The organism is Paenibacillus luteus (assembly GCF_006542765.1).
Taxonomy (GTDB): Bacteria; Bacillota; Bacilli; order Paenibacillales; family Paenibacillaceae; genus Pristimantibacillus; species Pristimantibacillus luteus.
Window position 1 is genome coordinate 1 of the sequence record NZ_SKCD01000088.1, and the last position, 57,671, is coordinate 57,671.

General features: G+C 44.3%; 32 protein-coding genes and 1 pseudogene (1 of these 33 running past the window's edge). 7 read left to right on the top strand and 26 right to left on the bottom strand.

Annotation, left to right across the window (positions count from 1 at the left end; genetic code table 11):
- Nucleotides 1-368: 368 nt before the first annotated feature.
- Nucleotides 369-650, top strand: a complete 282-nt coding sequence (locus E0496_RS33445; protein ID WP_141506246.1) for a hypothetical protein — start codon at nt 369-371, stop codon at nt 648-650.
- 30 nt (nt 651-680) lie between these two features.
- Nucleotides 681-1,349 carry a toxin Cry1Ac domain D-VI-related protein gene (locus tag E0496_RS33450; RefSeq protein WP_141506247.1) on the top strand — a complete coding sequence of 223 codons (669 nt, stop codon included), beginning with the start codon at nt 681-683 and terminating at the stop codon, nt 1,347-1,349.
- 174 nt (nt 1,350-1,523) lie between these two features.
- Here E0496_RS33450 and E0496_RS33455 read toward each other — a convergent pair whose 3' ends face one another.
- The 14 genes from E0496_RS33455 to E0496_RS33520 form a co-directional block, all read right to left on the bottom strand.
- Entirely contained in the window at nt 1,524-2,348 is an 825-nt protein-coding gene (locus tag E0496_RS33455; protein WP_141506248.1) for a carbohydrate ABC transporter permease, read from the bottom strand.
- Nucleotides 2,345-3,229 (bottom strand): carbohydrate ABC transporter permease, encoded by an 885-nt coding sequence (locus E0496_RS33460; protein ID WP_141506249.1) that lies wholly within the window; start codon nt 3,227-3,229, stop codon nt 2,345-2,347. The genes E0496_RS33455 and E0496_RS33460 overlap by 4 nt, the downstream gene beginning before the upstream one ends.
- Nucleotides 3,230-3,361: 132 nt before the next feature.
- Nucleotides 3,362-4,645, bottom strand: a complete 1,284-nt coding sequence (locus E0496_RS33465) for an ABC transporter substrate-binding protein (RefSeq protein WP_141506250.1) — start codon at nt 4,643-4,645, stop codon at nt 3,362-3,364.
- A gap of 130 nt (nt 4,646-4,775) precedes the next feature.
- Entirely contained in the window at nt 4,776-5,912 is a 1,137-nt protein-coding gene (locus E0496_RS33470; RefSeq protein WP_241675090.1) for a response regulator transcription factor, read from the bottom strand.
- A gap of 30 nt (nt 5,913-5,942) precedes the next feature.
- Entirely contained in the window at nt 5,943-7,748 is a 1,806-nt protein-coding gene (locus E0496_RS33475) for a cache domain-containing sensor histidine kinase (protein ID WP_141506252.1), read from the bottom strand.
- A 90-nt stretch (nt 7,749-7,838) separates the two neighbouring features.
- Nucleotides 7,839-9,461 (bottom strand): glycoside hydrolase family 43 protein, encoded by a 1,623-nt coding sequence (locus E0496_RS33480; RefSeq protein WP_141506253.1) that lies wholly within the window; start codon nt 9,459-9,461, stop codon nt 7,839-7,841.
- 591 nt (nt 9,462-10,052) lie between these two features.
- Nucleotides 10,053-10,760 carry a DNA alkylation repair protein gene (locus E0496_RS33485; RefSeq protein ID WP_141506411.1) on the bottom strand — a complete coding sequence of 236 codons (708 nt, stop codon included), beginning with the start codon at nt 10,758-10,760 and terminating at the stop codon, nt 10,053-10,055.
- Between the two features lie 396 nt (nt 10,761-11,156).
- The gene (locus E0496_RS33490; protein WP_141506254.1) at nt 11,157-16,262 is read right to left on the bottom strand and encodes an InlB B-repeat-containing protein; all 5,106 of its coding nucleotides are present in this window, start codon (nt 16,260-16,262) and stop codon (nt 11,157-11,159) included.
- A 589-nt stretch (nt 16,263-16,851) separates the two neighbouring features.
- Nucleotides 16,852-18,468 carry a response regulator transcription factor gene (locus E0496_RS33495; RefSeq protein ID WP_141506255.1) on the bottom strand — a complete coding sequence of 539 codons (1,617 nt, stop codon included), beginning with the start codon at nt 18,466-18,468 and terminating at the stop codon, nt 16,852-16,854.
- Complete coding sequence (locus E0496_RS33500; protein WP_206669932.1) at nt 18,425-20,170, bottom strand: sensor histidine kinase; 1,746 nt, start codon at nt 20,168-20,170, stop codon at nt 18,425-18,427. The genes E0496_RS33495 and E0496_RS33500 overlap by 44 nt, the downstream gene beginning before the upstream one ends.
- A gap of 100 nt (nt 20,171-20,270) precedes the next feature.
- A complete protein-coding gene (locus tag E0496_RS33505; protein WP_141506257.1) occupies nt 20,271-21,149 on the bottom strand; it encodes a carbohydrate ABC transporter permease in 879 nt (292 codons plus the stop codon).
- 11 nt (nt 21,150-21,160) lie between these two features.
- Complete coding sequence (locus E0496_RS33510) at nt 21,161-22,057, bottom strand: ABC transporter permease (RefSeq protein WP_141506258.1); 897 nt, start codon at nt 22,055-22,057, stop codon at nt 21,161-21,163.
- Nucleotides 22,058-22,159: 102 nt separating this feature from the next.
- Entirely contained in the window at nt 22,160-23,950 is a 1,791-nt protein-coding gene (locus E0496_RS33515) for an extracellular solute-binding protein (protein WP_141506259.1), read from the bottom strand.
- Nucleotides 23,951-24,265: 315 nt separating this feature from the next.
- Nucleotides 24,266-24,853 (bottom strand): TetR/AcrR family transcriptional regulator, encoded by a 588-nt coding sequence (locus E0496_RS33520; protein ID WP_141506260.1) that lies wholly within the window; start codon nt 24,851-24,853, stop codon nt 24,266-24,268.
- A gap of 133 nt (nt 24,854-24,986) precedes the next feature.
- Between E0496_RS33520 and E0496_RS33525 the strand changes: the two genes are divergently transcribed.
- Nucleotides 24,987-25,832 carry an alpha/beta fold hydrolase gene (locus E0496_RS33525; RefSeq protein WP_141506261.1) on the top strand — a complete coding sequence of 282 codons (846 nt, stop codon included), beginning with the start codon at nt 24,987-24,989 and terminating at the stop codon, nt 25,830-25,832.
- A 106-nt stretch (nt 25,833-25,938) separates the two neighbouring features.
- Here E0496_RS33525 and E0496_RS33530 read toward each other — a convergent pair whose 3' ends face one another.
- The 5 genes from E0496_RS33530 to E0496_RS33550 form a co-directional block, all read right to left on the bottom strand.
- Nucleotides 25,939-30,630: an S-layer homology domain-containing protein gene (locus E0496_RS33530; protein ID WP_141506262.1), complete on the bottom strand. Its 4,692-nt coding sequence runs from the start codon at nt 30,628-30,630 to the stop codon at nt 25,939-25,941.
- A 110-nt stretch (nt 30,631-30,740) separates the two neighbouring features.
- The gene (locus E0496_RS33535; protein WP_141506263.1) at nt 30,741-35,099 is read right to left on the bottom strand and encodes a BREX system ATP-binding domain-containing protein; all 4,359 of its coding nucleotides are present in this window, start codon (nt 35,097-35,099) and stop codon (nt 30,741-30,743) included.
- Between the two features lie 432 nt (nt 35,100-35,531).
- A complete protein-coding gene (locus E0496_RS33540; RefSeq protein WP_141506264.1) occupies nt 35,532-37,793 on the bottom strand; it encodes a beta-glucosidase in 2,262 nt (753 codons plus the stop codon).
- Nucleotides 37,794-37,812: 19 nt separating this feature from the next.
- A complete protein-coding gene (locus E0496_RS33545) occupies nt 37,813-39,051 on the bottom strand; it encodes a PTS sugar transporter subunit IIC (RefSeq protein ID WP_141506265.1) in 1,239 nt (412 codons plus the stop codon).
- Between the two features lie 216 nt (nt 39,052-39,267).
- Nucleotides 39,268-41,763 (bottom strand): GH39 family glycosyl hydrolase, encoded by a 2,496-nt coding sequence (locus E0496_RS33550; protein ID WP_141506266.1) that lies wholly within the window; start codon nt 41,761-41,763, stop codon nt 39,268-39,270.
- A gap of 204 nt (nt 41,764-41,967) precedes the next feature.
- Between E0496_RS33550 and E0496_RS33555 the strand changes: the two genes are divergently transcribed.
- Together E0496_RS33555 and E0496_RS33560 are read left to right on the top strand one after the other, a co-directional pair.
- Nucleotides 41,968-44,130: an ATP-binding protein gene (locus tag E0496_RS33555; protein ID WP_141506267.1), complete on the top strand. Its 2,163-nt coding sequence runs from the start codon at nt 41,968-41,970 to the stop codon at nt 44,128-44,130.
- Complete coding sequence (locus E0496_RS33560; protein WP_141506268.1) at nt 44,127-44,858, top strand: response regulator transcription factor; 732 nt, start codon at nt 44,127-44,129, stop codon at nt 44,856-44,858. Before E0496_RS33555 ends, E0496_RS33560 begins: the two co-directional genes overlap by 4 nt.
- Before the next feature lie 348 nt (nt 44,859-45,206).
- Here the strand turns inward: E0496_RS33560 and E0496_RS33565 are convergent, their stop codons facing one another.
- The 4 genes from E0496_RS33565 to E0496_RS33575 all read right to left on the bottom strand — a co-directional run bounded on the left by E0496_RS33565 (nt 45,207) and on the right by E0496_RS33575 (nt 47,695).
- Complete coding sequence (locus E0496_RS33565) at nt 45,207-45,794, bottom strand: ATPase (RefSeq protein WP_141506269.1); 588 nt, start codon at nt 45,792-45,794, stop codon at nt 45,207-45,209.
- Nucleotides 45,787-45,963, bottom strand: coding sequence for a hypothetical protein (locus E0496_RS36025; protein WP_175598160.1), 177 nt, complete (start codon nt 45,961-45,963; stop codon nt 45,787-45,789). The genes E0496_RS33565 and E0496_RS36025 overlap by 8 nt, the downstream gene beginning before the upstream one ends.
- 231 nt (nt 45,964-46,194) lie before the next feature.
- Nucleotides 46,195-46,713: an HNH endonuclease gene (locus E0496_RS33570; protein WP_141506270.1), complete on the bottom strand. Its 519-nt coding sequence runs from the start codon at nt 46,711-46,713 to the stop codon at nt 46,195-46,197.
- Nucleotides 46,714-46,801: 88 nt separating this feature from the next.
- Nucleotides 46,802-47,695, bottom strand: coding sequence for a hypothetical protein (locus E0496_RS33575; protein ID WP_141506271.1), 894 nt, complete (start codon nt 47,693-47,695; stop codon nt 46,802-46,804).
- Between the two features lie 2,012 nt (nt 47,696-49,707).
- Here E0496_RS33575 and E0496_RS33580 point away from each other — a divergent pair.
- Together E0496_RS33580 and E0496_RS33590 are read left to right on the top strand one after the other, a co-directional pair.
- A pseudogene (locus tag E0496_RS33580) lies at nt 49,708-51,214 on the top strand (IS3 family transposase).
- A gap of 719 nt (nt 51,215-51,933) precedes the next feature.
- Nucleotides 51,934-55,365 (top strand): nSTAND3 domain-containing NTPase, encoded by a 3,432-nt coding sequence (locus E0496_RS33590; protein WP_141506273.1) that lies wholly within the window; start codon nt 51,934-51,936, stop codon nt 55,363-55,365.
- 89 nt (nt 55,366-55,454) lie between these two features.
- On the opposite strand, the gene E0496_RS33595 is transcribed toward E0496_RS33590, so the two are convergent.
- From E0496_RS33595 to rlmD, 3 genes are all read right to left on the bottom strand, one after another.
- A complete protein-coding gene (locus E0496_RS33595) occupies nt 55,455-55,751 on the bottom strand; it encodes a hypothetical protein (RefSeq protein WP_338325893.1) in 297 nt (98 codons plus the stop codon).
- Complete coding sequence (locus E0496_RS36030; RefSeq protein ID WP_175598161.1) at nt 55,744-55,920, bottom strand: hypothetical protein; 177 nt, start codon at nt 55,918-55,920, stop codon at nt 55,744-55,746. The genes E0496_RS33595 and E0496_RS36030 overlap by 8 nt, the downstream gene beginning before the upstream one ends.
- Nucleotides 55,921-56,201: 281 nt before the next feature.
- Nucleotides 56,202-57,671 carry the 3' portion of a 23S rRNA (uracil(1939)-C(5))-methyltransferase RlmD gene (rlmD, locus tag E0496_RS33600; protein ID WP_141506274.1) on the bottom strand. 12 nt of this gene lie beyond the right edge of the window, so the window shows 1,470 of its 1,482 coding nt (coding positions 13-1,482); its start codon lies beyond the right edge, outside the window; its stop codon occupies nt 56,202-56,204.

Below are 57,671 nucleotides of genomic sequence, written 5' to 3' on the forward strand. Positions count from 1 at the left end.
ATAAAATCAAACACTTCCGACGTGTGGCTACTCGTTACGACAAGTTAGCCAAGTCATTTTTGTCGTTTGTATATGTAGCTGCCATCTTCAAATTGTCTCAGTAATGAGTTTTCAGACACGTCCTAGTTTCATCCAATTTCTTCTAATTTATATTATAAGCATTTCAAACAAATGGAGGGTAGGGACTATTTGATTAAAATCATTTTTTACAGTCAATCAATAAATACGATCAAATTTCACTACCTCCATTATCATTTATATGTAAATTTTGAAAATGTTTCTTGCTTCTCTATCCACTATTTAGTAATGTTAATTCATTGCATTTATCTGGTAAATTTTGATAATCACATCATTGAAGGAGACTTGACATGAAGAAGGCCACCATCATTTCAATCACAGCTGTTTTACTTATTGCATGCGTAACAGGTTTTACTTTTTGGAAAATTAACGATGATAAAGAGAAAAAAGAACTGGCTATCCTAGCAGACATTGCTAAAATTCAGGAAAGTGTAAATTCGCTTTATAAAGACGAACAAAAAACAAATCTTGCCGATAATATCAACCCTGATATGATCCAAACCACACATGACTTATATTCTACTTATGCTAATCAGGAGTTGTCCTCTCAAGCCACCACATTATTAGAGTAGGCTTCAATAGATATCAATAATGTCGATAAAATGTTTGCTTTAAAACAAAGTATAGCTAATCTTTTCGATGAGAATGGCGCGATCAAGGAAGCAACTGACATTGATTCTGCCAAGAGCCAACTAGAAGCTTTAAAGTCAGATAAGCCCGTCTTTGTCGAAGAGCTTAACCTAAAATTAAATGATGCCGAAACTCAAATGAAACAGATTGCAACTGCAACCACCATGGTTGACACTTTATTTACATCAGCAGAAAAATCTGCAGTCAAAGAATCCATTATACAAACAGAAATCAATGTAGCCAAAGAAAATGTAAATCAGATTAAACAAAATCAAACAAAAAACAGTTTATTGTCACATATACAAGTAGCTGAAGATTATTTGGATGCCAAGATCAAGGCAGCAGCAAAGGCAAAGGCAGAAGCGGAAGCTAAAGCCAAAGCGGAGGCGGAAGAAAAAGCAAAGGCCGCAGCCGCTAAAAAAAATAAGCCTGGCAAATCGTCATCCTCTACCAAATCTGACGGCACCATAGATATAACCGGATGGTATCCTTATGACACCGGAGATCCCGCCACTTTATTGAAATATTTGTTATCTGGCGATGTAGTCAAGTATAACGGCCAATACTATGCCTCGCCTAAACTAACCGATATGTTGTCCAACCAAGAGGTTGTCTATTTTCATGATATCGCAAATGATTAGGGTAAGCCCGCCTTGAACTTCTAATGAAATAACTTAACGATGAATTAAAATAAATAAAGTCTTACACTTACAAATGAAACCGCCCTCCATCGCTATGAATGGAGGGCGGTTTCACTGTCTTGTTCTTCATTGTTTACTAAGCGCAGAACGAGGCGGAATCGTCCCTGCTCTTCATTAGCCTTTTACAGCCCCAGCAGCTATCCCGCGGACAATATGCTTTTGCATAACGATAAAGAAAATAAATATTGGCACCAATGTTATAATCGTAAGCGTCATGAACATTGGCCAGTTAACGGTAAATTCACCTTTGGCTTTATAGATCTCCAGAACGAGCGTCGATTTGGAGGACGAGTTTAGAAACAGCATCGGTGCCAAAAAGTCGTTCCATATCCACATCGTCTGAAAGATGACACTAGTAATTGTAATCGGCTTAAGCAGCGGGAAAATGATTCGCCAGAAGATGCCCCATACATTGCAGCCGTCGATCACAGCCGCTTCAGACAGCTCCTTTGGGATCGTCTTCATATAGCCCATCATCAGGAAAAAGACAAACACAGAGCCGCTCATATATAGAATAATCAAACCGTATATCTTATCGACTAGCTGTAGTCCACTCATCAATTGAAACAAAGGAATGAGTGTCGCCTGAAAAGGAATCATAAATCCAGCAAGCAAATAGAGCATTGCAAATCGTGTAAGACGATTTGCATTAAACACCACCGGGTATGCCCCCATCGCCCCGATAATCACGATCAGCGATACGGAAAAGAAGGTGATTGTCAAACTGTTTCCAAAGCTGCGCAAGATTGATGTTTCCTCAAAGACCTGGACATAATTCGAAAAGATCCATTTGGATGGGAAAGCCATCGGTTTCTTTGCGGCATCTTGCATCGTTTTAAATGTATTGATAATGATCAGATAAAATGGGAAGAACGCAATGACTCCCGCAGGAATCATTAATATATCGAGAATCCATATCCGTTTATTCGAGTTTGTCATTGCATGCTTTGCTCCCTTCGCTGCATCACTGTGACTTGGAAGACAGCAATCGCTAACACGATTAGGAAGAAGATTATCGACATCGCCGATGCAAGGCCGTATTGGGTTTCTGATATTCCTCTTAACACAATTACCTGAGTGATTGAATAGGTTTCATAGCCAGGCCCGCCCTTTGTCAATGCAAATGGAATTTCGAATACTTTTAGCCCGCCGGTAAGCAGCAGCATGACGCTTATCGTCATCGCGGGAGCAAGCAGCGGCAAAGTTATAAATCGAATTTGCTGAAAACGGTTCGCTCCGTCTATCGAAGCAGCCTCGTAATAATCCTTCGGAATCGATTGCAGAAAAGCCAAATACAGTACAGCATGCCATCCTGTGATTGCCCATGTTGCTACGACAATCGTAGACAGCTTTGCGAGCAGCGGATCGGCGAGCCACGGCTGCGGTCCGATGTTAAACAGCTCTCTGAGGATGGTATTCAATACGCCTGACCCGATTGGCGCAAGGATAAATCCCCAAATGTAAGCAAGCAATAGACCGCTCGGGATCGACGGAAAGAAGAAGATCGCACGAAGCAAATTTTTGGTAAAAAACTTTTGATCCAATATCATAGCGAGCGGAATCGCTAATACTGTAACGAGCAGCGCCTTGGAAAAAGTAAAGAATAGAGTATAAGAAATTGCGGAAATGATGGCATCGTCAGCAAATATCCGCACATAATTTTTCATGCCTACAAAATCATATACCTTCGAGTATCCATCAAAATTAGTAAAACTAAGAAAAAATGATTTGATAAGCGGATAGATCGTAAACAATGAATAGATGGCAAGAATCGGAAGCAAAAATAATTGAAACTGCAGTTGACGAACAAATTTGGTCATAATTTGCCTCCTAATATGACTTTTATTTCATGATAACTGTGTTGGAAGCAACGGATTGGCATGGATAAATCGGTTTTTCATCGATAAGAGGGCAGCAGGATTACCTCTGCCCTCTACATGACCTAAATCAGTTTATTTATTATCCATTTCCCTCAGTTTCTTATCAAGTGAAGCGGTTGCCTGCTCAGGGGTTATTTTGTTTACCGCTATATCCTGTAACCCTACAAGGAATTGGTTGCGCAGCGCTTCCTGATGTCTACCCCACGATACCATTGGCAAGTAAATACGTCCTGCCATCAAGCCGTCTTTATAAGCCGGCTCATACGCCGGATGTACTTTGGTTTCATAGCCGTGAACGGTTATGATTCCGTTCGTGCCTTCCTCGAATTGCTTCAAACCTTCTTGTGTTGTTAAATAATCGAGAAACAGCAGAGCCTCTTCCTTGTTTTTCGTTTTGTTATTAACGGCGAAGCCTACGCCAGGTGCCCCGTTAAAATATTTGTTGCCTGGTTCTTTTCCTGGAATAGCCATGATTTCGAATTCGATATCAGGGTTAGTTGCCTCAATCGTACTGATGTTCCAAGGACCGCCAGGGAACATAGCTACATTGCCCAGGGCAAACTCATTCATGACTTGGTCACTCGTCATTCCAATCATATTCGGTGTCAATATTTTGTTGTCGATTAGTCCTTCCTTCCACATCGTCAACACTTCTGTCCAACCTTCGGCAAAGGTCGCTTCGCCATTAAACAGCTTTTCGTCAAACGATGGGTCTTTCGTTAACACATTGCTGCCGAACATAGCCGAATGAATAATCGTGATATCATGCATTCTGTCATATAGCGGAAGGATACCCGCTTCTTTTAACTTCAAGCAGACTTGGATGAACTCATCCCATGTTTCTGGCAATTGAGTGATGCCAGCCTTTTGGAACAATTGTTTATTATAAAACAGTCCACCAGCCCATCCCGTTTGCGAAAAGGCGTATGTTCTTCCATCCTTGCTCAGCATTGGCTTGTTGCTGTCGAGCATAACGGACATGAACGGTTCGTCGGTCAAATCAAGCGCGTAACCTCCGTTAATGATTTCATTGCGGTTTTCCGCGGCGATGATGAATAGATCAGGAGCCGTATCCGACAACAGCATCGTTTGCAATTTGGCAATATAATCTGTTACAGGCGGAGCAAATTGAAAGTCGAATGAAATATGTGGATATTTCTTCTTAAAGCCGTCTAACACGGGTTTCATCTCTTTTTCATTGTTCCAGGCCAGAATGCTGAGCTTGACTGATTTAGGCGCATCTCCACCTGTGGAAGCCTCATTTTTCTTGCCCCCATTATTGGATTGGCTACATGCAGCTAGCATGACTGACAAACAAAGAATGGTGATTAAAAGCAACAAAGACTTTTTCTTCATGTTAACTAACCCCCTAGTTATCTGGTTTGATGTAAGCACTTACAATACTAGTATAGTAAGATCTACTTCGAATCTGAATTCAAATTATTGCATGGTTTATTGTCAATTGTTGCGCTTGCTGCATGAATGATCAATCGGTGTGAGCTGGTGAAGAACGATATTCTTTAGGCGTCATGCCATAATATTTTTTGAAGACACGGCTGAAGTGGCTCTCGTCCAAAAAGCCGATATGCTCTGCTATACGGCTGTTCTTCCAGCTCGTTCCGACAAGCAGTTCAGCAGCTTTCTCCATCCGCACCTTGATCACATAAGACCAATAATTTACGCCGAATTCCTGCTTAAACGCCCGGCTTAACTGATACTTGTCAATGTCGAACCTCCCTGATACAGATTGTAATGTTAAATCCTCTTGGTAGCTTCTATCTACATACGGTTTAATCCGCAGCATCGCATCCCTCAGCTTGGAACCAGTTTCGGCAGGCCCCCCTATATCTTGCGCGCTTTCCGCAATTAACTGCGGCAGGGATGCGGCATCCTGGGCAATCGAGCTGATTCCAACTGACCACTGTTGGTTGGGTGATAGGACTGACGCTTTTTCTAACACAAACTCGCGAAATTCTCGCAATTGGCTGCTCGTTAAATCATCTCCCCCGCCAACAAGCACCACCATTTCCTTTTTATTTTTGCAACAAATCACACAGCTAATTTTATTGTCCACTTGTTCTTGCAGCCAGCAAGAATAGTCGGTCTCTGAAGGCAAGCCATCCACAAAGGTCAAAATTGCAAATCGGTCCACCGAGAGAAATTCAAGTCCTTTCCGGACGATGGACAACGATTCTGCTTCTATCGAGCCGGAATAGATCGTCTGATTTAGTTCATTACGAATCGATTGCCGTCCAGCCGCTGCGGACTCTTGAATCAGCTCCACCAAAACATCTCTAAGCTGATCAGCATCGACCGGCTTTAGCAAGTAATGGGAAACCTGCAGCCGGAGTGCGTCTCTTGCGTATTCAAATTGATCATAAGCGCTCAGAATAATGGTCCGAGGCAAATGACCTGACTGCTGCATCCGCTTCATCGAATCGATTCCGTTTAGCATCGGCATATGAATATCCATGATCATCATATCCGGACGAAAGGTATCGACCATTCGGGCGGCTTCCTCGCCGTCATAAACATGCTGCACTTGCGTAAACCCCATTTCGCTCCAACGGATGACTTTATCCAAATAGCGATGCAACGATATTTGGTCATCCACGATAAGCATCTTCACGCCCATCACCTCCCCCTAATGATTTCAAGCCTTTGGCAAAACAACATAAACCGTGGTATAAACCCCTTTTTTACTTCTGAGCTTCAATCCGTAATTAGGGCCGAATTTCAACCGAATACGCTGATTGACGTTATATAAACCTATGCCGTCTGGTTTAAAATCCCGTAAGCTCAATTCTCGAGCCAATTGATTGCATCGGCTCTTCTCTATTCCTCTACCATTATCTCGAATTGCAATCATAATCCCTTTTTTGACTGCCACCACACTGATCGTCATTTTAGCCGACTGCGGGTTTTCGCCAAATCCGTGAAGAACTACGTTTTCCACGAGCGGCTGCAAAATCAGCTTAATCGTTCCATGTTTTAAAATGGACCCATCCGGTATGCGATACTCGATATCAATTCGATCATCATATTTTTTATTCAATATATACAAATAGTCTCTGACATTCTGGACTTCCCGCTCCAGTTCCACCATTTCTTCCGATTGTTTCATTGAGTACCGCAGCAGACTGCTCAGCGACAATACCAATTGGTTGGAATCCTCCGTACTGCCGCATACAATCTCGGTTTGCAGCAGTTGCAGCGTATTGAAGAGAAAATGCGGATTAATTTGTGATTGCAGTGTTTTGAGTTCTACCTCTTTTAATGCAATTTCTGATTGGTAGTTTTGTTTTACCAGCGTTTCGATTCGGATCACTAGCTCTTTAAATTTGTTGCCTATCAAGTTTAGCTCGCGATATTTATAGTTATTCGTCTTGACATATGTACTGTCTCCTCCGATTTTGTCCAATGTGAAAAGCAAGCGTCTGAACGGTCGAGAAATTCGAACTGTAATCGTTATGGAAATAAGAAGGTTAAGCAGCAAACAAAGATAAATGAAACCAATTAATTTAGACTTGAGCGAGTCTGCCTGCCCACTGATGATAGACATCGGAATCGTTGAGATCATTCTCCAGCCCTGAACAGCAGTAGGATGAAAGATAACAAGCGTCTCCTTCCCGTCCAGCTCAGTCACTAAACTTCCGGAGTCGCTGGCATAAATTAGCTCAATACCTGAGAAGTCGAGCTTTGTACCGATGGCGGCCGTATCTTTGTGAACGATGATCGTCTGCTGGGTATCAATCATAAAGATGCTTTCATTATTCTGATACGAGTTAAATTCGAACATCCCGTTAATTTTGTCTAAATCCAAATTGGCGATGACTGCTCCAATCGGCTCACGGGCATAATCCTTAACAGGTAAAGCGATGGACAGTGTCGGTCTGTTGTACTTTGAAATATTATTTTCCAAGTAGTAGTCCTGCTTGTGGAGCCCAAGCGTAATAAAGCCTTTGTTCGGAGTTCCCGAAATCGCCTGCTTAAACCAATCTTGCTCGATAAATAGATAATTCCAACGGAGCGACTTTCTCCCATCCAGGTTATTTACATAGCCATTTTCCCCCAATATTAGAATATCGCTAACCAGAGATTGCAAAGAAGATACACCAAATGCGACGTCCGCTATATTTCTCTCATGCTGGATGCGTCCTTCAACATCCATTTCCCTGCCCGGATTCATCATGGCGCCAAGCGAGTAATGGCTCGCCAGAAGAACAAGTGGACGAGTCGCCTCTTCCAGATTGAAGCTGAACCCGCGTGCCGCTTGCTCCATCATTTTATAGCTGGATTGAGTGATTTCCTTGGTAAGGCTTGTTGTTGAATCTCGAACGGATAATAGTCCTAGCAGCAATAAGAGCAGAATGTTGACCAATAAATAAGAAAACATAATCGTACGAATAATGGTCTTTCCCGTTAGGGAACGACTTAAAAAATTTGCCGCATTGTTCATATAAGCGCGCTCTCCCATTAGTGGTTGATGTCACATAAAAACCCATAACAAAGTTATGGGTCGTTTCAAAGGCAATGCTCACTGTCCTCTTTATTGATCATCCATTGACGTAACATTATGCTCAACATACCGGAAATAATCGAAGTCCGCATGTTTACGTTCTCCGCTCAAGTCTTGGACGCTCATACCGATAAAATTGCCTGTAAAACGGATATAATCCGAATATTCATCAGATAAATGACTTACATCAAGCTCAGGCCCGATGGCGTTCCATTCCCCGTCCTCCACCGCGTACATGAACCGGGCTTTCTCATTCTGAATCATAACCTTCAAATGATAGGTTCCAGTGCCAACCGGGATATCCCGCTCCAGTACTTCATTGTAGACGCCATTTATTGATTGAATAATCCCTATGCAAACCCCTATTTCCTCATGAAACGTCACACGCAAATAAACATAATCACGCGTATCGTAGAACAGAATCAATCCTGCCATTTGCTGATAATGCTCGGGATCGTATTTCATCGCTGTCTCCGCTTCACAAGACATCGCTTGTTGCCGGCGTGCGACAAGACTTTGGCGATGCGTTGAGCTCATAGACTCTTGGCCCCATAGTCGCAAGTAACCTTGTCTATCTGTTAAGGATAACCACTCCGGACTTGCGGGTATGCGAAGGGTGTTCCATTGCAGCCCAAGCTCCGCGTTATCAAAGTGGTCTATATCCGGTTCAACCGGAAAGGGATGTAATGGCAATTGAGGCGCTTGTACCAGAGCTTGCGGCCAATTGCCTCCTCCATCAATCGCAAGCCAATCATCATTCGTCCAATGACAGCGCTGAATCGCGGTTTCTCTGCCGAGCATGCATAGCTTATCTTTCACAGGGCGACCAACAAGATGAACCATATACCATTCCCCGTTTTGCGTTTCTACCAGCGAAGCATGTCCTGCTTTCTGCAGCTCCAGCTCTGGCTTGCCCGCAGACGTTAAGATGGGATTCGCGGGATCAACTTCATAGGGGCCGTCGATATGCTGAGAACGCGCCATCGTTACCGCGTGTTCATATTGTGTACCACCTTCGGCGGTCAGCAAGTAATAATAGCCATTTCGTTTATATAAGTGCGGCCCTTCTGTAAGTCTGAGCTCTGTTCCTTTAAAAATATTTTTCTTAGGACCGACAAGTTTCTTCTCTTCCTTTGAATATTCCTGAAGAATGATACCAGCGAAAGAGTTTTCCCCTTTCCGATGATCCCAGATCATATTGACGAGCCATTGCCGACCATCCTCATCATGAAACAAGGAAGGATCAAATCCGCTGCTGTTCAAATAAATAGGCTCTGACCAAGGCCCCATAATATCTTTTGCCGTCACCATGTAATTATGAGTATCCTTGAACGCTCCCATACGACTTTTTACATCGGTATAAATAAGATAGAAAAGGCCATCATGATAGCTGATGCATGGTGCCCATGCACCGCCCGAGTTGATATTGCCCTCCATATTCAAATGAGAGGACTTCGTTAATATCGAGGTAAGCGGACGCCAGTTCACTAAATCTTTGGAATGATGTACGAGTACCCCAGGAAACCATTCGAATGTCGAAGTCGCAATATAAAAATCGTCTCCCACACGCACGATAGACGGATCAGGATGAAATCCACGTAAAATTGGATTGCTAATCACATTATTCACTCCCTTAATTGTTTTGTTTAACATAGTGAATACGTTCTACATTACGCCGAATTGATCTATCGAATACGTTTTATCATTGCTCAAATTAGTTTTATAATATAAAACATCGTTCTTGAATAGCGACATAATTGACCCATCTTCAACAAGATTTGATTAATCTCAAACTAGATTATATTTCCTAAGTTGCCATTTTCATACTTCTGTACAATGCTTGAATTACGGGTATATCTCTTCTCTGGCACCCCTCCATATTAGTTTTACATTATAAAACGACGTTCTGTTTATATAATTAAATAATAGCAGACAAGAATTTCAATGTCCATCTTCTACTATTACATGTAACGAGTTTTGAAGAGTCTGCGAACCTTTTCGCCATAGGTGCAGCTCTCCAGACTCGATTGTTCTTTGTTCACTTGCCCCTATACATAGGCTTATGGGGATTTCTGTAGCGAACACTATTTCCATATCAGATGCTAATGCACCTCTGATATCGATTGACATATCCTAAAAACCAAATCTTGCTTTGCTCTGTAAAAAAACAATTCAATACGCCAGCGTTTCCCATAAGCCTCTAACGCTTATGATGAGATAGGCTACCTTGGCCGCGTCTATGCATTAACACCTAACATGTTTGCGTTTGAACCCAAGCCGGTTTTTCACTACTGCTGTTTGAATATTTTCTGAGGCGTTTATAAATTTGCTTTTGGGCTTGTCCTTATTAACTTCAACCGGGCCCACTGCCTTTGCGGTTTCCACAGCCTTATCATGCAGCGGCAAATAGGATACTCCCACGGTGTAAATGAAACTATTCATAGCGTATTTTGTTCGTTCAGGAGAATCATGAATCGTATTTTCCACCAAATCAAGCATGTTCGAAAGTTTGGCTTGAGAAAATTCACGGTCCGGTCGGTTGCCTAACAACCAGCAATAACAGCTCCAACCCGCAGACATTTTAAGCTCTTCTCCGCTTGCGATCCATTTATCCGATACCTCTTGTGCAATATCTGCTTCTGATAACGTGACGGCTACCACAAAATCGGACAGCATATAAAAATAAGCCGCGTCTATCCAGCGATCAAAATCCGCTTCACTCATCGCATCTGGATCTGCAATGACGCCTGCAAAATACATGGCGTCGTAATTTCCTGTGGCGTAAAGCTGCTCAGCCAACGATTGGTCTTTTTTGATTTTTTTTGCAATGGGCTTCATTGCTCCTGTAGCCACGCCGAATAGCGGCTCGTGCGCCCCATTGGATCCATATATTTTCTTGGTCCGTTCTTTGCCGAGAGCCTCAAGCTCCTGCATAACCGTTTCTATATTCATCATTTAACACGTCCTTTCGGAAATACTTTTCATAAGCTATCTTCTCTTTCCAACAATATATTACCACTTAAGGTACCCGTATAGGTAATCCCCAATATACTTCACTCTTATTTTTCCCGGTTCCTATTAATAGTAAACAACACTCCAAAAGTGTAAAGTCTATATGAACATGCCCGTCGGAACATAGGCTTGGCTGCTCTAAAATTGCTTATTGCTTGTTCGTATAAAATAGTTATCTTCCTCTATTTATTGATTAACAACACTAACATAAATAAGCGACCTTCGAGATAAGATTAACTATCTTATCGAAGGTCGCTGATTGTATCCTACATATTACGCATATTTTTATTTTTCATGTGAATTCTGTTGCAAAACCACTTGCTGACATACAATGAATCATTCATTCCATTCCAACATTCTTACTAAAATCGTTGTAGCCTCAGCCCTCGTTGTTTTATCATTGGGAGCAAACTCATTATTACCTTTTCCTTGTATTAGACCTAAATTCTTCAACGCCGCTACAGCGCCCTTCGCCCAATACGGTATACGAGGGTCATCTCTAAAGTCGGTCGCTAGGTTAGTATCCTGCTTCAAGTTAAGCATTCTTGAAATCATTACCACAATTTCCGATCTAGTCACTGCTTGGTTCGGACGAAAACTTCCATCCTCGAAGCCTTTAATAATACCGGCTTGCACCGCCTGTGCTACCGCATCCTTTGCCCATGGTCCAATTTTTTCTGTATCAGTAAAGGTAATCACAGCCTTTTCCGTTTGCGGCTTCAATGCATTCATCAGCATCACCACAAACTCCGCTCTAGTCACGGCAGCATTCGGCTTAAACGTGCCGTTTGGATAACCGTTAACGATTCCTTTACTTACTCCTTGTTTGATATAGGAGGCTGCCCAGTGCCCATGAATATCATTGAATTCAGGCGTTGGATTTGAACTTACCGGCCCGCAAGGCACTGCCTTGCCATTCACTGTTTCAACACATAGTACCGTAAATTTCGCAAAGTAATTTACTTCTACCGAGATCCAATTGCCAGTCACCTTGCTGCCTGCGACTTCCACCCAAGTTTTCTTTATTTCGTCGTAATAGAACACACCTGGTCTTTGATCCTCTTTCATTTTCGAAGGCTCAAAAGCAAAGGATATCGTTATCATTTTTTTGAAGTTCTCTGAGATATTTTTCAAAACCTCAAAAACTCCGCTGACTGGGTGTTTTTCTTTTAATAGAAGTTTTTCGGTTTCCAATTCTCGTTTAATCGTTATTTTTATTTCCTTGTCCGCTGCTCCTGACGGGATAAATATTTTCACGAGATTTTCAAAACTCACCTCGCCTATAGCTCCTACAGGCAGTGTCAGTTTCCCGTCCGTTGAGACCAGTTTAATATTGATTGGGCCACCTGAACTTTTAATAAAACGCCACTGCGCAAACAGAGTTATACTCGTGTTTCCTATTGTAAGTACCGCGCCTGCTGCATAGTTCGTTCCGCTACCGTTTGCTTCGGTGTTCCAGCCTGCAAACGTATAACCCGGTTTCACCAAATTACCTGTATTTCCCAGAATGGTTGCTGCTGTGCCTGTTTCGTACGTTCCGCTGTCAATAGGAATCGTCCCTGTGGTGCTGCCGTTGCCGTTATACGTAACGGTATAGGTCGGAGTCAACGTCCACTTCGCATACAGCGTTATGTTCGTGCTTCCCATCGTAAGCGTCGCGCCTTCTGCATAGTTCGTTCCGCTACCGTTTACTAAAGTGTTCCAACCCGCAAACGTGTAACCCGATTTCACCAAGTTACCTTTATTACCTAGCACGGTTGCTGCTGTACCTGTTTCGTACGCCCCACTATCTGAAGGCGCCGTTCCTCCAGCACTGCCGTTGCCGTTATACGTAACGGTGTAGGTCGGGGTTAACGTCCACTTCGCATACAGCGTTACGTTCGTGCTTCCCATCGTAAGCGTCGCGCCTGCTGCATAGTTCGTTCCGCTACCGTTTGCTTCGGTGTTCCAGCCTGCAAACGTATAACCCGGTTTCACCAAATTACCTGTATTTCCCAGAATGGTTGCTGCTGTGCCTGTTTCGTACGTTCCGCTGTCAATAGGAATCGTCCCTGTGGTGCTGCCGTTGCCGTTATACGTAACGGTATAGGTCGGAGTCAACGTCCACTTCGCATACAGCGTTATGTTCGTGCTTCCCATCGTAAGCGTCGCGCCTTCTGCATAGTTCGTTCCGCTACCGTTTACTAAAGTGTTCCAACCCGCAAACGTGTAACCCGATTTCACCAAGTTACCTTTATTACCTAGCACGGTTGCTGCTGTACCTGTTTCGTACGCCCCACTATCTGAAGGCGCCGTTCCTCCAGCACTGCCGTTGCCGTTATACGTAACGGTGTAGGTCGGGGTTAACGTCCACTTCGCATACAGCGTTATGTTCGCGTTCCCCATTGTAAGTGCAGCGCCTGCTGCATAGTTCGTTCCGCTACCGTTTACTAAAGTGTTCCAACCCGCAAACGTGTAACCCGGTTTCTCCAAGTTACCTGTATTACCTAGCACGGTTGCTGCTGTACCCGTTTCGTACGCTCCACTATCTGAAGGCACCGTCCCTCCGGTGCTTCCGTTGCCGTTATACGTAACCGTATAGGTCGGAGTCAACGTCCACTTCGCATACAGCGTTATGTTCGTGCTTCCCATCGTAAGCGTCGCGCCTGCTGCATAGTTCGTTCCCAGGCCAGTCGCAAGAGTGTTCCAACCTGCGAATGTATAACCCGGTTTCACCAAATTACCTGTATTTCCTAGCACGGTTGCTGCTGTACCTGTTTCGTACGCCCCACTATCTGAAGGCACTGTTCCTCCAGCACTGCCGTTGCCGTTATACGTAACGGTATAGGTCGGAGTCAACGTCCACTTCGCATACAGCGTTATGTTCGTGCTTCCCATCGTAAGCGTCGCGCCTGCTGCATAGTTCGTTCCCAGACCAGTCGCAAGAGTGTTCCAACCTGCGAATGTATAACCCGGTTTCTCCAAGTTACCTGTATTACCTAGCACGGTTGCTGCTGTACCCGTTTCGTACGCTCCACTATCTGAAGGCACCGTCCCTCCGGTGCTTCCGTTGCCGTTATACGTAACCGTATAGGTCGGAGTCAACGTCCACTTCGCATACAGCGTTATGTTCGTGCTTCCCATCGTAAGCGTCGCGCCTGCTGCATAGTTCGTTCCCAGGCCAGTCGCAAGAGTGTTCCAACCTGCGAATGTATAACCCGGTTTCACCAAATTACCTGTATTTCCTAGCACGGTTGCTGCTGTACCTGTTTCGTACGCCCCACTATCTGAAGGCACCGTCCCTCCGGTGCTTCCGTTGCCGTTATACGTAACCGTATAGGTCGGAGTCAACGTCCATTTCGCATACAGCGTTATGTTCGCGTTCCCCATTGTAAGTGCAGCGCCTGCTGCATAGTTCGTTCCGCTACCGTTTACTAAAGTGTTCCAACCCGCAAACGTGTAACCCGGTTTCTCCAAGTTACCTGTATTACCTAGCACGGTTGCTGCTGTACCCGTTTCGTACGCTCCACTATCTAAAGGCACCGTCCCTCCGGTGCTTCCGTTGCCGTTATACGTAACCGTATAGGTCGGAGTCAACGTCCACTTCGCATACAGCGTTATGTTCGCGTTCCCCATTGTAAGTGCAGCGCCTGCTGCATAGTTCGTTCCCAGGCCAGTCGCAAGAGTGTTCCAACCTGCGAATGTATAACCCGGTTTCACCAAATTACCTCTATTTCCTAGCACGGTTGCTGCTGTACCTGTTTCGTACGCCCCACTATCTGAAGGCACTGTTCCTCCAGCACTGCCGTTGCCGTTATACGTAACGGTATAGGTCGGAGTCACCGTCCACTTCGCATACAGCGTTATGTTCGTGCTTCCCATCGTAAGAGCTGCACCTGCTGCATAGTTCGTTCCGCTGCCATTCGCTGCGGTGTTCCAACCTGCAAACGTATAGCCCGTTCTCACTAAACTCCCCTTGTCTAGTACTGTTACTGGCGCACCAGTCTCGTAAGCTCCGCTGTCCGTAAGCACCGTCCCTCCAGTGCTTCCGTTCCCGTTATACGTAACGGTATAGGTCGGAGTCACCGTCCACTTTGCATACAGCGTCACGTTTGCGCTTCCCATCGTAAGAGCCGCGCCTGCTGCATAGTTCGTTCCGCTGCCATTCGCTGCGGTGTTCCAACCTGCAAACGTATAGCCCGTTCTCACCAAACTTCCCTTGCCTAGTACCGTTACTGGCGCACCAGTCTCGTACGCTCCGCTGTCCGTAAGCACCGTCCCTCCGGTGCTTCCGTTCCCGTTATACGTAATTGTATAAGTAGGACTCACTGTCCACTGCGCATATAGCGTTACATTCGCCATATCCAAAGTCAGCGTTGAACCTGGCGCATAGCTCGTTCCACTGCCGTTCACAGCCGTGTTCCAACCCGTAAACGTGTAGCCCGTTTTCACCAAGCTTCCCTTACCCAACACCGTTGCCGATGCGCCCATCCCATATGTACCGCTATCTGTAGGTCCAGTTCCACCCGTGTTTCCATTACCAGCATAAGTTACAGTCGAATTTTCGTATACCAGATTCACGTTGTTCCCTACCACTATAAACGTGTTGTTGCCATATTGAATATCAAGCAGATAGTCAGAAATACCCGATGCACTTTGCTTCCAGCTTACTCCATTGCTGGAGGTCACCATCGTCCCCCCAAATCCTACAGCTACATATCGGCCGTTGCCATAAGTAATACTGGATAATGATTGTGTTATACCCGATGTTTGTACGGTCCAAGTCACTCCATCAGGCGATGTCACAACCGTTCCAGCGGTTCCTACCGCCACATATTGTCCGTTGCCATAAGTTACAGCCTGCAGATAATTGCTTGTATTCGATATCCGCTTCGTCCAACTTACTCCGTCAAGTGAAGACCATAATTCACCATGTTGCCCTACCACTACAAACTTATCACCATAAGTAACGCCATACATATACGAACCACCAGCACCAGAAAGAACCTGACTAGTCCAAGTCACTCCATCAGAGGAGGTCACTACTGTTCCAAATTGCCCAGTCGCTACATACTTGCCTCCTCCGTAAGCGATGCTTGCTAAGTGATTACTTGTATTTGAGGTCGAAACGCCAAGCAATTGTCCAGGTACCCAAGTTAGAATTGTGCCTTTCCCTCCAACCATCACATACTTGCCGCTAGCATAGATAATATCATTGAGACTTTCTGAAGTACCTGACACAACACTACCTGAGAACTGACCTCCACTATTGTCTAACGAATAATAAAGTGCCCCGCTATTTCCCACAGCAACAAACCTGTCAGGGCCACGGGTAACAGCGTTCATTATTTTACTCACTTGATAGTCCGGCTTGTTCCATGCAGCAAAAATAGAAGCCGGGTGAATTACTTCCAATAAGATAAGTAGTGCAATAAACAAAGAAGCAAAACGCCGTTTAATCATCAAATCTATACCTCCAAATCTAAATTATTTATGATATACACTTGATGTTTACTCTTCAAATCCTTGGTAGACCATGCCTCTGATTCGAATGCATATAGACATATTTTATCAAACGCCCTGCCAGCTAATATTAATGTATTCTTAATGGTTTAAAAAAGGATAATGAAGTTATAAATGAACGCCAGGCACTCCAATCGTCAAAAAAAATACTGAGTCTGATTAAATATGCCTCACCTCACCTTTTCTGCCTTTTGAAAATTTTCCGTAATAAAATAATCATTCGCATTCATTATAAATCTATAAAAACAAAAACAGACCTACCCTAAAAGGGGAGGTCGGTTACAAAATGGGGTAGGGATGTAGGGTAGGAAATAGGATAGCTATCAAACGAAGTATATGCACTTGTTTAGCCGCTGCAGCGCTTGTACGCGTATGTTTGGCTCCAAGCTCTCTGCATATATTTTAATAAGAAAATTTATTGTGTCACCCTTTTTAATTGAAGCTATTACGATTTCCTTATTCAGTAATCTAGATCACTTTTAACCCTTCATCAACTTACGTATCCACTCTATTAAAAACAACAGCCAAGTCACGACAGTCCCCTTCGATCACGAAATTCTTGCGGGGTCATGTTCGTAAAGGCCTTAAACAGCTTTATAAAATGAGGTACGGCCTGGTAGCCGATCACTTCGGCAATCTCGTATATTTTTTTATCGGTGCTGCGCAGCAAATAGGAGGCCAATTCCATCCGATATCGCATAATATAATCACTTAGATTATTTCCCGTTTCGGCCCGGTATGCTCTCGACAAGTAAGCCGGATGAAGACCGATGTGCGCCGCGATCGTCTGCAATGTTAAGTTGCCGTCGGTGTTCACCCCGATGAAATGGTGGACCTTGTCAACTAACCCTGTCTGCTTCTCCGATGAATCCTTTGATTGCTCTCTAAGACTTCGAAGCATAAAGAATGCCCATTTCTCTAGCTGCTTAAGCGATGGTGCAGCCGGCATGAGACCAAACGAAGACTCGCCGAACTCACTAAGTAGTTTCCCTTTCTTGTGTGCCATATACTGGTAGGCGTTGGCAATGGCGAAATAGGCTTCATTAGCATGCTCGGGTGGATAGTTCTTGCTGTTCAGCTCAACGAATATTTCGATTAGCTTTTCCTCTGCATGTACCCAGTTTCCTGTATCCAGCAAATGAATCAGAAGGGGCGGTCGATACAGCGAAGTTAACGTTCCAATTTGAACCTGATCGGTATGATCTGCGATTCGCAGAAATACACTTTGCCTCTTCTCTTCAATTACCCTCATGCCATCGATTACTGATCGATACAGACCGGGAACTCCTTCAGGAAAGTGCGTCCAATTTTCTGCCAATACGACGGAAATGCTGCCGCTCAAGAGAGATTCTACCTTTTTCTTTAACGCTAGCATCCAGGCGTCCATCCCAGTCCCAATAATTTGCTCGTTCGCTTCCGTTCTATCTTTGGCCGAAACAATAAAAACGAGGTATTCGTTTTGGTCTCGGCAGAACCACAAATGAAAGTCATCACGAAGCAATTCCTCAGCCATATTCGTAACCGCATATTCGATCAGCTCTTTATCCATTCGCTCATAATCTTGCAGCTTTCCCTCCAGCCTTACGAGGAACAACCCCACTTGCTGCTGCAAGGAGAAAGGCAAGTTTAACAGGAAAAGCTTGCGCTCGAGCTCTGCATTAGGGATACCGTAACCGTACAACAGACGATTCAACAGCTCGCCCTGCAGCGCAGGCAAATTTTCCCGAAATGCATAGACGTCGCGCTGCTGCTGCTGCTGAAGCTTCCTTTCGCAAGCGATTTCTTCAGCTAATTTAGCTAGTGTCTCTCGCAATTGATCCGGGTTTACCGGTTTCATCAAATACTCGGAAGTATTATACGGAACTACGCTTTTCGCATATTCGAAATCCGCATACCCCGAAATAACGATAATCTTGACTTTACGCCCAATTTCGCGAATCTCCCTAATCAGCTCTATTCCGCTCATCTCCGGCATCCGTATATCCGTAATGACGATATGGATGTTTTGTTCCCGATATAACGTTAAAGCTTCTCTACCGGAATAGGCTTTATGAATACGAGTAATCCCAAGCTCTTCCTTCGGGATCGTAGCGGCGAAACTATCAACTTGAGAGGGGATATCGTCTACGATCAGAACTTCCAACATCGGAATCTCCTCCGTCCTTAATCACCAACGCCACTCGAAGCCCCCCTAGGTAGGAATGTTCAACCTGAAGCTCCGAGGATTGTCCGAAGTAATGCTTTATACGCTGATGAACATTTCGCATGCCAAGGCTGCGATCCGAGCTCGCTTGCAAAGATAAGGAGCGTCTTAGTAATTCTAAATCTTCTTTCTGCATTCCAACTCCGTTGTCTTCTACGGTAAGTTCCCAACCGTCCTCGGTTCTGCTGCCAGATATGATGATTTCGAATTTTCCTATCTTGCCTTCCATGCCGTGCACAATCGCATTCTCTACAAGCGGTTGAAGCAGCAGCCGTGGCATAAGAATAGACATCATGCCAGCTTCAATATATTCATGAAAATGCAGCCGTTCGGACTGCATCCGATGGATTTCCAAGTAATTGCGAATCAATTCCATTTCTTCAGCCAATGAAGTTAATTGCTGTTCCGTCCGAGTCGTATAACGGTAATATTGACTCAGGTGCTGCGTGAAAGCGACAATCACTTTCGTCCGTTCCAGCTGTGCCATGCTTTGAATATAGGCGAAATTATTATACAAAAAATGCGGGTTGATCTGCGCTTGCAAATGCTTGAGTGAGGATTCTTTGGCGTGAAGCTGTTCCACGTACACTTTATCGATAAGCGTCTGAATATCCTCTGACATTAGGTTAAACTGCTCGATCAAATAATGAAATTCATTGGATGGGCCGAGCTTAATCCGATAATCGTATGCTCCTCTCCTGAGCGATTTCACCGCCCGGATCAGATCGTTGATCGGTTTCTGTACATTGCGGTACAGCAGCGCTGAGGAGGCAATGCCCAGCAGCAGCAATAGCAGCCCTGAGGCATAAAACATCCGTTTGCTGTGATCGATGGGGGCAAGCACCTTTTTCATCGGCTGGAAATCGACAATATACCAGCCTATAGAGTCTGAGATCACGTAATTGACTAGATACGGTTCATCCTTAAAGGTAATCTTGGTAGACCCTTTGACTCGATTCTGTGCCCGAATGATATCGAATTGCTTTGCCATGGCTTTTGCCAATTCAGGGTCGAGCTCTCGCGGTATGATCGGTTCAAAACCCGGCTGGTAGAGAAATGGCTGTCCGACCGTGCCTTGCATGAACCTTTCAAGCATTTTCACAAGGTTATTCGACGTGAACGCGACTTCAACATACAAATTTGGATCCCCCATTGTGGAAAGTGACTCGAAAGGTGTGATCAAATCTCTTACAAACGCCTTCTCCGGCCCTCGGTCAGACACGATAACACGATAATCCCAACGTTCCTGTATGGCATTCTTGAAATACTCCGCATCGTAAATTTGCTTCAAATTCGTAGAAACGGCGATATCCGAAAGAGGTGAATATACGGTAAAATCATTCACCCATTCGAAGGAGTTTGATTGCATAGCAATCTTTTGCTGCAAAAGCCTCATCGACGCAAGTTTGGAATAGTCTGGCTCAGAGGAGATCTTAAGCTGCATTTGCAGGGTATCCGGGTCGGCTGCAATAACAAAGGCGGATCTCCACAAGCGGTCCGCTTCAACATCCATCTGGTCCACGAAAAATTGGATTCGATTCAAATTCATCTGAAGCAGCTCTTGTTCGACAACATCGGTGCTGGTCTTATTTGAAGAATTGTACATGACTATGATAGGGATAAGCATCAGGACGATCACGATCATAACTTTTGTGAAAATATTCATTTTGCCGACCGTGCCGTGTCTGATTTTATAAATAGGGCTCACCCGATTCGATCTTATTTTAGATATGGCTATAATCCTTCTACGATTTTACCGAGCCAAGCACGATTCCTTTTACGAAATACTTTTGCAAAAACGGATAAACGAGCAAAATAGGCAGCGCTCCGATAAAAATCTGCGCAGATTTGATAGTTCGATTTGAAAAATTTGCTACACTTTCCAATGTTACACCAACCCTCGACAGGTTGTCACTAACAATCATAGAGTGCAAATAAGTGGCTAGAGGATAACCATCAGGGTTGGACATATAGATCATACCGTCGAACCATGAATTCCAATGAAAGACCATCGTAAATAAAGACAACGTTGCGATGGACGGCATCGACACGGGCAAATACACACTCCATAGCACTCTCAGATGGCCAGCTCCATCGATATAGGCGGCCTCTTCCAACTCCTGTGGAATCGTCCGGAAGAAATTAAGCATCAGAATCATATTCCATACACTGACGGCTGAAGGCAACACCAACGCCCATAGGGTATCGATCATTTTCAGCTTGCTTATTAATACATATGAAGGAATCAGCCCTCCCGAGAAGAGCATCGTAAAGACGAACACCCAGATGTAAATTTGGCGTCCGGGGAATTTGTGAATCGATTTCGATAAACTGTAGGCTGCCATCGTAATGACGACCATCGAAAGCACAGTGCCTAATACGGTTCGTTCTACCCCGGTCCACAAGGACTGGAGGAACATGACGTTGCTAAGCGTCTTCACGTAGGCATCCGTCGTAAAGCCGATCGGCCAGAAATTGACGATATTCGCCGTTGCCGCAGCCCGCGAGCTGAAGGATAAAGCAAACACGTGAAGGAGAGGAAGAATGCAAATGAGCGACAGCAGGCTAAGAAAGATCGTGTTGGAGATCGTGAATACGGTGTACCCTCTAGAGCGATAGCGCATGGTCATCCTCCTTAAAAAATGCGGTAATTGGCTAATTTGAAAGCCAATCTGTAACTGATTACGATTAAGATAAATCCGATCGCCGATTTGAATAGCCCGACCGCCGTTCCGAAGCTGAACTGTCCGTTGTTCAAGCCTTCCCTATAAACGAACGTATCGATGATATCTCCATGCGAATAAACGAGAGGGTTGTAAATGTTTAAAATCTGATCGAATCCGGCATCTAAAATCCTACCGAGCGACAAGGTCGCGACGACGATGACAATCGGCATAATAAGAGGAACAGAAATCAATTTGACCTGCTGCCAACGTGTAGCCCCGTCGATCTCAGCCGCTTCATACAAAGCTGGATTGATGCCCACCAGCGTAGCCAAGAAAATAATCGCCGAAAATCCGAATTCTTTCCACACGTCGCTTAAAATGACCGTAAACCGAAACCATCTGCCGTCACCTAAGAAAAAGACGCTCTGAATGCCGAACGAATTCAGAAGCCGATTAATGATTCCGCCCTCTGTCGACAGAATATCGATTAAAATGCCCCCTAGGATAACCCACGATAAAAAGTGCGGCAAATAAACAAACGTCTGTACGAATCTCTTAAAAAACGTCTTGCGAACTTCATTGAGCAAAAGAGCGAAAACGATCGGGACAATTAAATTCGCGATTAATTTGAACCCGGCAATGATTAACGTATTCCATATAATCTGCTTGCCGTCCGGGTAAGTGAACAGGTACCGGAAATGCTCAAAACCTACCCAAGGAGAACCTTTGATCCCAAGCCATGGCTCATAGTCCTGGAAGGCAATTACAGCTCCGAACAAAGGAACATATTGAAACAAGAAGACCAATACTAAAGCCGGCAATAATAGAACATGAAACGGCCAAGTTTTTCGCCAATACGCTGCCATTATGCATCCTTCCTATCTCCAGAAAAATAGAGGAGAAGAGAGCCAAGGCTGCCCTCTCCTCCGTCATCGATGTTTTTATTCTTCACATGTTGTCAGCGATTCTTATTGGTTTTTCGCATACCATTCGTTGACTTCGTCCGTAATCTTCTGGCCACCGTTATCCAGCCATTGTTTGACGAATTCATCGAAGTACTCCACCGGTTTTTCGCCATAAATGATTTTAAGATAACTTTCCGTAGCGAGTTTCTTAAGCAATTCGCCTTTCGATTTCATCGTTGGCGTCATTGGGCCAGTGAAATAGTTTTTGCCTTCGGTGACGGTTTGGTTAATCCTAACGCCTGCGGCGTCAAGCTGCCTTTTCTTCATTTGCTTGGTGTCGAATTCCATTGATGTTAAAGGCTCAGCGTTCGGATCGGCCAAGAACTTCTTGACTGCTGCCACGTTGGAGTGCGGGATGCTCGTAAAGTTGCCAAGAATATTCGTCATCATGAACCTAATATCCATTGTGCCGCCGTCTTTCAAAGGCCATTGGTCTGCCGGTACGCCTGCTTCTTCGTAGTTGCCCTTGATGACTTTGCCGTCCAATTTCACATAGTCATAGCCTTCATGATATCCGTCTTTCCAACGCGGATCGGCTAACGGATCGCCTTCCATCTCCAATTTTTTCGCAAATATTTTGTTGAAGTAGGCGAACCATGCGTCGATATGCTGGAAGTCTTTGTTGAAGACCGTAAAGCCTTGAGTAAGCGGCTTCTCTGCACGCCCCACCAATCCATTCGGTCCTGACGGAAGTGGATACGGCTGGAAGTCCGCGTCAGGATTGTTTTTGGTCGCGTCACTAAGCGGCCAGTCGCCCATCCAGAACGGTCCGAACATGATTCCCGCTTTGCCGCTGGCTGCCAATTCGGAAGCTTTTCCCGGATCCTTGATTCCGGCTTCCTTATCCACGAAGCCTTTACTCATCCAATCACTCATCTTTTGTAAATACAGTTTGGCGTCCGGATGGATCGCGCCGTAGCTCAGATTGCCGTCAGCGCCCTTGTTCCAGAACAAGCGCACGTCGTACGTATTGATCATTTGGTCCGTAAGAGCGGAGACGATCGCGTCTGTCTGCCCCATCCAAGTCCAAGGCCCTTCTTTAAGCGGTACGGCCAGACCAATGGTGTCGTTCTTACCGTTCTTATCGGGGTCGCCCTCTGTAAATTGTTTGAGAACGTTTTCGAAATCATCCAGTGTTTTAGGCGGCTCTAACCCCAGATTCTCTAACCAGTCTTTGCGAATCCACATGACGGTACCTTCGTCACCCATGAAGAAGGCTGGCAAACCATAAATCTTGCCGTCTTTCTTCACTTCGCCCAGTGCGTAACTATACTTCTCCAACAACTTCTTATACTCGGGATGCGCGTATTTCTCGATAGCTTCGTCTAGTGCCATCAGTTTATTTGCCGCGAGCAAGTTTTGCAGCGGGTCATTCCCTGCGGCAAATGCATCAGGCAGCTTGCCGCCGCTGGATAGCAGCAGGCGAAGCTTCGTATCATAATCTTCCGGTTTCGTTACGATAAAATCGAATTTTACGTTAATGCCCATATTTTCTTTCATCCAGCGGAGATTCGCATTGTCTTCCATGGATTCACCAGGCTTGAACGCATTGCCCCTCGAAGTTCCATCGTCTACGATAGCGGTCGTAATCGTAACGGGAGGGTCGAACTTCTGATTCCACTTTTCCGCTGACTCTTCTTCTTTAGCCGGCTCCGTTGCGGATGGACTACTGTTTGAGGCTGCCGGACTTGCCGAGTTTTGATTGTTGCTGTTTGTACAAGCAGCTAATGTCGGTAGTAGTGCAATTGCAACCGAAAGCGTTAATAATCTTGCAACCTTCACATAGCGAATCATAAAATTCCCCTTTTCTTTGACATTGGTGGTACGCTTCAAATTATATGGATTTGGCAGAATGACGTATATATTCGATTTTTAACGTCATATCAAAAAACGTACATTCCTTGTCGTTCATACTAATTTAGTTTCAGCTTGCTTATAGATGAGATCATACTCATCCGTAAATCGGTTTTAAGCGCAAAAAAGACCCCTAGGCGCACGTCTTCAAGTAGAGAGACATCTCACCCATTGGGTCTAATTCTAGTCAAAAGTCTGTAACGCAGGACAAAGAAAACTTTCCAGTTGTTGCTTCATTTTACTACATACCATGAACTAGAGTGCTTTAATCAACTTTTCTAATACGTCCTTCGCTTGTTTACGCGCTGCATAGGGGTCTTCTGAATGCGCAATGCCAATGGCTGCTTCCGTTATTGCTCCAAAAATGATATGTGCCAACAATTCTATAGGTTGCTTCTTCATGTACTTGGACTCCATAAGCTCATTTAAGAGCACAGTCGATAAACCTAGTACACTATGTTTTTCTTTTTCTCTCCATTTTGTCCAGCCAAGTATAACGGGTGCTTCCTGAATGACAATGTGCCGATACGCGGGATTAAGACAACCTTCCAAATAGGTTTCAATGGCGATTAAGGTTCTTTCCCACGGATCAATCTCCGTATCAATCGCAGTCGATACCTGTTTAACCATCTCTTCTAGAAGTCCATCTACTACTTGTTCAAACAAGGTTTTTTTATCCTTAAAATGATAATATAGTGCTCCTTTCGTTAATTGTTCTTGTCTAGCAATTTCATCAATAGAGGTTTTGGCGTATCCGTCCTCTGCGAATAAGTACTGTGCACGTTTAAGTAAAGCTTTTTTTGTATGTTCGGCATCATCTTGCCTGCGTGATTTTAGGTTCATGCCCCTATTATATCGTTTAATTTTTGAATTAGAAAGCCGCTGCCGCCCTCAACATACTTCGAGTTTGTTAAACATACCCTAAGTATGTTAGACTCCATATAAGTATTGGTAAAAGCAAAAGAGGAGGCATCAGATGAAAGAAGCCTATGTTAGCGCCGGTATGATCAGGTATACCGATCACGGGACAGGTCAGGCAATCGTGTTTTTACACGGTGCGCTAAGTAATGGAAACACTTGGAGGAAAGTGATTCCAACCCTTTCAAAAAAATTTCGATGCATTGTTCCAGATTTACCTTTTGGCGGGCACTCCATTGCTATGAACCCTGAAACCGATCTAACACCGACAGGCATAGCAGCCTTAATCAATGAATTTTTGAATGTGTTAGATCTGAACGATATTATTCTGGTAGGTAATGATACAGGTGGAGCTTACGCACAAATATTCACCATGTCTTATCCTGAGAAAGTATCAAAGTTAGTCCTTTGTAACACGGATGCTTTCGAAGTATTCCCGCCAAAAGCGTTTTCACTTCTAAAAGCAGGCGTCAATCTTCCTGGATTCACCACTCTAATGGCTCAATTGTTTCGATTTAAACCATTATTAAAAACGTCATTAGTGCTAGGCTTACTATCACACACTCTTTCGAAAGAAGATTTATACGAGCTATATATACTTAATTTCATTCGTTATAAAGGGGTTCGTGCTGACTTCACAAAGGTCGTTAAGGGCTGGTCCATACATTACACCATTCAAGCAGCCGAGAAGCTTTCTTCCTTTAACAAACCCGTCTTGGTTATTTGGGGGGCTGATGATACGAAATTGTTTCCTATTGCTTTAGGAAGAAGAGTTTATAGCATTTTTCCAGATGCGCGATTCGAGATCGTAGAAAACGCACTGACGTATGTACAAGAGGATCAACCTGAAGCGTTTGCTCAAAAACTTGTCCATTTTATTGGAAACACAGCGTTTGCTAAATAAACTTGCATGCCCATTCAAATTTGGCGGGTTCTTTGGAAATACAAAAGCTCAAGCATCATTTCAGCTTGAGCCTTTGTATTAGTCATCATACTAACTTTATTGACCGTTATTTTTCGTTTACTAGATTCAACGTATTCATAAGCATAACAACCGCTTCGGCTCTTGTTGTTTGTGCACGAGGATTAAATGTGTTCGCCCCTGTACCTTTCACTATGCCGCGCTCTTTCAGAGTGGCTACTGCACTTTTGGCCCAGACCGGAATCAATGAATCATCTGCGAAAGAGGTGACTGCATTCGGGTCAAGTGTCAGCTCAAATGCCTTCCCAAGCATCGTTGCCATTTCAGCCCTCGTAATATTCGCATTCGGCTGGAATGTCCCATCCTCATAACCGCTAATAATACCAGCTTGCACGGCTTGTGCTACCGCAGCCTGCGCCCAAGTCCCAATGTCCGCTTTATCTGTGAAGGTCAGCTCCGCTCCTGCTTCCTGAGCGTTCAATGCTTTCATCAGCATGACGGTGAATTCTGCACGGGTTATCGTTTTACCTGGCTTGAACGTTCCGTCCACATAGCCGTTTACAATACCATCTTGTACTGCTTGCTTGATGCTTGCTTCAGCCCAGTGACCTACGATATCACTAAGCTCAGCAGGCGTTGTTCCCTCTACCACGGGAAGTCCTGTCGATTGGTCTACAACAAGGACCGCAAATTTCGTAAAGTGATTAACCTCTACTGAAATCACATTTCCGCTTGTCTTGCTGCCTTTCACTTCTACCCATTCCTTATTCCCTTCATCGAAATAGAAGATCGCAACCCCTTGGCCGCTCTTCACATTGTTCGCATCGAAAGCAAAGGTGAGCGTTACAGGCTTGATGAAATGACCCGGAATGTTTTTCAATACTTCATATACCGAGCTTGCAAGAACCTCTTTATTGACTAACACATTTTTCGAATCCAGCAATTTCGTAATCGTTAATTTCAGTTCCTGATTGACTGCGCCTGTAGGAACAGTAATCGTGAACCGCTCTTCCAAACTTACCTCGCCAATTGATCCTACTGGAAGGGTTAGGCTGCCGTCTTTTGACGTCACTTTAGCTGGAGTTGGAACACTTCCGCCATTGCTTCCGCTAATGGGTGGAGCTGTTGCTTCATTCACCGTCACCGTATACGTAACCTGCGTTACGCCATCCTGTGCTGTAACGATGACTTTATTACCTGTCGCTAAATCTGTTGCTACCGTTATTCCGTCTGCTTGGTACACTTCAAACGTCGCATCTGCTGCAGCCGTGATTGCTGCTTTCAGCGCTGCCAAAGTTGTACCGGATGGAATGGCTGTTATCGTTTCATTGCCTGTGCCCGTTGCACTTACGGTGCCGATTGTCGAAGTTAGCGTCGCATCTGTCTTTTTCAGTACCGTCACCGTATACGTAACCTGTGTTACGCCATCTTCAGCAGTGATTATGACTTTATTACCTGTCTCTAATCCTGTAGCTACCGTTATTCCGTCTGCTTGGTACACTTCAAACGTCGCATCCGCTGCAGGCGTGATTGCTGCTTTCAGCGCTGCCAAAGTTGTACCATATGGAATGGCTGTTATCGTTTCATTGCCTGTGCCGTTGGCACTAACGGTACCGATTGTCGAAGTTAGCGTCGCCGCCGTTTTCACTAACGTTACCGTATACGTAACCTGTGTGACTCCATCCTGCGCTGTAACGATGACCTTATAGCCTGTTGCCAAAGTTGATGCTGCTGTTGTTCCATCTGTTTCGTAGACATTCACCGTCGCACCCGCTGCTGGCGTAATCGCTGCCTTTATCGCCTCTAACGTCGTTGTGCTCGGAATGTTCGTAATCGTCTCGTTCTCTGTTCCACCCGTGCTAACCGTCCCGATTGTAGAGGTTAACGTTGCGCTGGTGCTGATCCATCTAGCAAATAACGTCTTATTCGTCGTAATCGTAAAGCTGTCTGAAGCCGAGTAGCTGTTGCCGGTTCCGTCCGCTAGCGTATTCCATCCCGCGAACGTGTAACCTGTCTTGACTAAATTGCCGATGTTTCCGATAACGCTAACCGTTGTTCCACGCAAATACGCGGTTTCGGCACTCGGCAAGTCTCCATCGGTTTCACCGTTTCCGTTATAGGCGACATGATGGAGCTGAGAGCTCTGCAAGTAAGGATATCCCTCGTTAAGCGAGGAATCGATTGCCCATGTTTGCTCGAAATCCCAACCTTCATAGCTGCTTTGCAGCATCATCGCCGCTGTCGTTAGCCCCGTACCGCCACCTGTCCCCGAACTCGTTTGTCCTGTTGTTTCGCTATCGAAAAAGCTATTGTTAGCCCCACTATTGTTTCCTACTAAGCCACCTAAGCTTTCGTCACCTGTTACGGCACCCGTTGCATAGCTGTTGACGATACGAGACCAGTTTCCGCCAACTAATCCGCCTGCAGAATTCTTCCCATTCACGCTTCCATTGAAGTAGCTGTCAGAGATAGATCCTTCATTGCCTCCTACCAATCCGCCTGCTGTCCGATGTTGACCGCTAATGCTTCCGGTAGCAAAGCTATTTCTAATCGTGCTATAGTTCACGCCGACCAATCCGCCAGCATATGTCGCCGCTCCGCTCAGACTTTCCGCAAAGAAGCTATTGGTAATGCTGCTTTCATTAGAGCCTACCAATCCGCCTGCAAAGTACCCGCTGACGCTTCCTGTGATAACTCCACTGTTCGTGATCGTTCCGCTGTTCACTCCAGCTAGTCCACCAACAACCTCTCCACTGCTTACATCGATATTTTCCAGAATGACATTGCTGACCGTCCCATGGTATATAAATCCGAATAGCCCTAGAGGATCGTAAGAATAAGTCCTACTAATCTTTAAATTCGAAATCGTATAACCGCTGCCGTCGAAGTTTCCTGCAAATCCATTACCATAATCCCAATTACCAATTGGCATCCAGCCTTCACCGGCCGCATATCCGCTCAAATCGATATCCGCTGTCAGCTTAAAACTCGCGTTTAAGAAATACCTGACCTGATTAAGCTCGGCCGCGGTTGCAATGAGATAAGGATCCTCTGTTGTTCCCGAACCACCGGCAAATACCGTACCCGTTGCCGGGAATGTCGCTGTTACCACTCCGGAATCGGCTGAATTTGTTACGACTGTTGCCCCCGCTAACGTGAAGAAATCCGAAGGCACTCCCGTCAACACATATCCCCTCTTGGGCGTGATCGTCAGCGTTGCCGTGTAAGTCTCTCCCTCTGCAAATCGGGGAGCAGCCTCAGGAGACCAAGCGATTGATGCGGTATATTCAGCTGTAGTTGTCTCCCGAACTGGCACTTCGCCCGCAACTGGCGCAGGTACCCCGCTAATCGCTGCAGTCGCAATGACATCTATAGCATTTATCGTCACGGTATACGTAATCTTCGTTGCTCCATCCTGAGCCGTAACGATGACCTTATTGCCCGATGCCAATGTCGTCGCTACCGTGGTTCCATCGGCCTCATAAATCTCGAACGTAGCATTCGTTGCCGGCGTGATCGCTGCCTTCAACTCGTCTAACGTCACATCGCCCGGAATGCTCGTAATGGTCTCCGTCGCTGTCCCTCCCGTGCTCACCGTTCCAAACCCGGATGTCAAAGTAGCTTTGGTGCTCAGCCAATGCGCATACAGGGTTGTATTCTTGGTTATCGAAAATGTGTCTTCTGACACATAGCTGGTACCGCTGCCGTCCGCTAACGTATTCCATCCCACGAAGACATAGTCGGTTTTGACTAAAGGATCTGAAGGATCTATATCTCCACTCACGGTAACCATTGCATCATTAGAATATACGTTGTTGTCAATCGGCACGCTTCCTCCCATGTTACCGTTACCGTCGTAGTTCACAAAACGGTAGAAAGCTTTCAAATAGGGATAGCCTTCATTCACATCCGGATCGATTCCCCAATAATCGTTAAAGCCCGGCCAATTTACATACGTACTTAGCGTCTTCATCTCTAAAGTTGTTTTACCTGTTCCTTTCCCCGTATCACTTTGCCCCGTCGTGTCGCTGTCGTAAAAGCTATTGGAGACTGATGCTCCTGGATTCAAAGCACCGGCCAAGCCTCCTGTAGGAGAGCTTTCAGCCCCTACCTTTCCTGTGGCGTAACTATTGTGGATCTCCCATTGATTAATCCCTGTCAAGCCGCCTGCGTTTCTATGCGCCGCATTCACACTCGCATTGCTGTAGCTACTGCTGATTGATCCAGAAGCGAACCCTACCAAGCCTCCTACAGATGAACCTCCGCTTATCTTGCCGGTCGTGAAGCTTCCCCTGATTGCTCCAAAGCTGGACCCTACCAAGCCTCCTACATTAGCATTACCCACAACATCGATATCTTCCAGCCCGATATTACCAATTGAACTTAAAGCAGAGGTTTCTCCGAAAAGCCCAACACGATTACTTTGTGGTCGATTAATCGTAAGATTAGTAATTTTATACCCTTTGCCGTTAAAGCTCCCTCTAAATGGATTGCCAATCGGCGCCCAGCCTTCTCCTCCCGCATAACCGCTTAAATCGATATCCGCGATCAGCTCAAAATATATCCCTGATGCCAAATGATTTCTGACCTCGTTGAGCTCAGCAGCCGTTTCAATGAGATAAGGCTCATTGCTGGTACCCTTTCCTCCTGCAAATTCTACACCTGACGCAGCAGATACTTGATTCCCTCTATCAAACAGCCCGTTCCATCCGCCTAGCACCATCAGCATCGCTAAGATGATAGACGTTACTTTCTTACTTGCTCGAAATCTTGTACTCATGTCGTTTTCTCCTCCATACCACTATTGAATTCGGACCTAAGTATAGGTCCCAAGCCATACAAAAAAACACTAACCAAAGTTAGTGTTTCGCAAATATTGTAGAAAAAAGTCTAATTTATGAGTTCCAACTCCTTTGCACGGGCGATTGCCTGACTCCTTCTTTTAACTCCCAGTTTTCCGTATACGTTATGAATATAGCCTTTGACTGTCCCTTCTGTTAATCCGAATCGATAGGCAATTTCCTTATTCGTCAATCCATCTGTCAGCGCGTACAGGATCTCTGTTTCACGATTTGTAAGTGATTCGAATAACAGCTGTGAAGCTTTCGCAGAAGTTGATGACGGATCATCTGTTGGAACGATTGGTGAATAACTTTGGCTGCGAGCTTCATCTAATGATTTCACATACATCATTCGGGCAATCATTTGCTCCAGCATGCCCCGTATTTCTTGAGTGAAAACGCCGGCTATGAGACTGTTCTCCAAGTAAAGTGCGAATGGCGTTAGTCCTCCTGTGAAAAGAACAGGCATACACAGTACGGATTGGGACTGGTTTCTATGAATAGAGGGATCAGCGGAATAAGAGCTGTGCGAAGCATTAGCAAGTACCACCGATTCGCCTGTTTTTAGTACATAACGGATAATAGACTCACCATACGAAGCTCCGCTGCTATCGCTCAATGAGACTTCCTTTTCAACGGCGTAGGTCTCTCCCTCGCTACCCACAATAAATCCCTTTTCCGCACCAGAATAGCGGATTGCAAGCTCCAGGAATTGGTCCATGGTATGACAATGGTTTAGTGAAGTCATCCATTCTTGCTGCTGTTTGTATTGCCTATTGTCCGCAGTAAGCCAAGACGTGAACTCAGACTTGATTTCGATTGCTCTAGGCTCCTCTGTAACTGCCTTGTCATCCCCTATTCTCTCAATCGCAGTTGTTCTTAATCCTTCATTTGTTTCTCTCAGCTGCCTTGCTTTGGCAGTAGCGCCCCATCTTGTATAAGCGTCACAAGCATCAGCAATAAGAGCCTCCGCCCCGTTCATACTCCCCATCTGCCTATAGAATACAGAGGCCCGTTCACAAGAAATAGCCTCCATTAGTCCCTCTCCTGCCTGGCGGGCTGCCCGGGTTGCCTCTTCGTATCGCTCGGCAGCAGCAACTCGATTGCCCTCCATCCGATAGATTTCAGCTGATAAGAGCAAATAAGCAGACGAATCCTTGCCGCTATAGCCAGACCATCGCCTCATAGAACGCAAGTGCTCACGCAGCTTCATCCGTATCCTCTTCTGCTCATTCGGCGACGCTTCCGAGTACATAGCAGCAAGCGTTAATGAATGGTACATCCTTTGTTTACGAACATGCGGCCGAGTTTGGAGGAATGTATTCTTCTCACCTCTCTTGGCCCATTCAAGGGCTTCCCGGTACCGCCCGAAGAGATAAGCAATCTCTATGTTACAGGTACATGTATAATAGACCTCGTTATTCAAAAAATCCTTGTATGGCTCGTTTAGTAAGGATTTAACGACTTCATCGCTTTCTCCAGCCCCATCTTGCATTTGTGCGATGTACCATTTTGCCCTACGAAAAATATTACGTGTGACTCCGTCCACAAGCTGCTGTGAAGTCTCTTCATAATCTTTGATCCGTGCAGATAATGAATACAAATCGCCGGTGTAGTTTGTTATAGTCGTCATCATCGCAATGCTAACATAGGTTAGATTAGCCGATTCCATCCCATATTGGATCGATTTCTCAAACTGCTTAATCCCTTCATCCGGATTAATAATGCCGACAAGGCCTTTCAGATAATATAATCGGCTTCGCAGGTCTGCGCTGTCGAAGGAAGCTGCTAGATGGAATGCCTGATCTACATATTGAGGCCCCGTACGGAAACCTGACATTTTATAAATAACCATCCCGTAGCTGGCAAGCATAAAGGAGAAAGCCTCATTGCTTCCATACTTTAGACCATAACGAACAAATCTTGAGAATAACACAGCTGACTGCTCTAGACTTAACACATAGACAGGGAGCGAAATCGCCATGACCAGGTCTGACAATGCTTTATAGCGCGGGTCACGATTAATCGGTAAATGTGGAACCTCGCTACCCTTATTGAACAATGCACTCTGTGTCATTAATATTTCCTTTATAACTAATGCTTTGGAAGGCTTGCTTGGTAAATGCCAGCCCAATTCTGCTAGCGCCTGCTGCCCAATATGGACAGCCGTTTCATCCTTCTTCAAATACGAATACATGGCAATACGTATCAAATAGATATGAGAACGTTCAACCACGTTTGTTGTGCAAGACATTAAGTTTGCGAGTAATTCCTCCGCACGATCTGTATGACCACACATGTATTCACATTCCGATACCTCCAGCAGGAGCCGGTAATCAAGGGACGCTGTATTTTGCCAGTCGCCGCCAGAAAGACGTAAAGCGATTTCATAAAAATGGAGCGCAGCCGTAAATGCTGTTGTTGCCTTAGACTTTATACCCGCCTGATAGTTAAATGCGGCAAGCTCTCTCTTCTCCGCATCATCCACTATCTTCTTGCTGCCCAGATTCAAGTGATGCACCATGTCAAATATAGTAAATACACTCTCACTTGATAAATCATCTCGTATGACGCGGCCAATGCTCAGATGTAAGCTCGTTTGGTCCGATTCAGACATGGTCATGTAAGCTGCCTGTTGAATACGGTCATGCAAGAATCTATAATAACGTTCAACACCGTCTGACTCCTCAGTGTCATTTTCTCGGCAGATTAGACCCTCTTCCTCTATTACATGCAGAAGTCTGCGTACATGCAGCAGAGAATTCCCACTAACTAAAGAGATCGTTAATGAACAGAAACGATGTCCGATAGCTGCTCCTATGGCTAACAGCTCGATCTTTTCGGGGGATAGCATACGAATACGAGCCTCTATTAAATGTACAATGTCCGGATCCTCAGGAATGTCCGTGATGACAGATGGTTCCCATACCCATGACGCCTCTACTTCATCATAATAAAGCTTATTCTCTCGATACAGATTGTCCAGTAGACGATTCAAGTATAATGGATTGCCGCCTGTTCGGTGGTATAACACCTCCGCGAGCGAGCGAATACGGGCGGAGTTCTCATCAAGAACATCCGATACGAATTGTCTCACTTCGATGTAGGACAGAGCCTCGAGATGGATATGATGTACAGATAATTGGAATTCATCATGCAAGGAAAGCGACTCCGCCATCCATGCAGCTGCATCCACTTTATTCTCTTCATGTTTTTGCCATCCTAAAGTGAATTCCTCCCGAAACGCACTGATCACTAGTAAGCCAGGCCGTGCCTGATCATGTACAATTGTACGAAGAACATCTATGGTAGCGGGATCTGCCCATTGAAGATCATCCAGGAAAATAACTAAGGGATGCTGCTTATCTACAAAAACTTTTATAAATATAGGTACTAAGCGGTTAAATCGAATAGCAGCCTCAGCAGGATGCAGCGGTTCTATTGCTGGAATGACATCGAACAGCTCTGCAGCTTCCGGCAAAAGCTGTACAATGACAGCTGCTCCTTGGCCTAATGCCTTTGTGAATTGTTTCTTCAGCTTCGCCACTCGATCCGGTGTTTCGCTCCATATTTGCCGAATGAGGCTTCGCAAAGCTTCCAGCAATGAAGAGAACGGAATGTCGCGATTCATCATATCGCATTTGCCACTGACGAACCGACCGCCATCCCTTCTAACTAACATCTGCAGAGCTCGAACGAGCACCGTTTTACCGCTTCCTGCGCTTCCGCTAACGAAAACAAACGAAGATGCACCAGCTTTTGCCTGTTCGAAAGCATCTCGGAGAGCTCTTTCTTCCATTTCACGACCAAAGAGGGTCTGAGGAAGCCGAAACCGGCTTGCCTCATCTGCCTGAGCGATTTCGAAGGATATGACTTCGCCCTTTTCTTCCATTGATAAGGCGCACCGCTTCAAATCACTTAATAAACCATATGCACTCTGATAGCGCTCTTCCGGATTCTTCGACAAAAGCTTCATAATAACAACCTCAAGCGAGCCAGCCATATCCGAACGCCATTCGCTTAGAGGCTTGGGTACAACAGCAAGGTGTGCATGTATCCATTCTTCGACACTTTGTGCATGAAACGGCAGACGTCCTGACAGCATCTCATAAAAGATCATGCCCAGGGCATACAGATCGCTTCGCCCATCTGGCATATGATTGATTCTGCCCGTTTGTTCGGGGGACATATAAGTGTAATCCATGAGTAGCGGATCTATAAAAATAGCTGCTTTCATATCCAATTGAATTTGGATATTCACCGGACTCCAATTTCCAAATAATTCATTCTGCTTATGAGCATGATGTACCGACTCCGTCAGTCCTATTGCTATATGTAAGAAGGAGGCGACATTCATTGGGCCTCCGTTCATCATTTCCTTTAAGTGAATAGCTTCTGTAAGTACCATCCCAGTTTCCTCTCCAATCCGTACGCAGTGCTTCTTGTTATTCTATCATTATATCGGGATGACGCGCATACGAATTCATCATGTAACCTGCGGCTAATCAATAGGACTAATAGGATTAAGAAATGATAGTAAAGGAATACTGTGTATTGTTCCGTTTTCTTTCTGTAGCTCCAGCTTTCTTCAACATGCAGTCGAACTGCCTGAGTTTTCAATGATTCTGGATAATGTTTAGCGTTTGTCCTTTTAGCGCCATGAAAAATGCACCCCCTATAATTTCATCGGTTACCCAGCAGGTTATCCAATGTCTATTATAGGGGGTGCACTTCAGGCCAAATATCTTCAAAGATAAGGTCGCATTCTCTTAGAGGTGCTCCAATTATGACTTAAACGATGAGGCCTGTTCCAGGTTTAAATTTATAAATTACCATATTTCTATTTCCGTTCGAATTCCGCAATCATCTCTTCGATCACGTCCTCCGGCGAGCGATCAACAAGCCAGGTCTGACCGAACATCTGAATGACCTTGATAACCGGAAAATCACTCCAGAAGCCGATAAACACATCGTCCAGCACCACTTGTTCGGTAACATGCTTGTTCATTTCCGTAAGACATTTCTCGAAGATGGCTCTCGCCCTCGGTTCACTAATCCAATCATTTACAAGACTGAATTTGTGGAAGGAGACAGGCTCCTGACCGAAGTCGCAATAGACACGCTCACGTAGACGGATGTCCCGGGAAGAGCTGCCAGCAGCAATCTGGAAGTAGCCGGTCTCTGCCACCCATTTGTTGTACTTGGTGTTATAGTAAGCAAAATCGCGTTCCTCCAGCATCAATGTAACCTGCTGCTTCTCGCCAGGCGCGAGCGCAACCTTCGTAAATGCCTTTAGTTCCTTCTGCGGACGAATCCACTTGCATTCCTCATCATGGACATAGAGCTGAACGACCTCTTTACCGGACATTGTTCCAGTATTCTCTATCGTCAAAGTCACCTTCATTTTACCCTCTTGCTGAATAGCCAATAGGTCGGAATAGGCAAATGACGTGTATGACAATCCATGTCCGAACGGGAATTGAGGAGCTAACTCCTTACGGTCATAGTAACGATAACCGATAAAGAGCCCCTCACGATAATAGAGCTTGCCGTTCTCGCCGCGAATCCGCATATGCGACGGGTTGTCGGACAGCTTAACAGGGAAGGTCTCCGACAATTTGCCAGACGGATTGACGCGTCCGAACAGAATATCGGCAATTGCCCGTCCGCTGCCTTGACCCGTAAGCCAAGAATGCAGGACTCCTGGTACGTATTGAACCCATGGATGCATGGCAAGTGCCGATCCGCTGCTGGTCACGACAATGCAATGCGGTTGTACTTCTGTCACCGCCTTGATCAGCTTCTGCTGATGCAGAGGCAGCCCGATCGTGTCCAAATCATGCATTTCCGATTCAACATACTCCGGTTGTCCGACGAACAGCACAACCACGTCTGCGGATGCCGCAAGTGCCACGCTCTCTTGGATCATACGTTCATCGACGCGGTCATCCTCAGGATAACCTTCGGCGTAGACCATGTTCACCTTATCGCTTACTATGCTCTTCATTTCATCCCACGCAATATCTACGCGGGTCGGCGTCACATTCGCGCTGCCGGCTCCCTGAATCCTCGGCTGTTTGGCGAATTTACCGATCACGGCCACTTTAGAGATTTTATCAGGATCAAGCGGCAGAATACGATTGTCGTTCTTCAATAAGACGATGCTCTCGGCCGCAGCTTTACGTGCTAATTCATGATAGTCAATGCTCGGAGCTGCAGCTTTTACCTGCTGTTCCGTAGTTTTACGAACGAGCTCAAGAATGCGGGCAGCGGCTTTATCCACGACTGATTCATCCAATTTGCCTTCATTAACAGCTTCGGTAATCGCCTTGGTATTATAGTAAGCAGGTCCCGGCATTTCCAGATCAAGCCCTGCTGCCAAGCCGCGAATCCGGTCATTGACGGCTGTCCAATCAGAGATGACTACCCCTTCATAGCCCCATTCCTCACGCAAAATATCGTTTAACAGATGCTCGTTCTCGCTCGTATAGGACCCATTCAGCAGGTTATAGGAGCACATAATGGTCCATGGATTGGCTTTTTTCACGATACGCTCGAAGGCACTCAGATAAATCTCGCGCAATGTCCGCTCATCAATCTCGGAGCTCGTTACGATCTTCTCGAATTCCTGATTGTTGCCTGCAAAATGCTTCACTGAAGCGCCGACGCCTTGGCTTTGCAATCCGTTCACGAAGGCAGCTCCGAGCTCACCCGTCAGGAACGGGTCCTCGGAATAATATTCGAAATTCCGGCCGCCAAGCGGGGTTCGCTTCATATTGATTCCTGGGCCTAAGAGCAGCTCGACGCCCATTTCACGTCCTTCGACGCCAAGCGCAATGCCAAGTTCATGAAGCAGCTCCGTATTCCAAGACGAGCCAATCGCCGAACCTGTTGGATAACAGGTTGCAGGAATATTTCCGCCTGTAACTCCCATTTCTTCGTTGCTGTTCGTCTTACGGATTCCGTTCGTTCCATCGTACATATGAATGGCTGGAATTCCGTGATGCTCGAAGCCCTTGGTCATCCACATATTAAGCCCGGCGCATATTGCCGCTTTTTCTTCCAAGGTCATAGATGCAAGCAGTTCTTGTGTTGTTTTCATCGTTATCTCTCCAGTCCTGTTATTTATTATCAGCAAGCTTCTCTTTTCTAAGCTCTTGCTTGTCGTATACTTTGAAGAATGGGAACCAGACAACGAACATCTGAAGCAATACAACCAGCAGGAGCAGAAGGCCTTTGAATCCGGTTAAGATGTACGTTGAGATTCCGATCGGAGTGTACCAGAGCTGGAATACTTTACTTGGAATATCCACAAGCCCTAGATCAAGCACAATGTAGACAATAATTGGCGTAACAATGCCATTGATCCACATCGGGATCATCAAAATCGGGTTAAAAGCGACCGGAGCTCCATAAATAACCGGTTCATTGATATTAAACAATGAGGGTATGATTGTTGCTTTCCCGATCGATTTCAGTTTTTTCGATTTGGCTAACAAAAACCACACGACTAGCGGCAGGGTAGCCCCAAGCCCGCCGACCCCTACCCAACCGGAGAAGAAGGTCTCGAACGTGTTGATATTGACTGGATCGAGGCCTTGAGCGACGAGTGAAGCATTCTGTTCAATCCCCGGAATCCAAATCGAGTAGAAGATCGGAGTCATGACCCACGGGCTGACACCGAAAGAATAGAGCAGAACCCCAATGAAGTTAAACAAAACGAAACCCGCAAGTGTCTGGCTGATCTGCTGCAGCGGCTTGAAAATGTCTACGATTAGAGCGAACATGTCAAAATGCAGTTGGTAGGTCAGAATCCAGCCAATCACTAGAATTAGAGCAATCGGAACAAGGAAATCGAACCAGTCTTTAATGAACTCAGGCAACGTCGTATTACTCTTGAAGAAAGAAAATCGGTTGAAAGCATTGATAATAACGGCTACAAATACACCGACCAAAAGCGCGGTAACCATTCCCGAAGGCCCGAATCGTTCAAGGACGAATTGAACCGTTCCGTCCTCATTGAAGATAGGCTTGAGCAGCATCATGAACAAAGATAAGCCTGTTGCGCCCGCAATGAGCTTGATCTTGTCGTTGCCCTTCTTCTGCAATACGATATACGGAGTCAAAAAAGATATAAAAATTCCCATCAACCCAAAGCTGAACGTCGTGATTGGCGACAAATCAGGCATACCCGGAATGTACTCATTCAGAATGGATACCAGCGTAATTAATGATCCAATAAAGATCATGGGCAATGTAACCATAATCGCTTCTTGAATAGAATCCACCCACACATTTTTCGTAAATGCTTCTAATCGTGGCGCGAACTTCTCTTCCATCCACTTCATTAAAGCTTGCATTAAGATCCCTCCTTTTTCATTCGGCTTAGTAACAACCGTTTACATGCTCATTATAAAAAAACTTGATAACGCTTTCTTGTTCTTCCTTGTCCTATGCAGGTACGTTTTTTGCTATGTTAGTTTGTCTTAATTACTGTCATGCTACAAACATCATCCTTCTATACAGCAAAAAACACCTCTTCAACAGAAGAGGCGTTCCTAAATATGAATGAACAGTCAATATTGGGGCTGTAAAGTAATCAGAAGTATGCCATGTGGGGGTACGCGATAGGTACGGTCTAAACCCTCCGCCGCAGACAGCCATTCGATTTGCATTTCCGGAGTGCTCCTGTGCCGTAAATATTGCATTTCTTCCTCCGTCGGATAAGTCGGTGCTCCTAAGCCAATCCATTCATCGAAAACCGATCCGTGCTCACGATCCAGCCGGTAGCTAGTCAGTTTATAGCCCTGTTCCCATTCATCTAGCTTAAGACGGTACAACCTGTCCCCTTTTTCCTCAAAAATAGTATACCGGCTTGTCTCCGTCAATCCCGACCAATCACCGCTGGCGAGAAGTTGATCGACGTGGGTGTAATTATACATCAGTATTTGTAGGCTTCCATTTCGATCGCGCGTCACAATATACCCGTCATCGTGGGACAGAATACGATCCCCCAGCTTGGCCAGCACCTCGAAAGCGTAATAACTTGGTTTCTTCAATCCGTTGCGGTTCATGAGACCGAAGCCGCCATAAAAAATGGAGGATGGCACTCGGCTTTCTTCAAATACATCGGTGAATGACCAGAAAGCAATGGACTCTAATCCACCTAACGTTTGCAGCGCATGATGAACGACGAATGTCCCCATGAACATCGTATCGTGAATTAAATTGCGATCATAGAGAGAGAAGTTCCATTCCGTCATATACAGTTCAAGCTCCGGCATGTCCGTGCCCGCGAGCTTCGATCTCAGACGCTTCACGCTATCCAAGTAGAAAGAAGGCGGCATGAGCGTGGTTAGTTTAACTTGCTCCTTCTTCTGGTTCGGGTATTCCGAGTAGACGTGGAACGAGAAGAAGTCAACCGGTGCTTGCCTGGCACTGCAATATGCAATGAATTCCTCGGCCCAATTATCGTTCCAAATCGAGCCGTAGCCCATGGCAGGACCGCCTACGCGGAGCCTGAGGGAAATCGACTTGATGACATCCGCCGTCTCCGCATAAAATTCGAAATATTCCTGCTTCGTTCCCGCCCAGCAGACCCCGGTGAGATCAGGCTCATTCCATACTTCGAAATACCACGTCGATACTTCCTCTGCACCATAGCGGTTCAAGCAGTGACGCACGAATTCCCGGACAAGCGCATTCCATTTGTTCTGGTCTTTCGGAGGGGCAATATGCCCTCTCCACCAAAAGATGGTTTCCTTCGAACGCGCCAGCGTCGAAGGCATGAAGCTTAGTGCAACGAACGGGCGAATACCTGCCTGAAGCAGGAAATCATATAGCTTGTCCACATATGTCCAGTTGTAGAGGGGCTCACCCTCCTCCGTCTCCGAATACACCATCATCTCATCATTAAAAATCCCGTGAAATCGAATATGCGAGAACCCGAGCTTACTCTGAAGCTCCAGGAATTGCGCCTGCCAATCCGCACGCAGTCCTTCAACGGCTCTTCCAGCCGTAGTCAGCCAGTTCCAGTGCTTCGCATACGATGTGCCCTCCGCCTTCTCATCGATATTGATTTCTACTTGATCATAAATAACGTTTGCCGTTGAAAATAAGTCAGTCGATTCCTCGGTTGGCTCCAAATACCGATAGAGCGATTCCATCGCTTGAATCGTATCGACCTCATAGTAATCGGCGCTTGGCGTTTCCTCATAGGTAAGCGGCTTACGGGCAGGGTCCACAGACTTTGCCTTCGTAACGGCTTCGCGGAAGGCTCCGGGTGTAGAGTCATATTTTTCTTTGAAATATTTATTAAACAGCTTGATGTTCGCAAAGCCGCAATCCAGAGCGATTTGAGTCACACTGTGATTGGTGTTCATCAATGCATCCGCCGCCTTCTCCAATCGGACGGAGGTCAAATATTTCTGGAACGGAATGCCGATTTTGGCACTGAAAAAATGAGAAAAATAATGCAGGCTCAAATGCTCCTGATCAGCGATCGACTGCAGCGTTATTTTCTGACTATAGTTACGGTCGATATATTGCAGTACGCGGTTCAGCCGCTGATAATCATAATCCTTGACATCCTTGCGGCTCTCCTCCGTCATCCACATGGAGAAGTAACGCATAAGGTGGCCCGCTAGCATATACAAAAGACCTATGGAATAATTCCGGCTGCCCTGTGTCTTCTTGCTCGCTTCCCAGGCCAGCTGTGCCAGATAGCGGCGGATCCGATCATAGGTATCCCGGTTCTCTGGTGTCTGATGCAATGAATTGCAGATCACGACCAAATTCTCTTCCAGCAGCTCCGGGTTAAATTGCAACGTCAGCAAAACATTGTCCTGATTCGTACGTTCAATCTGATGAATCGACATGCTATTCACAACGATGACATCGTCCTGATTCAGAGTCATATTCCGCTGGTCCATATGAATCGTAATCGCACCCTGCAGAACATAAATAATCTCAATTTCCTTATGCCAATGAAGAGGCACATACGCGACGCTATTCACGAACAGCCTGATCGGCAGATCCTCTTGGTACTTGATAAACTCGTACAGATAGCTCATCAGTAAGGGCTCCTTTTTACACTAGGGTGCCCTAAGCTTACTACAAAATATCGAAGAAACAATATAATCTCGGCTTGAAGTACAAATCGGGCATGAAGTAAAATGAGGATTTTATCACCGCTACTAACACATTTTCTTTTTATGATGCTATCATTAAGGTAATTAACTTATTTATTGCGCATCTTGTAGATTGGGGTCGACTTCATGATGAGGAATATTCTTCAATTCGGTTCTCGTACTACCTTGCTTTACATAGCTGTTCTCGTTGTTGTTGTTGGGTTGGTCGCAAGCTATGCCGTTGTATCAGGACCGCACTCCCCTCAGATTCAAAGCGAAGAAGGCGTGCTCGATTTAACGGAGGATCATATAAGTAAGAATCCTCTAAAGTTACAGGGGGAATGGGCGTTTTACTGGCAAGAGCTGCTATCGCCAGAAAATATACGGAGCCGCATGGAAAAAGTCGGACAGGCTGATCGATATATCAACATCCCTGGATCCTGGCTAGGCTACCCGTTAGATGGTCAGGAGCTGAAAGGAGAAGGCTTTGCCACATTTCGGCTGGTCATTGAGCTTAGCAGGCAGGATAGGAATGAGCGACTTGCTCTGCGGCTGCCCTCTATATTTCATTCGTATAAATTATGGGTGAATGGAGAACTGCTGGCAGAAGTAGGTGTGGTTGGTCCGGACAAGAGTAGCGTGAAACCGCAGCTGGCAACGAAGCTGGTGTTCTTCCAACCCGAAAATGACACGGTAGAGCTCGTTATGCAAGTAGCGAACTTTCATCATAAGCGAGGCGGCATCACCAAGTATATAGAGCTGGGTGGCAGCAACTTGTTAACGGTGAGGACAAATCTGAAGGTTGCCACAGATATGTTCATAACTGCAGGTCTGCTGGTGATTGGCTTGTATAATCTGCTGTTGTTCGTGCTGCGACGCAAGGACAAGGCGCCGTTGTACTTTGGTTTGTTCACCGTGTTGTTCGGCATCCGCTCCTTGCTGAACGGCGAGCTCATGATTACACAATTGCTTCCTCATTTTCCGTGGGAATTGCAGTTCAAGATCGAGTATTTGATTCTTTGCCTCAGTGGCTATATCATCACCATGTATTTTGAATGCATTTTTCCGAATTATGTGTCCTGGTGGTTTCGTCTTGGCACCCGTATCGCAACGGGCGCACTTTGTCTACTTGTTGTAATGACCCCTGCGCTTATCTATTCAAAAATGTTACTGGTGATTGGTGTAATTGTTGTTCTGCACATGGTGTATCTGATGGTTGGGCTTGCCCAAGCGGCCATGCGGCGTATAGAGGGAGCGCTGATCTTCCTGTTGGTGTCAGTGGTTACGCTTATTACGGTTATCAACGATTTTTTATATTACAATGAATGGTCGCTAATCGGAAATACAGCTCCGTTTGGGCTGTTGGTATTTACGATCGCACAGATGATTCTACTTTCTTCAAGATTTACGAGGACGGCAACGAACGAAGAAAGGATTGCACGTGAGCTGCAGGAAGCTAATAACAAACTGACTGAAATGAATACCAATTTGGAGCGGATTGTAATGGAGCGCACACATGCGTTATCCGCAGCTCATCAAGATCTCCGCACGTCGTATGAGCGGTTACTCCACTCAGAGCAAGGGAGGAAGAAACTGCTTGCCTACATTACGCATGATTTGCGCATGCCGCTGTCCAGCATGCTTGGGTATGTCGAGGCTGTGAAGGACATGGTTAAGCCGGAACGCAATGAACAGTACCTAAACTATATCCGGGATAACACGATAAGGATCAACCGTATGATCGAGGAGTTGTCCTACTTGTCGCATCTAGAGACGGGACAAGTAGCTTATCAAATGGAGTCGATACATCCCATTCATTTCTTGCGTGGTTTTTTTGAACAATATGAGCTGGTTGTGCGTGACGCAGGACTCCATTTCATATTGGATGTCGGAAATACGGAAGATCAAGGGCCTGACTTGCCTGTTGTTGAGATAGATGCGCAAAAATTGGAGCAGGCGTTGTTTAATCTAGTGTCGAACGCGATGAAGTTCACCTCTACTGGTGGGATGGTGCGTCTTGCACTAGCCATGGACAAAGCACAAGATACCCACTGTGCGATAATTAGCGTACAAGACTCTGGCACGGGAATTCCCCCAGAGCAGCTCGAGCAAATCTTCGATCGCAATTACAGATATAATCGATCGGGCATAGAAAATGAAATAGAGGGCAGCGGGCTCGGACTGGCGATTTGCAGGGAAATCGTGCAAGCTCATGGAGGGTCGGTTCGGGCGGAGAGCAATGGCAAGACGGGGGCGATATTCTATGTATCGCTGCCTTTGTATTCGAGAAGCAGGAAGGTGACAGCATGAAGGACACATACAAGATTATGATCGTCGATGATGATCCCCATATTTGTGAGATTGTTCAGGCGTATTGCGAACGGGAAGGCTTTATTTCCTCGTATAGCCACAGCGGGACAGAAGCCATGAAGCTGCTGGAGTCGTTTAATCCGGATTTGATTGTACTGGATGTACTGCTAGCTAATGAAAACGGCATTGACTGGTGCAGGAACGCACGTATCTTTACGAATGCGCCGATCGTGTTTCTGAGCAGTCGTGAGGAAGACGAGGTGAAAATCAGCGCATTATCCTATGGCGGCGACGATTATGTGACCAAGCCGTTCAGTCCGGGAGTACTCATGGCCAAACTCAAGGCTCACCTTCGCAGAGTGTCGACAAGCAGAAGGGAACAACTACTGGAGTTACCGGGTATGACGCTGGATTTCTACGCACAATCCGTCAACATAGATAGTCATACCATCTTTTTATCGAAAAAAGAATTTAGTCTACTGTCCTATTTGGCACAAAACGTTAATCGTGTCGTCACTGTCGATACGTTGTTCCATCTCGTCTGGGGAATGGAGAGTCTGGAGGATACGAGAACGGTCGCTGTACACATCAGTAATTTACGAAAAAAAATCGAGGCTGATCCTGTCAATCCGGAGAGAATCATTACGATTCGGGGGGCCGGATATAAGCTGGTTGCCAGCAAGCGCGAACATAGCGATAAGGTTGGTAGTGTAGACGACTGCCGCTAATACACTAACATTAATCATTTTCAAGAGAAAGCCACCAAAGCGAAGTGGGGAAAACGGTAAAAGCCTTGCGCCGCAAGGGATTTAGGCATTTTTGAAGCGTCGGAAAACGGTTCGCATCATATGGTGTAATACGAAAGACCACCTCCGTTTTACTTTGGAAGGTGGTCTTTTAGTGCCGATTTCACGCTATATCCCCTGTTTAAATCTCAGCTTATAAATAACAGAACACCAGGAAACTTCGCCGAATACTGATAACTATATACTTCTACATATCTCCACCACGCACTCCACATTTGTCGTCTGGGGAAAAGGAACATGTATCGCTCGCTGTATATCGTATGACTTCAATCACTTCAAATATCTTTTTTCAACTTGTTCTACCCAGCCTGGAATTGAATCTAAGCGATGTGTAATTGAGCCATGGCTTATCTGAAGCACGATATCACCTTTATCGCTGCTGTTATCAATGACAATTAGATGATCGATTAAATGAAGGTTATTAAGCAAATTCTGAATTGAAGTGTCGTGCCTTCTGATAATGTCCTCGGTCGAAATATGATGTCCGCCATTTTTAACTCGCGCTGCAACCCGTTCTATGTTTAAATGATAATCACCTAAACCTACATAAAACATTGTGGTCTCGAACTTGTTGGTCTTGGCGTCCCGCATAAGACGAATCGCGTTGCCTCCTGCCAATGTAGTTTCAACGGAAAAATCTCTCCCATGACGAATACAGTCTTTAGCTAATTTAATTGCCTCTTTACCTGCAGATACTTTTCGTCTCTCAGGGTGCAACGAATCAATCCCTCGTGCCAAGGCATCTGGATCGATGTTCACGCTGATTCCGAGTCTATCAACGATCAAGTTTCGAATCGTACTTTTACCGCTGCCATTATTACCAGCAAATACATACATAATCGGCGTCTGTTCATGCATGCGAAGCATCCGAATCTGCAACGGGGACAACGTCTCCATTGTTGTATTCTTTTACAATTTGGCCTTCAGCAGTTTTATATACAATGTACGTGTCATTTGCTTTTGCATCCAGCTTGGCGCGATCTCCTGTAAGCTTAATAAGTTTCTCCAGATCTTTAAATTTATCCATGGGCTTCACCTTCCCATAATCACAGTATCGATGTTGATTTAATTATAACACATCATACAGATACCTGCCTTGGCTTAATGAGAAAGCGCCCAACAATGAACTCTCCCTTTTACATTCTGATTTTCAACTTAAAACTCACTCGATGTATCCGCCCATTTCAAATCCAAAACAATTGAAACCTCAATTTTAGTGTTTAGCACCTTATTCCCATAGTCCCTTGTAATTGTTAGCTTAATAAGTTTCATCGTACTTTTTTAATGCGACTCTGAGTCCCCCCGCTAATGTTGCAGAATTCAAATAAGGATGTCCAAAATGAAATGTTGTTTTTTCCATCTGTTCTCCGATAATATCTTGAAACTTATTATCATCGGTTATCCTTCTTTCTGCAAACTCCTCTTCCAAAGATTTTCCGTATACAAATTCATATTCCTTCATCCCTTGTTTCACCCAAAATGTATCATAGAATGGTGTACCATATGCACGAAGCCAGTCCCACATAATATCCATATTTGCAATGTTGGGATTCTCCAAATGACATCTGTGACATAGTAAAACAAGATTAGAAGCCTTATCTTCACCACCCAAACAATTAGGAATAATATGACATCGTTCTAATGACTGTTTGTACCCACATCTCCAACATCTTTCATGCGCTTCGGATGCATCTACGCTTAACCCACACTCATCTACAATTGAAAACCAATAATCCACAATTGCCTGTTTTGAGGTTTTAATATTTTGAACTGTCACTTTTAATTCTCCTTCTCTGCCTAAATGTGTATCATATCTGTATGATTTCTATAGTTCATTTAATATAAAAAAACTAATTTATAAATATCTATATTTCAATGTTTTCTTTTAATCGGAAACACTCAATAAACAAGCTTAATAGTTCCTCTGAACTTTCTGTTAAGATCTTCTTACCACTTTCATCAAGCAAATGCCTTTTTGCATATTTGATACTTACTTCTAAACATGATGCTGCTATTTCTTTAATAGGAGCACATAAAGAAAGGAATATATCAAGAAAAACTAGTAATTCTCTCTGTCCCCAATCAGTATAAATATCATATTTGTCTGTTATTGTAATCCCATGTACCAAATTATTTCTCATTTCGAGGAATAAATCCATCGCCTTTTTTATATCATCCTCAATATCAAAAGCTTCTTGCATAGCCGAGAATAGTCCTCCTAATGTCTTCTTCTCCCAGCCTTTTAAAAAATCATTAACTGTTTCATATTTTTTCTGTTGCTTTTCTGATATAGCAAATATAAAAGATTTCGAAAATAAAAACTCAATTTCATGACATTGTGTCAATGCCCTTCCAATGGCAGTCTGGAGCTGATCAGAAATGTTGATTCTAGGCTCATTGTCATAATTATCATATTGAGGTAGTTGTCTATTCATTTCAGTCAGGGCCCTTGCACCAACACTATAGGTATACCACTCACCAGTAGCCCTTTTGGCATACACAACATCTCGCAAAAGCATTTGTTCTTCATCATCAATCGTTCGGAACTGTGCTCCCAAGTCTCTCAGCAGCCATTTACTGGCATACCAAGGCCATTGACGTAAGTCAGGCCTATTAGCTTGCTCTGGAGCATATTTCTTTGACCATTTTCTAAATTTCCGATTCGCCTTATCTTCAATCTTCATAACCATCTGATTCAACCCAGTATAGTTTCCATTTTGCCATAATCCCCTCCCCCCTTTTTTCTCATTTTCCTTCATAATATTGCTATTGAATAGGATGAAAGTATTACACGAAGCCAAGAAAGTTTACCAGTATAGAATATCAATAATAAAATCAAACTCGAGCTAACTTGTCGCATCCGCTTTGTGAGCCCTAAAAATGACTAAGCTTTCTCAGTCAAACAAGATAACTATGTCATTTCTCCTCTAACAAAAAAGTCGACTACTCCGAAAATTAAAATTTAATCGCTCTCAAATAAATAAGCGTATAAAACGGTTCTTCCCAAAAAGGGCTATGATTTTTCTACTTAAAACTTGACCACTCTAAATTTCCTATCCTTTGCATCCATTACGCGCTTTACAGCAGTGTATGATGAGGCTCTTTACTCAATCGGAATACTAGCTCCATTAAATTAAAATTCATTTTACAAATCCGCCCATTTAAATTTAAAGCAATAGAAACCTCAAAAAAGTGGCTTGCTTACTGGGCATTTCTGCAAAGGACTCTCGATTCCCGGCCTCCCAATTAAAATAAGTACTATAGTTAACATCAAGTTTCTCAGTTGCCTCTGATTTCATTTAGACGCATACCAATAATCATTCTTTGATCCACGAAATAAACGCTCCATCTATTCAATTTGAGAATAAAGTCTGTATATCAATTTTACTATTCATATCGAATTTTAAAACACTCAAAATAATCAAATATATAATAAAAATCCTAATCAATAAAAAATACAAGAGTTTTTCATTAATCATTGCACGATATAGATTCTAAAATTTTCAATAATATTTCGTTAATTAATTACAATTTCCTCGCCCCGATTATAACCATCAATAATAATCGAGGCCACATGTATTGATTAGCGATCTAAATTTCAATATTTCATCAAACCCAAGATTTCGTCTTATTATTGAATTGTATTAGTTCGATTAACGCTAAACTCAGTACATTCGCTAGTATAAACGGAAAGGTTAGTATTTGTGTAATTATAAGGAAAAACTCTCTAGGTTGAAAATCCAGTGTTTTCAAAACATCAATTGTTCTTGGAAGCAGCCGTGAAAAATCCTTCGTAGAATATGCATACAAAACAATTCCCATCCCCCTGCTACATAGATTGCACTTGTGATAGCAAGAGATACCTTAGCTCTATCCAAAAAGTAAGGTTCTTTTCTAAAGAAAAAACAAAGATCAAAGTTGTTAAAGGAATTGCAACAAAGACAACTAAAATGTTGTTAGCTATTTGTTTTGTTGCGGGAATTTGTAGGAATCGAACCTCCGACTTATTGCTGCCAGCGAAGCACTCTACCGTCGTGGTCGTTTCACAGCTCCAAATATGAATAGTACACGCTAAAAGCACCTGCAACTACGATTCGGCAGGTACTTAGACGAATTAACTTTGTACAGTTCATACATTGACAAATCTTACTGATGATATCAAAAGGGTAAGTGAGAGATACCAACTTACCACGGCAAATCACAATTGGAGATATTAAACAAAAGGGAGGCGCACGAACCTTATTAGTTCTGCTACCTCCCTATGCTCACACTCACATCGTATAACATTCTGCCAATCTACGGCACGTGTCTTTCCTTCATTCAAGCCTTACTCACTGTAATGAATTCAACATATCTACACACTCGACATCCAAATCCAAGTCCAGAACGACAGAAACCTTAATATTGTCTTTGATTTTCTTATTTCTGAAATCGCTGCCCACTGTCTTAAACGTCATAAATCGCGCAAAGTGTTGAAAACAAAAAATTTCTACGCATCTATTCGTTGCATTCCTACTACGGCCTCCACATGTGTTGTGTTGGGAATAGGAACATGAATCCTCTTACACGCTTATTCCGATTTTTTATAAATCTTCCATGCAAGAAATGTCATATTTTGATATAATGCTGATGTACAACAGACTTGGGTGGCCCCTGTGTCAGACTAGTTGTCGTACCCCTCTCTTGAAAGTATAGTGAATAGAAAGAGAGACTAAGGTGGATGACAATGACTAAACCGAGTAAATAGATGAAGCTTAAGATACTGCAATGAATGATGCCTCCGAACAATGAGTCTGTAAGTCAGATCGCAAGGGATAGTGGATTATCCGAAGGAACACTGTATAAGTGGAAGAAGTTAGCTCGGGCACAAGGGTTTGCAATGCCTGCTGGGGAATTGGCAACTGAGAAATGGAGTACACGAGATAAGTTCTCTATCGTTGTGGAGACCATGACGTTAAGCCAGATCGAGTTAGCGGAATACTGCCGTTCGAGAGGATTGTATGTCGAGCAAGTTGAAGCTTGGCGAGATGCATGTATGCAAGCCAATGGCGGTGTTGCTGAGCAAGCTACAAAGCTACAAAAAGAACTTCGCGTCAAAGAACAAGAAGTGAAAGTACTCTCTCGTGAGCTGCAACGGAAGGAATCTGCCTTAGCGGAAACAGCTGCCTTGCTCGTGTTGCGAAAAAAGGCCCAAGCGATCTGGGGGGACCAAGAGGACGAATGATCAGTGCCTCAGATCGTCAATTAGCCGTATCACTGATTCAGGAAGCCGTAGAAGCTGGTGCAAGGGAATTCTTAGCGTGCAAAGCGCTTAAACTTACACAAAGGACTTTACAACGTTGGCGAAATCAAGACTTATGTGAGGATCAGCGAGCTCATGCAAAACGACAGTCACCAGCCAACAAGCTTAGCGATTCCGAGCAACAACAAATCATTACCCTCATCCATCAACCTGAGTTTAGGAGCTTACCGCCTAGTCAGATTGTGCCTAGACTGGCAGATCAGGCACGTATATTGGATCAGAATCTACCTTCTATCGCGTCATGCACCAAAACAAGTTACAGCATCATCGCGGGAAAAGTGCAAAACCAACATCTAAACCACCGACGAGCCATTGTGCAACAGGGCCAAATCAAGTCTGGATGTGGGATATTACCTGGCTCGCAGGCCCTGTGAAAGGCTTCTATTTCTATCTCTATCTTGTCATCGATTTATTTAGTAGAAAAATCGTGGGCTGGGAAATTTGGGAGGAAGAATCCGCAGAGCATGCAAGCCAATTAATCCATAGAACCGTACTAAGTGAGCAATGTCTGATCCGCAAGAGTCCGCTCGTGTTACATTCAGACAATGGCAGTCCCATGAAGGGCTCAAGTCTGCTAGAGACGCTGTATAGTCTTGGCATTACACCGTCGAGAAGCAGACCACGAGTCAGTAATGACAACCCCTATGCGGAATCCATATTCCGAACGTGTAAGTATCGTCCTGAATACCCCACAAACGGCTTTGAGAACATACATAAAGCTCGTGAATGGGTGCTGCGTTTTGTACATTGGTACAATGCAGAGCATTGTCACAGTGGGCTTAATTTTCTGACGCCTAACCAAAGACACCAAGGACTAGCGAAACAGATATTCGAGAAACGACAACAGGTCTATGAAGCAGCAAAAGCCTTACATCCAACACGTTGGTCAGGAAGTACCCGCAACTGGAGTTTAGAAGAAAAAGTGTGGCTAAACCCCGAAAAAGTGAAACCTATTCAAGCTGGGCAAATGCTATAAATTAATCGCTACTTTTTTCAAGAGATCACGACAACTACCTTGACAAACACCGGGTGGGGAAGTATCGCCTCCAGAGCGGAGGTGATGCTCATGACATTTTCGTTGACTGAAGTGATTATGCTCGGCATGTTCTTGCTGGCTTTGCTCACTTTCATGAATAAACGAAAATAACCCGCCAAGGTTCGCGCCAAGGGTAACGGGTTATTTTCTCTGAACACTTTTGGAGGCTTCCCACCCAAAATGTTGTGCAGGGAGTCGGATGGCCGTCCGGCTCCTTATTTCTATTCTAATCATATCATGGGTGTTTCATTCATGCAATTTACTCGCTAATACATCTGGTAAGCAATTGAAGTCCTCTCTAGCGTATCGTTGTCTGGAAGCATCATTTCAGCCGACAAAGCCTACGGAACATTCGAACGTATATTGAGGCCCACAACGCAACATTCTGCATCCCGCCCAAGTCCAATACGACAGCTCCTTAGGCATGTGATTTTTACCATTATAAAGAACGCCATGTTGTGGAATGTTTTTTCAACAAACTCAAACAATTCTGTGAGCTCGCAACACGCTATAACAAGCTTTCCCGAAACCTTTTGAGCTTTGCTTTTTTAGCTTCTATGATGATTTTGTTGAAATACCTCCTTCAAAATGAGTTTTCGGAAACTCCCTAATAATTTTAAACTATTTTGAAAAGAATCATTTCAGCCAGGAGGGATTCTATGTCAAATTATGATTTTCACTCGCTACTAGAGCCACTTGAATTTGAAAAATTAGTATGTGATATTATCCAAAAAAGAGATTGTATTGTATTAAAGATGTATAAAGAAGGACGCGACATGGGAATTGATGGCCTATATATAGATGGTAATTTTAAAACCATTGTTCAAGCTAAACGCTATCAACCTGACTTCAAAAAACTGTATCGTGACTTAGAGCACTTTGAGCTACCCAAAGTACGCAAATTAAAACCTAATCGATACATCTTAGGTATCTCAATGGAACTTTCTCCAAACGAGGAAAACAACATCATTCAATTGTTCGAAGGGTTTATTCTCAATAATCATGATATTTTGCATAGCAAAGATATGAATAGTTTTCTCGAAGATCCACTATACAAACAAATATTACTTAGGTATCCAAAGCTGTGGCTTCCGAATACCAATGTAATGGAAAAGATATTAGTCGAATCTGTATACCGCGCTGCCTATAGAGAATCTGCCGAAGAACTAAAAGAAGCTATTAGGGTTGCTAAAACTTTTGTTCCTACGCAGATTTATCATGAGGCTTTACGTAAGTGTTCTCATAACCATGTAATTGTTCTTTCGGGCGAACCTGGAGTAGGAAAAACCACAATGGCCTACATTTTAGCATTGGCATATCTTCAACCAAACAATTTAGATGGTTTCATATGGGCAAATTCCATTAATGATGTGTATGCAATGTTAGAAGATGAAAAGCAACAAGTTATTATTTTGGATGATTTTTGGGGGAGTATCTTTCTAGGAGAGCATACACGCAGAAATGATGAAAACCGTCTAGATAAACTCATTAAACGTATAGTAGAGTTTCACGGAAAGAAACGCTTAATTTTGACAACTCGTGAGTACATTTTACAGCAAGGTTTACAAAAACATCCCTTATTAAGAAACACTCTGGACCAATATGCACTAATATGTACACTTGAGGAGTACGGGGACGATGAAAAGGCTAGTATTCTGTACAGCCATCTCTACGTGTCAAATCTTGAATATGAGTATGTTAACTATTTATTTATGAAAACTGACAGGATTATACACCATCAAAATTACAATCCAAGAGTACTCGCACTATTTTTGAATAATAAATACAATCAAGATTGTTCACCTGAAGAATATTACGAATTGTTGTGTAACTATTTCGATAATCCAGAAGAATTTTGGGAATCTATTTTTATGGATCTGTCCACTGAATCACAAATTGTTTCCTTACTTTTGCTGATTTCATCAACTCCCATGCATTTCGAGAGTATAAAGCGTTGTTACGAACAATACATCGTAATCTCAAGTACCTACATGAATGTTAAGAACATAGACGAATGTATTGCAGAACTTGAAAAAACAATGATCAAGACCTTTTACAGCGAGGAATATGAAGCAGTGCTATTAAAATTCAATATGCCTGCTATACAGGATTTTTTATATGGATACTTACAGAAACATTGCGAGAGCTTGGTTCCGAAAATCTTAGAATGCTGTGTTTATTACAATCAACTCCTATTTCTATTAGAACATCTCTCTGATTCTTGCAGCGATAGGATTATGGAGCTTATCGTTCAACATTGTATTGCACACTATGACGAATATAGTGACAGTATTTTAGAATACGATGGAAGCTGGAACTGGGAGATTGATCTTTTTGAAGAGACTAATGGACAATTAGATAGGTTTTTTAATTTACTACGGTGCTGTCAGCAAAAAGAGCATCTTTCACTGTACCGTTTCTTAGAAACTGAAATTAATGATTATTGCTTAACCATGGGCAATGGCGACTTAGAAGCCCAATATAAGGACATGCATAATTTGCCCGATATTATTGCTAGTTGCATAAAATTAGGGATGAATTTCGAAGGGAAAACTATCATTAGTAATTATTACAAAAACGCCTTCAGTATTTATCACTACAAAGCAATGCGTGATTTTCAGGATGTATTTCCAGAAGAATATTCTTTATTTTATGAAAGTCATTTTAAAATGATACAGAGCAACTTGAGGAATACCATTCTTTTGGAGATTGATTTTCTCGAAGAGTTCGGAATGTTCTTCGAACTAGATGTACTTGTCGATAGTATTCCAAGTCTTATGAAACAATTTGGCTTACGGTATACCAAAGAGTTCGGAGAGCAAATATATGACTTATGTGGCAGAAAACCCATCTTGATTCCTAACAAAAAAGTAAAAACAAATAATCCATCAGAAAGCGATATCGATTTGAAACATCACACTCTGAAAAACGTTAAGGAAGACGCTAAAAATTGGTTGTTAGGACCTTCTGAAACATACTTAGATGATGATCAAATTGATGAATTTATTACAAATAGTGATCTTAATTCTGCTATTAAAGCAGAATTAAAAACAATACTGGAAACTTCCACACCATGGTATATCTATGATCTTTTACAAACAAAAGAAGCTATTGATCTTCTTATCGCAGTATTATGTGTCCCTAATCCACATATCCCCGAGGGAGAAGTCAATCTTCTAAGCTCAATCGTGTTGCATTTCTCTCAAGGAGATCAAATATTGCTGTACAAGCTTATAAGCTTTTGCGCAGAATGCTTGTCTTTGTTTATTTGTCGGGACGAGCCAATATTACGTGCCAACCAATTCTTTACAAGTGACGTTTACGCAACGTATTTAGAACATAATACGCAATTACGCAACGTTGTATTTGAATATTTAATTATTAAAGATGAGCAATGGATACGGTTTCTCCACATACCACTCTTCATCCTCTGTAATGCGTGTATTATTTGTTTTGGTAGCGATGATGAGGAATTAGAAACATACTATTCGGATATATTTGGGGATAACCTCATTAAATTAAAACAAGTAATTCCGTATGGATCCAATAAACAAATCAATATTTTATATGCTGACTACTTTCAATACCATTTTAAGAACTATGAGTGGGAAGGTTATATGTACAGAATGTTTGAAAAATTAAAACCCTACCACTTTAACCAGACCCTTGTTGCCCCAATGATTAAAAACTACCTCGATAGGTTGGGGAACGGCGATGAATCTAGTAAAGTTTTAAATATCGTATCTTTTAGCAAATTACAGTTTGAATACAACACATCAGCAACTCGACTTTATTTCTGTAGCGAACTTAATGATGAGCTATGTATGATTGAGCATCTCGGGATATCGGATCTTTGGGATAGTGATTTCCCACCTCAAATAACAAAAAAATTATTAAAAAAGTTACAAAAAAACGAATTAGCACACCAATCTGGGGATAGATGGAGCGTCTTGGTATATAAAATAAAGGATGTTGAACTGCTAAAAGAATTTGGAGTGTATGACGCAGCATTAAAAATCCTGCAGGAAATTGAAAACAAATACTCCAGCTTTCAAACTGTGAATACTCAGCATAGTAACCCTAATAACTAGCAGAGGCTGTTACCTCGTTCCCCCTAGCTGCGGCTACACTGCTCGGCATTAACATGTGGCTATTAGTCCTACTAAGAATCTGAACTTTGTCAAGCGGGATGCCTATCATGTCTCCTGATTATCACCCCAGTCGGAATATGATACCCGCCATTTCTAACTCGCGCTGCAATTCGTCCTATGTTTAAATGATAATCACCCAAACCTACATTAAACATCGTAAGCTCAAACCGGCTTTCAGGATGCAAAGAATCAACCCCTCGTACCAAAGCATCTGGATCAATGTTCATACTAATACCGAGTTGATCAACAATGAGGTTTCGAATGGTTCTTTTACCGCTACCATTATTACCAGCAAATACATACATGATCGGCGTCCATTCATACATGCGAGGCATCCGAATCTGCAACGGGGACAATGTCTCCCTTGTTGTATTCTTTTACAATTTGACCTTCCGCAGTTTTATGTACAATGTACGTGTCGTTAGCTTTTGCATCCAGTTTGGCGCGATCTCCTGTGAGCTTAATCCATTTTTCTAAATCTTCGAATTTATCCATGGGCTTCACCTTCCCATCATCAGCAACAGTATTGGATTCAATTATAATACAGCAGAACAATTTGACATCACACGGATTCGAACAGTCTCTAAAAAGAGCGTCCGACAACGGATGCTCTCTTTAACATTCCAATTCTCAGTTAAAATCTTCAGATGTATCCACCCATTTTAAATCCAAAACAATAGAAACCTCAATTTTATCGTTTAATACCTTATTCCTGTAGTCCTGTCCATCAGTCGTAAACGACGCATACTTCACAGAATACTGATAATTAAGGACTTCTAGGTATCTACGCGGCACATTCCTACCACGCACTCCACATGCACCGTCCAAGGAAACATATCCACAGGAACAACCTCAACCGTCCGATACCCGCCGTCCTCCAGCACACGCAAGTCGCGCGCCAGTGTAGAAGGATTACAGCTCACATACACAACCCGCTCCGGCTTCATCGCCAGAATCGTTTCGAGTAGCGCGGGATCACAGCCTTTGCGTGGAGGATCGACGACAATGACATCTGCCGTAATGCCTTCCTTGCTCCAGCGCGGAATAACAACTTCCGCTAGACCCGCCTCAAACGAGACATTTTCGATGCCATTCAGTTCTGCATTACGAGCCGCATCCTCGATCGCTTCCGGCACAATCTCGACGCCATAGACGCGTCCAGCTTGGCGAGCCAGAAATAGGGAAATGGTGCCGATGCCGCAATACGCGTCAATAACGGTTTCCGTGCCCGTCAATCCCGCGTACTCCACCGCTTTCCGATAGAGCGCAACGGTCTGCATCGGGTTCACTTGGTAGAACGACCGAGCCGAGATTGCAAAGCGAATGCCGTCGAGCTCATCATAAATAACCTCGCTGCCCCAGAGGACACGCGTCTCGTCACCGAATATCACGTTTGTATTCCGCTCATTCACATTTTGTACAATGCTCTTCACGCCAGGCAGCTCTTCACGGATTCGCTTAACCCATTCCTCCGATGAAGGCAGCTTTCTGACGTTTGTCACCAATACGACCATGATCTCGCCCGTTACAACGCCTGTCCGAGCCATCACATGGCGCAGCACGCCGCGGCCAGACTCCTCATCATAAGGCGTTGCACCAAGCTCACGGCCAATCCGTTTCACGACGCGAATGACTTCATCATTATGCTCATGCTCGATCAAGCAATCGTCCATATCGATAATTCTATGGCTGCCTCTGGCATAGAAGCCTGCGATTAACTGACCGTCACGAGCACTCGTTCCGATGGGCACAGAAGCTTTATTCCGGTAGCGCCACGGATCTTCCATCCCAACCGTCTGATGTACGATGATCCCCTCTGGCGCTCCATCCCCTTCACCAACAACGTTCAGCTTCCCAATCCGCACAAGGTTGTCCACCACATGCTGCCGCTTCCACTCAAGCTGCGCAGGGTAATGGAAATGCTGAAGCTGGCAGCCGCCGCATTCCTTATAAATATCACAAGGCGCCTCGATCCGCGAAGGGCTTGCTTGCAGCAGCTCCTCCAAACGCGCGTAGCCGTATTGTTTCTTTGTCTTTATCACCTTGGCGCGGACACGTTCGCCGGGAAGCGCTCCCTGTATAAAAAGGGTAAAGCCGTCAGCCCGGCCTACCCCTTCTCCGTCATGCGTCAGGCCGATAATATCGACGGTGACTTCTTCATTTTTTTGAAAAGGGGCATCTACCGGAACCGCTGCCGCAACCGTCCCTGCTGCGCCGCGCGATCTTCCTTTGCCGCCTCTGCTTCT

Excerpts from the sequence above, each read along its gene's own strand:
- E0496_RS33540 (WP_141506264.1), bottom strand. The coding sequence starts at position 37,793 with ATGAAAACAACACAAGAACTGCTTGCATCTATGACCTTGGAAGAAAAA.
- E0496_RS36030 (WP_175598161.1), bottom strand. The coding sequence starts at position 55,920 with ATGGATAAATTCGAAGATTTAGAAAAATGGATTAAGCTCACAGGAGAT.
- E0496_RS33475 (WP_141506252.1), bottom strand. The coding sequence starts at position 7,748 with ATGAACAATGCGGCAAATTTTTTAAGTCGTTCCCTAACGGGAAAGACC.
- E0496_RS33465 (WP_141506250.1), bottom strand. The coding sequence starts at position 4,645 with ATGAAGAAAAAGTCTTTGTTGCTTTTAATCACCATTCTTTGTTTGTCA.
- E0496_RS33590 (WP_141506273.1), top strand. The coding sequence starts at position 51,934 with ATGTCAAATTATGATTTTCACTCGCTACTAGAGCCACTTGAATTTGAA.
- E0496_RS33485 (WP_141506411.1), bottom strand. The coding sequence starts at position 10,760 with ATGAATATAGAAACGGTTATGCAGGAGCTTGAGGCTCTCGGCAAAGAA.
- E0496_RS33545 (WP_141506265.1), bottom strand. The coding sequence starts at position 39,051 with ATGCAAGCTTTAATGAAGTGGATGGAAGAGAAGTTCGCGCCACGATTA.
- E0496_RS36025 (WP_175598160.1), bottom strand. The coding sequence starts at position 45,963 with ATGGATAAATTTAAAGATCTGGAGAAACTTATTAAGCTTACAGGAGAT.
- E0496_RS33515 (WP_141506259.1), bottom strand. The coding sequence starts at position 23,950 with ATGATTCGCTATGTGAAGGTTGCAAGATTATTAACGCTTTCGGTTGCA.
- E0496_RS33455 (WP_141506248.1), bottom strand. The coding sequence starts at position 2,348 with ATGACAAACTCGAATAAACGGATATGGATTCTCGATATATTAATGATT.
- E0496_RS33510 (WP_141506258.1), bottom strand. The coding sequence starts at position 22,057 with ATGGCAGCGTATTGGCGAAAAACTTGGCCGTTTCATGTTCTATTATTG.
- E0496_RS33535 (WP_141506263.1), bottom strand. The coding sequence starts at position 35,099 with ATGGTACTTACAGAAGCTATTCACTTAAAGGAAATGATGAACGGAGGC.
- E0496_RS33495 (WP_141506255.1), bottom strand. The coding sequence starts at position 18,468 with ATGTTGGAAGTTCTGATCGTAGACGATATCCCCTCTCAAGTTGATAGT.
- E0496_RS33460 (WP_141506249.1), bottom strand. The coding sequence starts at position 3,229 with ATGACCAAATTTGTTCGTCAACTGCAGTTTCAATTATTTTTGCTTCCG.
- E0496_RS33595 (WP_338325893.1), bottom strand. The coding sequence starts at position 55,751 with ATGTATGAATGGACGCCGATCATGTATGTATTTGCTGGTAATAATGGT.
- E0496_RS33525 (WP_141506261.1), top strand. The coding sequence starts at position 24,987 with ATGAAAGAAGCCTATGTTAGCGCCGGTATGATCAGGTATACCGATCAC.
- E0496_RS33565 (WP_141506269.1), bottom strand. The coding sequence starts at position 45,794 with ATGCATGAACAGACGCCGATTATGTATGTATTTGCTGGTAATAATGGC.
- E0496_RS33530 (WP_141506262.1), bottom strand. The coding sequence starts at position 30,630 with ATGAGTACAAGATTTCGAGCAAGTAAGAAAGTAACGTCTATCATCTTA.
- E0496_RS33450 (WP_141506247.1), top strand. The coding sequence starts at position 681 with ATGTTTGCTTTAAAACAAAGTATAGCTAATCTTTTCGATGAGAATGGC.
- E0496_RS33505 (WP_141506257.1), bottom strand. The coding sequence starts at position 21,149 with ATGCGCTATCGCTCTAGAGGGTACACCGTATTCACGATCTCCAACACG.
- E0496_RS33490 (WP_141506254.1), bottom strand. The coding sequence starts at position 16,262 with ATGATTAAACGGCGTTTTGCTTCTTTGTTTATTGCACTACTTATCTTA.
- E0496_RS33480 (WP_141506253.1), bottom strand. The coding sequence starts at position 9,461 with ATGTTAAACAAAACAATTAAGGGAGTGAATAATGTGATTAGCAATCCA.
- E0496_RS33560 (WP_141506268.1), top strand. The coding sequence starts at position 44,127 with ATGAAGGACACATACAAGATTATGATCGTCGATGATGATCCCCATATT.
- E0496_RS33555 (WP_141506267.1), top strand. The coding sequence starts at position 41,968 with ATGATGAGGAATATTCTTCAATTCGGTTCTCGTACTACCTTGCTTTAC.
- E0496_RS33500 (WP_206669932.1), bottom strand. The coding sequence starts at position 20,170 with ATGATCGTGATCGTCCTGATGCTTATCCCTATCATAGTCATGTACAAT.
- E0496_RS33470 (WP_241675090.1), bottom strand. The coding sequence starts at position 5,912 with ATGCTTATCGTGGATGACCAAATATCGTTGCATCGCTATTTGGATAAA.
- E0496_RS33550 (WP_141506266.1), bottom strand. The coding sequence starts at position 41,763 with ATGAGCTATCTGTACGAGTTTATCAAGTACCAAGAGGATCTGCCGATC.
- E0496_RS33445 (WP_141506246.1), top strand. The coding sequence starts at position 369 with ATGAAGAAGGCCACCATCATTTCAATCACAGCTGTTTTACTTATTGCA.
- E0496_RS33575 (WP_141506271.1), bottom strand. The coding sequence starts at position 47,695 with ATGAAGGAAAATGAGAAAAAAGGGGGGAGGGGATTATGGCAAAATGGA.
- E0496_RS33520 (WP_141506260.1), bottom strand. The coding sequence starts at position 24,853 with ATGAACCTAAAATCACGCAGGCAAGATGATGCCGAACATACAAAAAAA.